The 57,671-nt window shown below is 39.8% G+C and carries 52 protein-coding genes and 4 pseudogenes (1 of these 56 cut by a window edge); 20 read left to right on the top strand and 36 right to left on the bottom strand.

What is annotated here, in order from left to right; all coding sequences use genetic code 11:
- The first annotated feature begins 15 nt into the window (after nt 1-15).
- On the top strand, nt 16-516 hold the full coding sequence (locus VSAL_RS06070) for a type II secretion system protein (RefSeq protein ID WP_012549858.1): 501 nt from the start codon (nt 16-18) through the stop codon (nt 514-516).
- Nucleotides 461-3,163: pseudogene (locus VSAL_RS06065) on the top strand (glycosyl hydrolase family 18 protein); the annotation flags it as partial. The gene VSAL_RS06070 and the pseudogene VSAL_RS06065, both read left to right, overlap by 56 nt.
- 15 nt (nt 3,164-3,178) lie before the next feature.
- On the opposite strand, the pseudogene tnpC reads toward VSAL_RS06065, so the two are convergent.
- From tnpC to tnpA (VSAL_RS06050), 3 genes and pseudogenes are all read right to left on the bottom strand, one after another.
- Nucleotides 3,179-4,664, bottom strand: a pseudogene (tnpC, locus tag VSAL_RS06060) (IS66 family transposase).
- Between the two features lie 71 nt (nt 4,665-4,735).
- Nucleotides 4,736-5,002 (bottom strand): IS66 family insertion sequence element accessory protein TnpB, encoded by a 267-nt coding sequence (tnpB, locus tag VSAL_RS06055; protein WP_083799278.1) that lies wholly within the window; start codon nt 5,000-5,002, stop codon nt 4,736-4,738.
- A gap of 76 nt (nt 5,003-5,078) precedes the next feature.
- A complete protein-coding gene (gene tnpA, locus VSAL_RS06050; RefSeq protein WP_012548925.1) occupies nt 5,079-5,393 on the bottom strand; it encodes an IS66 family insertion sequence element accessory protein TnpA in 315 nt (104 codons plus the stop codon).
- Nucleotides 5,394-5,515: 122 nt separating this feature from the next.
- Between tnpA (VSAL_RS06050) and VSAL_RS06045 the strand changes: the two genes are divergently transcribed.
- A complete protein-coding gene (locus tag VSAL_RS06045) occupies nt 5,516-6,052 on the top strand; it encodes a hypothetical protein (RefSeq protein ID WP_231850887.1) in 537 nt (178 codons plus the stop codon).
- 25 nt (nt 6,053-6,077) lie between these two features.
- Here VSAL_RS06045 and menE read toward each other — a convergent pair whose 3' ends face one another.
- The 6 genes from menE to VSAL_RS06015 form a co-directional block, all read right to left on the bottom strand.
- The gene (gene menE / locus VSAL_RS06040; RefSeq protein ID WP_012549857.1) at nt 6,078-7,475 is read right to left on the bottom strand and encodes an o-succinylbenzoate--CoA ligase; all 1,398 of its coding nucleotides are present in this window, start codon (nt 7,473-7,475) and stop codon (nt 6,078-6,080) included.
- Entirely contained in the window at nt 7,463-8,437 is a 975-nt protein-coding gene (gene menC / locus VSAL_RS06035; protein WP_012549856.1) for an o-succinylbenzoate synthase, read from the bottom strand. Before menC ends, menE begins: the two co-directional genes overlap by 13 nt.
- A gap of 78 nt (nt 8,438-8,515) precedes the next feature.
- Nucleotides 8,516-9,382 (bottom strand): 1,4-dihydroxy-2-naphthoyl-CoA synthase, encoded by an 867-nt coding sequence (gene menB, locus VSAL_RS06030; RefSeq protein ID WP_012549855.1) that lies wholly within the window; start codon nt 9,380-9,382, stop codon nt 8,516-8,518.
- 4 nt (nt 9,383-9,386) lie between these two features.
- Entirely contained in the window at nt 9,387-10,181 is a 795-nt protein-coding gene (gene menH / locus VSAL_RS06025) for a 2-succinyl-6-hydroxy-2,4-cyclohexadiene-1-carboxylate synthase (protein ID WP_012549854.1), read from the bottom strand.
- Entirely contained in the window at nt 10,165-11,898 is a 1,734-nt protein-coding gene (menD, locus tag VSAL_RS06020) for a 2-succinyl-5-enolpyruvyl-6-hydroxy-3-cyclohexene-1-carboxylic-acid synthase (protein WP_012549853.1), read from the bottom strand. The genes menH and menD overlap by 17 nt, the downstream gene beginning before the upstream one ends.
- Entirely contained in the window at nt 11,895-13,217 is a 1,323-nt protein-coding gene (locus VSAL_RS06015) for an isochorismate synthase (protein WP_012549852.1), read from the bottom strand. The genes menD and VSAL_RS06015 overlap by 4 nt, the downstream gene beginning before the upstream one ends.
- On the opposite strand from VSAL_RS06015, the gene VSAL_RS23505 reads away from it, so the two are divergent.
- Together VSAL_RS23505 and VSAL_RS06010 are read left to right on the top strand one after the other, a co-directional pair.
- A complete protein-coding gene (locus VSAL_RS23505; protein ID WP_023603567.1) occupies nt 13,210-13,347 on the top strand; it encodes a hypothetical protein in 138 nt (45 codons plus the stop codon). The genes VSAL_RS06015 and VSAL_RS23505 overlap by 8 nt on opposite strands.
- A gap of 196 nt (nt 13,348-13,543) precedes the next feature.
- Nucleotides 13,544-14,758, top strand: coding sequence for a pyridoxal phosphate-dependent aminotransferase (locus tag VSAL_RS06010; RefSeq protein ID WP_012549851.1), 1,215 nt, complete (start codon nt 13,544-13,546; stop codon nt 14,756-14,758).
- Nucleotides 14,759-14,825: 67 nt separating this feature from the next.
- On the opposite strand, the gene VSAL_RS06005 is transcribed toward VSAL_RS06010, so the two are convergent.
- Entirely contained in the window at nt 14,826-15,359 is a 534-nt protein-coding gene (locus VSAL_RS06005; protein ID WP_012549850.1) for a dihydrofolate reductase family protein, read from the bottom strand.
- A gap of 42 nt (nt 15,360-15,401) precedes the next feature.
- Entirely contained in the window at nt 15,402-16,286 is an 885-nt protein-coding gene (locus VSAL_RS06000; protein WP_012549849.1) for an AraC family transcriptional regulator, read from the bottom strand.
- A gap of 196 nt (nt 16,287-16,482) precedes the next feature.
- Between VSAL_RS06000 and VSAL_RS05995 the strand changes: the two genes are divergently transcribed.
- Complete coding sequence (locus tag VSAL_RS05995; protein ID WP_012549848.1) at nt 16,483-17,631, top strand: iron-containing alcohol dehydrogenase; 1,149 nt, start codon at nt 16,483-16,485, stop codon at nt 17,629-17,631.
- Between the two features lie 105 nt (nt 17,632-17,736).
- Here the strand turns inward: VSAL_RS05995 and VSAL_RS05990 are convergent, their stop codons facing one another.
- Together VSAL_RS05990 and VSAL_RS05985 are read right to left on the bottom strand one after the other, a co-directional pair.
- Complete coding sequence (locus VSAL_RS05990; protein ID WP_012549847.1) at nt 17,737-18,621, bottom strand: DMT family transporter; 885 nt, start codon at nt 18,619-18,621, stop codon at nt 17,737-17,739.
- Between the two features lie 78 nt (nt 18,622-18,699).
- Nucleotides 18,700-20,097, bottom strand: a complete 1,398-nt coding sequence (locus VSAL_RS05985) for a coniferyl aldehyde dehydrogenase (RefSeq protein WP_231850886.1) — start codon at nt 20,095-20,097, stop codon at nt 18,700-18,702.
- A 170-nt stretch (nt 20,098-20,267) separates the two neighbouring features.
- Here VSAL_RS05985 and VSAL_RS05980 point away from each other — a divergent pair, with 170 nt between their 5' ends.
- Nucleotides 20,268-21,614, top strand: coding sequence for an anti-phage deoxyguanosine triphosphatase (locus VSAL_RS05980; protein ID WP_012549845.1), 1,347 nt, complete (start codon nt 20,268-20,270; stop codon nt 21,612-21,614).
- A gap of 25 nt (nt 21,615-21,639) precedes the next feature.
- Here the strand turns inward: VSAL_RS05980 and VSAL_RS05975 are convergent, their stop codons facing one another.
- A complete protein-coding gene (locus tag VSAL_RS05975) occupies nt 21,640-22,113 on the bottom strand; it encodes a tRNA-uridine aminocarboxypropyltransferase (protein ID WP_044583215.1) in 474 nt (157 codons plus the stop codon).
- 46 nt (nt 22,114-22,159) lie between these two features.
- On the opposite strand from VSAL_RS05975, the pseudogene VSAL_RS05970 reads away from it, so the two are divergent.
- Nucleotides 22,160-23,115 (top strand): annotated as a pseudogene (locus VSAL_RS05970) (IS30-like element ISVsa7 family transposase).
- On the opposite strand, the pseudogene VSAL_RS05965 reads toward VSAL_RS05970, so the two are convergent.
- Nucleotides 23,116-23,322: pseudogene (locus VSAL_RS05965) on the bottom strand (DTW domain-containing protein); the annotation flags it as partial.
- A 14-nt stretch (nt 23,323-23,336) separates the two neighbouring features.
- Between VSAL_RS05965 and rrtA the strand changes: the two are divergent.
- Nucleotides 23,337-23,897 (top strand): rhombosortase, encoded by a 561-nt coding sequence (rrtA, locus tag VSAL_RS05960; protein WP_012549843.1) that lies wholly within the window; start codon nt 23,337-23,339, stop codon nt 23,895-23,897.
- On the opposite strand, the gene recR is transcribed toward rrtA, so the two are convergent.
- The 6 genes from recR to VSAL_RS05930 all read right to left on the bottom strand — a co-directional run bounded on the left by recR (nt 23,869) and on the right by VSAL_RS05930 (nt 29,414).
- Nucleotides 23,869-24,471, bottom strand: coding sequence for a recombination mediator RecR (recR, locus tag VSAL_RS05955; RefSeq protein WP_012549842.1), 603 nt, complete (start codon nt 24,469-24,471; stop codon nt 23,869-23,871). The two genes, rrtA and recR, sit on opposite strands and share 29 nt — an antisense overlap.
- Nucleotides 24,472-24,573: 102 nt before the next feature.
- Nucleotides 24,574-24,909, bottom strand: a complete 336-nt coding sequence (locus VSAL_RS05950; protein WP_012549841.1) for a YbaB/EbfC family nucleoid-associated protein — start codon at nt 24,907-24,909, stop codon at nt 24,574-24,576.
- Nucleotides 24,910-24,997: 88 nt separating this feature from the next.
- Complete coding sequence (gene dnaX, locus VSAL_RS05945; protein ID WP_012549840.1) at nt 24,998-27,142, bottom strand: DNA polymerase III subunit gamma/tau; 2,145 nt, start codon at nt 27,140-27,142, stop codon at nt 24,998-25,000.
- Between the two features lie 103 nt (nt 27,143-27,245).
- Nucleotides 27,246-27,791 (bottom strand): adenine phosphoribosyltransferase, encoded by a 546-nt coding sequence (gene apt, locus VSAL_RS05940; RefSeq protein ID WP_012549839.1) that lies wholly within the window; start codon nt 27,789-27,791, stop codon nt 27,246-27,248.
- Nucleotides 27,792-27,875: 84 nt separating this feature from the next.
- Nucleotides 27,876-28,268, bottom strand: coding sequence for a YbaN family protein (locus tag VSAL_RS05935; protein ID WP_012549838.1), 393 nt, complete (start codon nt 28,266-28,268; stop codon nt 27,876-27,878).
- A gap of 42 nt (nt 28,269-28,310) precedes the next feature.
- The gene (locus tag VSAL_RS05930) at nt 28,311-29,414 is read right to left on the bottom strand and encodes a response regulator (protein WP_012549837.1); all 1,104 of its coding nucleotides are present in this window, start codon (nt 29,412-29,414) and stop codon (nt 28,311-28,313) included.
- A 238-nt stretch (nt 29,415-29,652) separates the two neighbouring features.
- On the opposite strand from VSAL_RS05930, the gene VSAL_RS05925 reads away from it, so the two are divergent.
- The gene (locus VSAL_RS05925; protein WP_012549836.1) at nt 29,653-30,528 is read left to right on the top strand and encodes a LysR family transcriptional regulator; all 876 of its coding nucleotides are present in this window, start codon (nt 29,653-29,655) and stop codon (nt 30,526-30,528) included.
- Between the two features lie 82 nt (nt 30,529-30,610).
- Here VSAL_RS05925 and purF read toward each other — a convergent pair whose 3' ends face one another.
- From purF to VSAL_RS05890, 7 genes are all read right to left on the bottom strand, one after another.
- Nucleotides 30,611-32,125 carry an amidophosphoribosyltransferase gene (gene purF / locus VSAL_RS05920; RefSeq protein WP_012549835.1) on the bottom strand — a complete coding sequence of 505 codons (1,515 nt, stop codon included), beginning with the start codon at nt 32,123-32,125 and terminating at the stop codon, nt 30,611-30,613.
- A gap of 34 nt (nt 32,126-32,159) precedes the next feature.
- Nucleotides 32,160-32,651, bottom strand: coding sequence for a CvpA family protein (locus tag VSAL_RS05915; RefSeq protein ID WP_012549834.1), 492 nt, complete (start codon nt 32,649-32,651; stop codon nt 32,160-32,162).
- A 61-nt stretch (nt 32,652-32,712) separates the two neighbouring features.
- A complete protein-coding gene (locus VSAL_RS05910; RefSeq protein WP_012549833.1) occupies nt 32,713-33,282 on the bottom strand; it encodes an SPOR domain-containing protein in 570 nt (189 codons plus the stop codon).
- Between the two features lie 9 nt (nt 33,283-33,291).
- The gene (folC, locus tag VSAL_RS05905; RefSeq protein WP_012549832.1) at nt 33,292-34,572 is read right to left on the bottom strand and encodes a bifunctional tetrahydrofolate synthase/dihydrofolate synthase; all 1,281 of its coding nucleotides are present in this window, start codon (nt 34,570-34,572) and stop codon (nt 33,292-33,294) included.
- Between the two features lie 98 nt (nt 34,573-34,670).
- Nucleotides 34,671-35,561: an acetyl-CoA carboxylase, carboxyltransferase subunit beta gene (gene accD / locus VSAL_RS05900; RefSeq protein WP_012549831.1), complete on the bottom strand. Its 891-nt coding sequence runs from the start codon at nt 35,559-35,561 to the stop codon at nt 34,671-34,673.
- Nucleotides 35,562-35,741: 180 nt separating this feature from the next.
- Nucleotides 35,742-36,530 carry a tRNA pseudouridine(38-40) synthase TruA gene (truA, locus tag VSAL_RS05895; RefSeq protein WP_012549830.1) on the bottom strand — a complete coding sequence of 263 codons (789 nt, stop codon included), beginning with the start codon at nt 36,528-36,530 and terminating at the stop codon, nt 35,742-35,744.
- 89 nt (nt 36,531-36,619) lie between these two features.
- Entirely contained in the window at nt 36,620-40,441 is a 3,822-nt protein-coding gene (locus VSAL_RS05890; RefSeq protein WP_012549829.1) for a FimV/HubP family polar landmark protein, read from the bottom strand.
- On the opposite strand from VSAL_RS05890, the gene VSAL_RS05885 reads away from it, so the two are divergent.
- Nucleotides 40,429-40,611, top strand: coding sequence for a hypothetical protein (locus VSAL_RS05885; protein ID WP_044583214.1), 183 nt, complete (start codon nt 40,429-40,431; stop codon nt 40,609-40,611). The two genes, VSAL_RS05890 and VSAL_RS05885, sit on opposite strands and share 13 nt — an antisense overlap.
- A 33-nt stretch (nt 40,612-40,644) precedes the next feature.
- On the opposite strand, the gene VSAL_RS05880 is transcribed toward VSAL_RS05885, so the two are convergent.
- The 3 genes from VSAL_RS05880 to fabB form a co-directional block, all read right to left on the bottom strand.
- Nucleotides 40,645-41,658 (bottom strand): aspartate-semialdehyde dehydrogenase, encoded by a 1,014-nt coding sequence (locus VSAL_RS05880; RefSeq protein WP_012549828.1) that lies wholly within the window; start codon nt 41,656-41,658, stop codon nt 40,645-40,647.
- Entirely contained in the window at nt 41,658-42,788 is a 1,131-nt protein-coding gene (locus tag VSAL_RS05875; protein WP_012549827.1) for a 4-phosphoerythronate dehydrogenase, read from the bottom strand. The genes VSAL_RS05880 and VSAL_RS05875 overlap by 1 nt, the downstream gene beginning before the upstream one ends.
- A gap of 159 nt (nt 42,789-42,947) precedes the next feature.
- Nucleotides 42,948-44,159 carry a beta-ketoacyl-ACP synthase I gene (gene fabB, locus VSAL_RS05870; protein WP_012549826.1) on the bottom strand — a complete coding sequence of 404 codons (1,212 nt, stop codon included), beginning with the start codon at nt 44,157-44,159 and terminating at the stop codon, nt 42,948-42,950.
- Nucleotides 44,160-44,279: 120 nt separating this feature from the next.
- Between fabB and mnmC the strand changes: the two genes are divergently transcribed.
- Nucleotides 44,280-46,322: a bifunctional tRNA (5-methylaminomethyl-2-thiouridine)(34)-methyltransferase MnmD/FAD-dependent 5-carboxymethylaminomethyl-2-thiouridine(34) oxidoreductase MnmC gene (gene mnmC / locus VSAL_RS05865; protein ID WP_012549825.1), complete on the top strand. Its 2,043-nt coding sequence runs from the start codon at nt 44,280-44,282 to the stop codon at nt 46,320-46,322.
- A 121-nt stretch (nt 46,323-46,443) separates the two neighbouring features.
- Here the strand turns inward: mnmC and VSAL_RS05860 are convergent, their stop codons facing one another.
- Together VSAL_RS05860 and VSAL_RS05855 are read right to left on the bottom strand one after the other, a co-directional pair.
- Nucleotides 46,444-47,418: a lytic murein transglycosylase gene (locus VSAL_RS05860; RefSeq protein ID WP_012549824.1), complete on the bottom strand. Its 975-nt coding sequence runs from the start codon at nt 47,416-47,418 to the stop codon at nt 46,444-46,446.
- Nucleotide 47,419: 1 nt separating this feature from the next.
- A complete protein-coding gene (locus tag VSAL_RS05855) occupies nt 47,420-47,701 on the bottom strand; it encodes a YcgL domain-containing protein (RefSeq protein ID WP_012549823.1) in 282 nt (93 codons plus the stop codon).
- 211 nt (nt 47,702-47,912) lie between these two features.
- Between VSAL_RS05855 and minC the strand changes: the two genes are divergently transcribed.
- The 3 genes from minC to minE are packed head-to-tail and all read left to right on the top strand — an operon-like array spanning nt 47,913 to nt 49,677.
- On the top strand, nt 47,913-48,578 hold the full coding sequence (gene minC / locus VSAL_RS05850) for a septum site-determining protein MinC (RefSeq protein ID WP_012549822.1): 666 nt from the start codon (nt 47,913-47,915) through the stop codon (nt 48,576-48,578).
- Between the two features lie 23 nt (nt 48,579-48,601).
- Nucleotides 48,602-49,414, top strand: a complete 813-nt coding sequence (gene minD, locus VSAL_RS05845) for a septum site-determining protein MinD (protein ID WP_012549821.1) — start codon at nt 48,602-48,604, stop codon at nt 49,412-49,414.
- Nucleotides 49,415-49,416: 2 nt separating this feature from the next.
- Nucleotides 49,417-49,677 carry a cell division topological specificity factor MinE gene (gene minE / locus VSAL_RS05840; RefSeq protein ID WP_012549820.1) on the top strand — a complete coding sequence of 87 codons (261 nt, stop codon included), beginning with the start codon at nt 49,417-49,419 and terminating at the stop codon, nt 49,675-49,677.
- A gap of 75 nt (nt 49,678-49,752) precedes the next feature.
- Here minE and rnd read toward each other — a convergent pair whose 3' ends face one another.
- Nucleotides 49,753-50,877, bottom strand: coding sequence for a ribonuclease D (gene rnd, locus VSAL_RS05835; protein WP_012549819.1), 1,125 nt, complete (start codon nt 50,875-50,877; stop codon nt 49,753-49,755).
- A gap of 154 nt (nt 50,878-51,031) precedes the next feature.
- On the opposite strand from rnd, the gene tnpA (VSAL_RS22695) reads away from it, so the two are divergent.
- The 3 genes from tnpA (VSAL_RS22695) (at nt 51,032) to VSAL_RS05825 (ending at nt 53,151) form a co-directional block, all read left to right on the top strand.
- Nucleotides 51,032-51,199, top strand: coding sequence for an IS66 family insertion sequence element accessory protein TnpA (gene tnpA / locus VSAL_RS22695; protein ID WP_231850883.1), 168 nt, complete (start codon nt 51,032-51,034; stop codon nt 51,197-51,199).
- Between the two features lie 45 nt (nt 51,200-51,244).
- Nucleotides 51,245-51,592, top strand: a complete 348-nt coding sequence (gene tnpB, locus VSAL_RS05830; RefSeq protein ID WP_012548924.1) for an IS66 family insertion sequence element accessory protein TnpB — start codon at nt 51,245-51,247, stop codon at nt 51,590-51,592.
- Between the two features lie 71 nt (nt 51,593-51,663).
- On the top strand, nt 51,664-53,151 hold the full coding sequence (locus VSAL_RS05825) for an IS66-like element ISVsa2 family transposase (RefSeq protein WP_012549818.1): 1,488 nt from the start codon (nt 51,664-51,666) through the stop codon (nt 53,149-53,151).
- Between the two features lie 181 nt (nt 53,152-53,332).
- On the opposite strand, the gene VSAL_RS05820 is transcribed toward VSAL_RS05825, so the two are convergent.
- Nucleotides 53,333-54,523: a hypothetical protein gene (locus VSAL_RS05820; RefSeq protein ID WP_012549817.1), complete on the bottom strand. Its 1,191-nt coding sequence runs from the start codon at nt 54,521-54,523 to the stop codon at nt 53,333-53,335.
- A gap of 141 nt (nt 54,524-54,664) precedes the next feature.
- Nucleotides 54,665-55,681 (bottom strand): nucleoid-associated protein YejK, encoded by a 1,017-nt coding sequence (yejK, locus tag VSAL_RS05815; RefSeq protein ID WP_012549816.1) that lies wholly within the window; start codon nt 55,679-55,681, stop codon nt 54,665-54,667.
- A 76-nt stretch (nt 55,682-55,757) separates the two neighbouring features.
- Between yejK and VSAL_RS05810 the strand changes: the two genes are divergently transcribed.
- Together VSAL_RS05810 and VSAL_RS05805 are read left to right on the top strand one after the other, a co-directional pair.
- A complete protein-coding gene (locus VSAL_RS05810) occupies nt 55,758-55,985 on the top strand; it encodes a YejL family protein (RefSeq protein ID WP_012549815.1) in 228 nt (75 codons plus the stop codon).
- A 19-nt stretch (nt 55,986-56,004) separates the two neighbouring features.
- On the top strand, nt 56,005-57,671 hold the 5' portion of the coding sequence (locus tag VSAL_RS05805) for a DUF3413 domain-containing protein (protein ID WP_012549814.1). Its footprint extends 139 nt past the window's final position; only the first 1,667 of its 1,806 coding nucleotides appear in the window; the start codon lies at nt 56,005-56,007; its stop codon lies beyond the right edge, outside the window.

Genomic DNA, 57,671 nt, shown 5'->3' with positions numbered 1-57,671 from the left:
TCAGGATTGCATACGATGAAAAAGAAAGGCTTCACTTTGATAGAACTTATCATTGTAATTGTAGTTTTAAGTATCTTAGCAATTACTGCAGCATCAAAATTTATAAACCTTCAACGTGATTCTCGAATTTCAGCGCTACAAGGGCTAAAAGGAGAAATGACTGGAGCAATGAACCAACTACATCCAAAAACAATTCTTACAGGAGTTGACACTCAAGCAAGCGGGTCTATAACAATACTTGGTGATAATATTCACATTGTATATGGTTACCCAAAAGCCGATGCAGCCAAATCTTGGAATAAACTAATGAATCAAGTTTTTGTTGATTCTCAATACAATGACAATATTCCATCTGAATGGTATTTTCATAATGACACTAGTAAACCCTATATTACTTTCATGCACAGAAGTAAAAAATACAGTACTGATAAGTGTAATATTAAATACAGTGAAGCGGTAAATAGACTGCACTCCTTTAGGTACATGGAGTGGTGCCACTGTTTACAATGGTGGTGACCAAGTAAAACAAGGAAATAATGCTTATAAAGCAAAGTATTGGACTCAGAATAATGATCCTGCAACGGCTGGTGAATGGGGAGCATGGCAAGACTTAGGCTCTTGCTCTGGTGATCTTGTTAATATTGCACCAACCGTCGATTTAACCTCTCCTAGCTCAACAGATAACATCGCTATTGGGGATATTGTAACGTTAACCGCTTCTGCGGCGGACAGTGATGGTTCAGTCGTTCGTGTTGATTTTTCTGTTGATGGATCAGTAATAGCATCATCAGAGACCTCCCCTTATAGCACTTCTTGGACAGCTCTTGAAGGATCTCATACCTTTAGTGCTCAATCTTATGATGATAAAGGTGCCGTCAGTACTGAAAGCTCTGTTGTTGTAGCAGTAACCGGGACTCCAACTGACAATATTGCGCCAATGGCAAGTTTAAACTTATCTGCGTCAAGTGTAGAGCTGGGGGCTACCGTCGCATTAACCGCTGATGCAACCGATTCTGATGGAACGATTGATAAAGTCGATTTCTATGTAAACAATACGCTTATTGGTACCACAGCAACCGCACCTTATACTCTACAATACAAAACAACGTCTGCTGGTTCACTTTCTGTTTATGCAAAAGCAACCGATAATTTAGGCGCATCGACCAACTCTTCTTCTACATTAACCGTAACAAGTTCACTTCCTATTGCGGACAACTGCCGTCCTGATGGTATGTATCAAACTGAAGGGGTAAATGTTCCATACTGTACTGTTTATGATAAAGAAGGTCGTGAGTTAATGGGAGCCGATCACCCTCGTCGTGTTATCGGCTATTTCACTAGCTGGCGTGATGGTGGTGATGACCAAAACAGTTATCTGGTTAATGATATTCCTTGGGAGCAATTAACACATATAAACTACGCCTTCGTAAGTATTGGTTCTGATGGCAATGTTAATGTCGGTGATGTAACCGACCCAAATAATGCAGCAACAGGCAAAGAGTGGGCAGGTGTTGAAATTGATCCAACTCTTGGCTTTAAGGGTCACTTCGGTGCATTAGCAACAGCAAAAGCAAAACACGATGTTAAAACACTCATTTCTATTGGTGGCTGGGCTGAAACAGGCGGTCACTTTGGTACCGACGGAAATCGCGTTGCTGATGGCGGTTTCTATACAATGACAACCAATGCCGATGGCAGTATCAATCAAGCAGCAATCGAAAAATTTGCAATTTCTGCTGTTGAGATGATGCGTAAGTATAAGTTCGATGGTCTAGATATCGATTATGAGTACCCAACATCAATGGCTGGTGCCGGTAACCCTGACGATAAGACGTTCTCGGAATCACGTCGTCCTTACTTAATGAAGTCATATCATGAACTAATGCGCGTTCTACGTGAAAAACTGGATGTGGCTAGTTCGGAAGATAATATCCATTACATGTTAACGATTGCCGCTCCATCTTCTGCTTACCTTCTACGTGGCATGGAAACAATGGCCGTCACTAAGTATCTCGATTACGTCAATATCATGTCTTACGATTTACACGGCGCGTGGAACGATCATGTTGGCCACAATGCCGCATTGTTTGATACAGGTAAAGATTCTGAATTAGCACAATGGAGTGTTTATGACACTGAAGCTTATGGGGGGATTGGCTATTTAAATACCGATTGGGCTTTCCATTACTTCCGCGGCTCTATGCCAGCAGGTCGAATCAATATTGGTGTTCCTTACTATACTCGCGGTTGGCAAGGTGTCACTGGTGGTGAAAATGGCCTTTGGGGTCGAGCACCATTACCAGACCAAGCACAGTGTGATGCTGGTACTGGTGAAGGTGAGAAAAACAACTGTGGTTACGGTGCGTTAGGTATCGATAACATGTGGCATGATAAGAACTCATACGGCCAAGAAATGGGCGCAGGCTCTAACCCTATGTGGCATGCTAAAAACCTTCAAGAAGGTATCTTTGGTTCTTATGCAAACATTTATGGGTTAGACCCTGCAAATGATCCTGCGGATAAATTGGTCGGTACTTATACTCGTCATTACGATAATGTTGCCGTTGCCCCTTGGTTGTGGAATGCAGAGAAAAAAGTCTTCTTATCTACAGAAGATAAAGCATCTATCAACGTAAAAGCGGATTATGTGATCGATAAAGAGATCGGCGGCATCATGTTCTGGGAACTTGCTGGCGATTATAACTGTTACGTACTTGATGCCAACGGTAAACGTACTTCAGTAGATGCCACGGAAGCCGCATGTCAAACTGGCAATGGTGAATACCACATGGGTAATACCATGACTAAAGCGATCTACGATAAATTCGCCGCCGCAACGCCTTATGGTAATACCGTTGCTACGGGAGCACTTCCAGCAGAAACCGTTGATATTGCTATTTCGATTGATGGATTTAAAGTGGGTGATCAAAACTACCCTATCAATCCAAAAATCAGTTTCACAAACAACACAGGACAAGACATTCCTGGTGGAACTGAATTCCAATTTGACATCCCTGTATCTGCACCTGATAACGCGAAAGATCAATCTGGTGGTGGTTTACAAGTCATCGCTTCTGGTCACACTCGTGCAGATAATATTGGTGGTCTAGATGGCACAATGCATCGGATTGCTTTTACTCTTCCTGCTTGGAAAGCTCTTCCGTAAGCGTGCGGGGAACTACACCTTGTCTTTTACATTCCAAGGTAAAAGTGAATCGATATCTGGCGATCCAACACATAAACGATCTAGACAATACCTAATATAATCGTAAGGGATTAATCCGTTTGCCTTTGCTGTTTCTACAATGCTGTAAAGCATTGCACTTGAATCTGCACCAGCCGTTGAACCCGAAAATAACCAGTTTTTCCGGCCGATAACAAACGGTTTAACCGCTCGCTCTGCTCGATTGTTATCAATAGATAACAATCCATCATCAATATAACGAACTAATTTATCCCATTGATTTAATGTATAGCTAATCGCCTCACCTAATTTTGTTTTAGGTGATACTCGACTAACTGCGCTATCAAGCCAATCACGGAGCTCTTTAAGTAAATCGCGGGCTTCTGTCTGCCTAGCAACATACTTGGCTTCAGGGGAAGCCTCTTTTAATAACGATTCGATCCGGTATAGCTTTTGGATTTTACTCAATACCCAATCTGCACTCCCTGTTTCCCTTTACTTGAACACGTTGAGCCTCAATAAATCGTCGACGTGCGTGTGCCCAACAGCCAACTAAAATCGCTTCAGTTTGTTCATAACCTTGGTAACCATCGGTATGTAAATACCCGTTATAACCTTTTAAAAAGTTAACTGGATGGTAGCCATGCCTGCTAGATTGATAATCATAAAGTACAATTCCAGGCAAAACACCAGAGCCTGGAGAATCATAGCCAGAGCAGTAGACCCACATATAACATTTTGCTTTTTCAACATCCAACACATTTACCGTTGTTTCATCACAATGCAGAGTGGGTTGTTCAACCAAAAAACGATGTAACTCGTGATCAAGAGGGGGAAAAAGAACCGAGCGTAAAATCAAGCAATCCGCCATCAAAAACCGAACAGTAAGGAAACCCCGTTGGTGAAATAGCGAATCTTGACGATCAAGTGGAAGACTGTATTGAAATTTAGCCGTAATAATTTGAGCAAGTAAACTTGCGGTCGCAATCCCTTTAGGGATTGGTGACGCTGGCATTGGGGCTTGTTTAATGTCTACTGAAGTATTGTTTTTTTCACAATTTCGGCAAGCATATTTAGGACGAACATGTTGAATAACTTCCACTTTAGCTGGTACAAATTCCAACTTTTCACTGATGTCTTTACCCATCGCATGCATCTCTAGACCGCAACACTTACAAGTTTTATCTTTTATGTCGTGGATAATAACAGTACGCGGTAAGTCTTCAGGTAAGCGTTGGCGTTTTGGCTTTTGACGAGTGTAGGTAATCGTTTGTGTGTCATCATTTTCAATGATGATTTCTTCTTCTGTTTCATTGAATAAATCAAATTGAGTCGAGTCAGATTCACTGCTTTTACCAAAGCGCTGATGTTGAGCCAGCCGAAATTGCTCTAGAAGACGGTTATATTTATTTTCAAGCTGAAGCACAAGTGCTTTCAGCTCGTCAATGGTATCAGGAAGTGGTTTTATTTTATCAGTCATGTAGATGACTATATAACGATAATACAGGTAATCAATCGGTTGCCTCCTATTCTTGACTGAGAATCAACTATTTAAAGGGTTGTTTGATAATGTACCGGTTGATGTCCTAAGATATCAAAACCTTGTAATAGCAGTGTCAGTTGCTGCTCTGATAATGCTAACGTATCGTTATTTATATTTCGTGGCCATTTGAAGCGGTCTTCATCTAATCGCTTGTACCATAAAGCGAATCCTGTTTTATCCCAATACAATATTTTGAGTTTATCACGAGGCTTATTGCAAAATATAAATAGAGCATCACTAAACGGTGATAGTTGCATTTCTTGCTCAACAATCACGACAGGCCATTAATGGCCTTGCGAAAATCGACAAAATCACGATGAAGATAAATGGTGGAAACATCAGTAAATACATTCATGATTGATACCCTTTTAATAAGAGTCCTATCCAGTGAGGTTCAGTATTAGCTGGCAATGTTAATCGCAATTTTCCGATAGAAAGTTGAATATCTGGTAATTGTGGAGTGGCGATGATAGTTGATGTTAACGCTTCTACTTTCAAGAAAGTAGAAGCGTTAATCTTTTGTTTCCATCGTGCTTTACGTGCACTAAATGTCTTTGGCAGAATATTATGGTTACGACAAAATTCAGCGGCACTAAGCTTGCTAGATTGCTGAGATTCAAATAGAGCGTGCCATTGCTCTGGTGTTCTCTTTTTATCTTTTTGCATAATTACGTTCTCGTTAAATGAAAGATCGTAAGATACGCATAATGAATTTTATTTGTTAGGTGTAGTTCCCCGCACGCTTACCAAGCTACCTTACTCAATTCCCAAATTACACCCACTTACATTTGAATGGCAATGCAACAACGGTAACCGTGTTATTAGCTCTTTTTTCTATTGGTATTGCGATAGGGTCATTAGCTTGCGATGTGATTTCAAAGCATAAAATTGAATTGGGGATAATTCCATTAGGCAGTTTAGGTATCTCTGTATTTGGCTCAATCCTTTACGTCATGACACCAACCGCACCCGTTGATGCTATAGGTTTTATTCAATTATTATCTAACTTGGATTTATTACCCGTTTTCATCAGTTTGTTTTTACTCGGCGTGTCTGGTGGGATATTTATTGTTCCACTTTATGTCATGATTCAAACCTACCCACAACCAAAGTATCGTTCTCAAATTATTGCTGCAAATAACATTTATAATGCCCTATTCATGGTAGGCAGTGCCCTTCTCGGAATTATAATGCTTTCTGTCGTAAATTTATCAATACCGCAGTTTTTTGGATTATTATCAGCAATGAATTTATGCGTAACAGTGTATCTTTTTTACCGATTTTCAGGGCGTGTATCTCGATTTATTAAAGCACGATATCTTTAATAAGATGCACACCCTGATAATTTATTTATGCGGGTAATAAATCATTCACCCACTCTCTTACTTTTTGTCGAGATATTTTAATGCCCGTATTGAGTAACGACTTAGGCATTAATTCATAACGAATAGGCAATTCATACGAGGTAAGTTTGTCAGATAAGAAATAAGTAAGCTCTTCTTCCTTAATCTCTGATGTAGTAACAACAGCGGCAACAGGTCGATAACCAAATTGTTCATCCACGCTTTCAACGACAATCACTTGCTCAATCATTGGATGCAATAATAACGCTTGTTCAATTTTTTCAGGGTGTATATTCTCCCCTCCAGAAATAAACATGTTATCAGCACGTCCTTTAATATGCAGCTCACCCGTAGAAACATCACCTAAATCTTTTGTTTTAAACCAACCATCGTCTTCAGCAATATCGATGATCCCAGATGAACGATAATAGCCAAGTGCTAACGTTTCGCCTCGAACTAAAACCTCACCATGATCAATTTTAATCTCTCGATAAGGGAGGACATTTCCAACGCCAGTATGACCATCCGCTCGCTTAGCGGTAACAGTAGAACCCATCTCTGTCATACCATAGCCTAACCAGCATTCAATACCTTGCAATTCAGCCGCCTCTGTTAATACTGGAGGAATAACGGCTCCCCCTAACAATACGCGCTTTAAGGCTAAACGGGATACTTGGTCGTCCGCCAAGATTTGAGTTAGCTGTGTTGGCACTAATGACGCATGAGTGACACTAGATAAATCATGAAGAAGTCCGTTCGATGTCGGCATGACTAATGTTGCACCTGAGAGTAACCAGCGCCACACAATCGCAAGACCAGATACATGAAATAGTGGTAACGATAATAACCACGAATCGCATACATCAAAATCCATCCAACTAAGTAAACCTGCCGCAGAATGTAAATGGTTATTCGCACTGTGTGCAACGGCTTTTGGTAAGCCCGTCGATCCAGAAGTAAAGGTCAATGTGGCTAACCGACCCAACTGCCAAGTGGCCGCTATGACGCCATATTCAGCATTAATCAATTGTAAATGGTGCCAAATTCCCGAGATTGTTTTTTGGTCTTTTCCAAACCAAATATGACTCGCAGAAATACTCGTGACTAACTGATGAAGTTCGCACTCTGGTTTTTTTGGATTAATACTTGCAAAACGTGCTCCGATACGGACACAAGCAAGTTGCAACCAGACTAATTCAATGCAGTTCTTAGAAATACCGACAACGACTTCGTCACGTTTAACCCCTTGTTGAAGTAATCCGTTCGCGTAGCGATTTATTTGAGTCGATACTTCAGCCCATGTCCAGATCGTATCACCATCTCGTAATGCGATTTCAAGCTCACGTGTTTCACTCCACTTAACCCACGGCCAAGTTGTAAATTCAGGCGTAATTAACTTTCCCATATCACCTCGAGATCGGACAGCGCTTGCATCGGTAACTCACAATGAGGCCACGGTGTGTCTAACTGCATTTTAAATAAATCGATGGTATCTAAACCAGGGATCGTATTCGGTGTTTTCCAAGCAGCAAGTCGTGCAAGTTGTGTTAGCGCTAAGCTTGATTCAATACTTGAACTGATCACAGCTTGCATTCCTAACAGGTGTGCCTGCTCAACAAGTTCAATACATTTACCGACAGAGCCAACTAACGTCGGTTTAATTACGATTGCCGCCACGCCATCTTGAGCTTTCACTTCAAAACCTTCATCACGTACGGTTTCATCCCACGCAATGGCAATTCCCGTCGCTTTAGAAAATTCAAGACTTTCTTCTGGTCTATGGCAAGGCTCTTCTAAAAACTCAATGCGAGAACGGTATTGCGGGCTAACATAATTCGCAAATTGCTCTGCTTTTTTAGGAGTCCAACCGCGATTAGCATCAAGACGTAAAGAGAGGTCGGGGATCAACTCTAAAAACATATTCGCAACCATTCCATCACGAATCGCTTCATACATTCCAACTTTAATTTTCGCGACTTTCTTACCACTCATCTCATTTAGCTTCACCACTAAATCGTCTGGATCACCAGAACATAAAGGAGCAACTTGATAATTACCAACTTCAGGTAGATTATTTTCAAGCTCAAGTAACGCCATGCTAAAACCAAAAGCAACAGAGGGACAATTGGCATCCACATCCAGAACTTCATCATTTAGCCACGCTTGAGTTAATGAGATTAAATCTTCACGTGCTTGTTCTAAATTTTCTTGGCTAAATTCAGGTAAAGGCGCAATCTCACCTTTTGCAGTGTGTTTTCCATCACTTAATTCAATGATCAACCCATCTCTTTGTTGAAGACGTTGATCACGAAGAATCACTCCACTGTCCATAGGGAGTTGATATTGATATATCTTGGCTGTTTTCATTTGTTACTCCAACCAATAAAAAGAAAAAAGAGACTCCAGAGAGCCTCTCAAACTTATCAAAATAAGTGATAGTGTCGCTTATGGATTACGAGGGAATTTATCGAAATCAGGGCGGCGTTTTTCATTAAATGCGTTACGACCTTCTTGACCTTCTTCAGTCATGTAGAACATCATTGTTGCATTACCAGCAAGTTCTTGAAGACCGGCTTGACCATCACAATCTGCATTTAATGCTGCTTTTAGACAACGTAATGCCATTGGACTATGTTGTAGCGTCTCACGACACCAGCGAACCGTTTCTTTCTCTAAATCAGCAACAGGGACGACGGTGTTTACTAAACCCATGTCTAGTGCTTCTTGAGCATCATAGAAACGACATAAGAACCAAATCTCCCGAGCTTTTTTCTGGCCTACGATACGAGCCATGTAAGATGCACCCCAACCGCCATCAAAAGAACCGACTTTAGGACCTGTTTGACCAAATTGAGCGTTCTCTGCTGCGATAGTTAAATCACACATCATATGAAGTACATGACCACCACCAACAGCGTAGCCTGCAACCGCAGCAATCACTGGTTTTGGACACGTACGAATTTGACGTTGGAAATCCAATACATTTAAGTGGTGTGTGCCGCTGTCATCACGGTAACCACCGTAATCGCCACGGATCTTCTGATCACCACCAGAACAGAAAGCCTCTTCGCCTAACCCCGTTAGAACAATAACGCCAACTTTCTCGTCATAACGAGCATCTGCTAGCGCATCCATCATCTCTTTAACCGTACCAGGACGGAATGCGTTACGTACTTGCGGACGTGCAATCGTAATTTTTGCAATGCCATCTGCAGATTTATGATATTGAATGTCTTCATATTGCGCAGTGCAATCTGTCCAATTTACTGGAGGGTAAAGTTCTTCTTCTGAAATGCCAACAGTTCTTGCCATGGGGTTATGTCCATTGTTGTAAGAATGTATTAAGTACATGTGTAAAGCGTTCGGGCTGTTCCACATGAGCGTTATGACCAGCCTGAGCAATGATTTGATACGTTAATTGACTTTGCTCAGCCAAGTGTTGAAATTTTTGACCTGCTTCACCGCAAATATAAAGCATAGGGATGGTGCAACGATGCAGCTCGTTAAGCAAATATGGTTGCTTAGCCAGTGAGGTTGATCTCAACATCATTCCAATCGAGAGTCCAAGATTATCACTTCTCTTTGCTACTAAAACTTGTCTTTGCTCAGGGTTTAGTGAAGAAAATACCTTTTGTTGGTACCAATTGTCTAAAACATCAGCAATCGGTTGTTGTTCAAATCGTTCTGCCCACATCGTGTCATTTTGCCACCGAATGTGCTTTTCTTCTTTTGAGATTAAACCAAAGTTCCCTCCTTCAACGCACAAACCTCGGAGGGTTATGTCATTAGGAAGCTGAAAAAAAGCACTCAGATACATCGCCAAACGCCCTCCTAAAGAGTAACCGACAAGCACAAACTCTTGATATGGAGAACTGTGACACTGCTCAATAATAAGCTGGCATGCTTGTTCAAACCCGGTTGACTCTTCCAATTCCACCGACTGACTTTTACCGTGTCCAGGAAGGTCAATTAATAATACAGGGTGTGATTGAGCAATGACGGAGGCTATCTGATCCCACTCTTTTATTGAGCCCAATAGTCCATGTAAAAACACCACACAAGGTTGTGTAGTGCTTTCTATGGGTTCAATCAATTTAGAATAAAGTGGCATGTTGAATGGTTTGGAATAATCGTGTTAATTCTTCGCCTGCTTGACCTGACGGTGTATTAATTTCAACTAAATGAACGCCGCCTTTTAAGCCGTCATTGATCATGGATATTGCACAGCTTAAGGTTTCGGGTTTATGGTAGGTCAACCCAAACATGGCAGCCGCGTGGCTAAACTCTAAGTGATGAGGCATACGATAGAAATCGTCTTTTTTCTTTTCATCAACAGGCAGTAAATCAAAAATACCACCACCATCATTATTTAAAACGACAACAACAATCGGCTGTGTCGCTTGTTTTAATAATGCTAATGAATTCAAATCATAAAGCAATGACGTATCACCCACTAAGCACAATAAAGGGTTCTGATTCGAAAGATGAACGCCCATTGCTGTTGCCATTAAGCCATCAATACCAGAAGCACCACGGTTGGTATAAACGGATTGCTGATTAATCTCACCAACCATATCTAATAAACGAACAATTAAACTGTTACCAATAAACCAGTCACAGTGATTTACCTTTTGGCCAACCGTCAGTGCAAAACTTAATTCAGATAATGTTTCAGTATGACAAACCATTGAGCACGTAAGCGCCAAGATATTTTGAGAGGCCACTTTTAATGACTCACTCCATTGCGTTAATGGGGCATGATCAAAGTAACAATCTCTTCCTTGTAAACGTTCTGTGTGTGCCGAACACCAATCAACAATAGAGGCATGATAACGAGTATGCTGACGGAACGTTGAATCAAGTAACTCGGGATGTATATCCACTATCCAATACTGTTGATCGTACATAGATAACCACGCACTAAGACGCTTTGATACCAAACGCGCACCAAATTGAAGCACGCACTCTACATCACCCAATAACGCTAAACAGTCTTGGTTTTGCATCCATAAATCATAATGAGCCCATTCAGAACAATAACCCGATTGAGGATCAGACAAAACAGGCCAACCTAACTCTCGCCCTAAGTCTGCAGCCGCTTGCGCCTCAACTAACGTCACTTTGCCGATGATCACGACCCCTTTCTTTTGAGCGACTTCCATCCATTGAGGAGATACAGCGACATCATAGTTTGGCGTTAATTGTTCGACATAAGGAAGCGTTGTTGTTTTCCACGCTTGAATCGGCGCTAAATACGCGAGTAAAAGGGTTTCGTCTTTTTTGCCATAAAAAGGTTCTGGAAAAGGACAGTTCACATGAATCGCCCCGCCTTGCTCTTTCTGAGTAAAGCAAGCTTGATCCAAACGACTTAATACCCATTGAGCAGGTACATTCGAACTAGGAGAAGGTAAAGAAAGAGAATGGCACACATGAGAAGAGAAAATATTATGTTGATTAATGGCTTGATTGGCTCCGCAATCGATCAATTCAACAGGGCGGTCTGCCGTTAAGAGAATAAGTTTTTCTTTGGTTAATCCAGATTCAACCACTGAAGGCAATAAATTGGCTACGGCGGTACCCGAAGTCACAATAACAGCAACAGGTTGCAGTGAAGCTTTCGCAATACCTAAGGCTAAAAACCCTAATCCACGCTCATCAAAATGCGTATGAATTGATAAGTTCTCATGCTCTGAGGCAGCAAGCGTTAATGGTGTTGAGCGAGATCCCGGAGCAATACAAACATGCTTTACTCCATTTCGAACCAATTCTTCAATAATTAATTCAGCCCAAACTTGGTTTAGCATAACTTGTTGCTCTGGTTGCATCATGCGACTTGCGACTCCGTAATTTCTGGATTCATTGTAATATCAGATTCTAATAAGGTGCATAACGTTGATGTCTTTCTATCTAATTCATCCCATTCACTGCTTGGCTCTGAACCAGGAACGATACCTGCACCAGCAAAAAGATGAAGTTTATTGCCCATAACCAATGCGCTTCGGATCGCGACACAAAACTCACTGCGTTGTTGGCTTAAAAAACCAACGGCACCACTGTACCAACCACGAGCAAAAGGTTCGTTATCAATAATAAAGTCCAATGCAGGCATGCGAGGTAACCCCGCAATAGCCGCTGTTGGCTGTAAATTATCAAGCAATTGAGAATCACTGCATTCTTGATTAATTTCAGCTGAAATTGGACGTTTTAAATGTTGAACTTTACGTAATTTAACCAGCTCAGATTTTTCAGCTACCTTCATTGAAAGACTGAATTTAGATAAGCGATTAACAATATCATCCACCACAAGACGGTTTTCATATTGGTTTTTCTTGTCAGAGATTAACCATGATGCAAGTTGATCATCTTCTTCTTCATCATGACCACGACCAATGGTTCCCGCTAACGCTTCTGTTTTTAACGCATACCCATTACGAACATATAAACGCTCAGGGGTTGAACCGATAAAACAATGTTCACTATCCAACGCCATCATAAAATGAAAACTGTGGCTATTGGCTTTACGACTCGCTTTTAAAAATTGTGCAGACGACAACGGTTGGTCAAGTGTTAGTGTTGTTTTTCGTGCTAATACCACCTTTTCAAATTGCTTATTTGAGATGGCAGTCAACGCTTTATTGACCATGTTCGACCAATCTTCTTTTTCAGGCGTATTGATCCGTTGTTGAACACGGCAATGCAACTCAGATAATGGCGTAAATTGCTCACTTAACTTATCTAACGTCGACAATAAACGAGAATTATCATCTGACAAATTGACCATGAAATGCCACGATGATTTTAAACGCGTAATTTCAACTTTAGGCAAAAAGAAAAAAGAAGACATACAACGACGGTTTCGTTCAGTACGCCCATCAAACGATCGCCCGCCCCACACTCGTTGTTGAGGCGCTAATATTTGTTGCGCCGCCTTTGGGTCAGTAAAGGTCTTCACTTGGCCTAACACCGCAACTTCTTCTTCACCATCACGAGATTGCCAATAAAACTTAGGGTAAATCGGTTGCGCTTCAAGCCAATCAATAAGTTGATCACCAACCGTCCAATCTAAGTCAATACAAATGGTATGAGATGATGTTGCTTGTGCGATTTGATGACGAATCGATTCAATGGCATCTTGAAAAGTGGACAAATTAACCTCTCCTGATCGTTTTCAGCCATCATGGCACCGTTATACACAAGCCGAATTACTTGCTATTTCCTTGTTAGATGTAGTGATTCTAGCAAAAGTGCAGCAAATAAAAAATAATTCACATCAATAGTATGTCTAAAAAATAAAACTGGTATCAAAATGTGTCTCTTTGTGAAGGCTAAATCAATCTAAATTATCCTCACCCTCCAGACGTAAATACTGCAAGAGCCATTTTTACACGATTTTTTTCTAAAAATTGTTTCTCAGTCTATAAGAAATAGTGTAATTTGGGCTTATATCGTTTTTTATATCAACAAGGTTAAACCATGCAAAATATTGCAATGTCATCAAAACTTAGCAGTGTATGCTACGACATTCGCGGTCCTGTTCTTAAACATGCTAAAAGAATGGAAGAAGAAGGGCAGAAAATTCTTAAACTAAACATTGGGAATCCCGCCCAGTTTGGTTTTGACGCCCCTGAAGAAATCCTTGTTGATGTAATTAAAAACCTACCAACCTCACAAGGTTACGGTGACTCAAAAGGCATTTATTCAGCGCGTAAAGCGGTTGTACAACACTATCAACGTCGTGGTTTATTAGATCTTGACGTCGAAGATGTGTACATCGGTAACGGGGCTTCTGAATTAATCGTAATGGCAATGCAAGCGTTACTTAACAATGGCGACGAAATGCTGGTTCCTGCTCCTGACTATCCTTTATGGACTGCGGCAGTATCGTTATCTGGTGGTAATCCTGTTCATTACTTATGTGATGAAGGTGCTGATTGGTACCCAGATCTTGACGACATCAAAAAGAAAATCACACCGAACACCAAAGGGATTGTATTAATTAACCCAAACAATCCAACCGGTGCGGTATACAGCCGTGACTTCTTATTGCAAATAGTCGAAATTGCTCGTCAAAACAATTTGATCATTTTTGCTGATGAAATTTATGACAAAGTTCTTTATGACGGCGCAATTCACACGACATTGGCGACACTAGCACCCGATTTACTTACCGTAACATTTAACGGTTTATCTAAAGCTTATCGTGTTTGTGGTTTCCGTGGTGGCTGGATGTTCTTGAATGGCCCTAAAGATCATGCTCAAGGGTATATTGCAGGTCTTGATATGTTGGCTTCAATGCGCTTATGTGCCAACGTACCAATGCAGCATGCTATTCAAACCGCATTGGGTGGTTATCAAAGTATTAATGAACTTCTGCTTCCGGGTGGTCGTTTATTGGAGCAACGTGATAAAGCGTATGAATTAATCACACAAATTCCAGGCGTGAGTTGTGTTAAGCCAAAGGGCGCAATGTACTTGTTTCCTAAACTTGATCCTAAGATGTATAAAATTAAAGATGACCAAAAATTCGTACTGGATTTCTTGATCAAAGAAAAAGTATTACTCGTTCAAGGTACCGGTTTTAACTGGCCAACACCTGATCACTTCCGTATCGTTACACTGCCTCGCGTAGATGACTTAGAAGTTGCGATCGGACGCTTAGAGCGTTTCTTACATACTTATAAGCAATAATAAATACGTACTAAACAAACGAAGGTCTGCATAATTGCAGACCTTTTTTTTATTCAAAAAAAATAACTCAACGCTCTCGCACAAAATGATTCTGAACGATGGCATTAAGAAAAACCTCATTCTTCACGAATTTGAAATTTAAGGGAGCGTTTAAATCACCAAACAGAGGCGATCCACCACCTAAAAGTACCGGAATAGTGGTAATGATCATTTCATCAATCAGATCTTCTTTTAAGAAGCTTTGAATCGTCACACCACCATCAATGTATAAATGTTCAAATCCTTGCTCATTGATACCTTTAATAACCTCTTTTAATGGGCCTTTAACTAAAAAAATTTTATCTTCGTAACCAGCAGGGACGGAGGTCATTGTATTGCTTAATACAAAAACAGGTTTGGAATACGGCCAATCGACACCAAAACCTAATACCATATCAAGCGTATTTCGTCCCATAACCATTGCATCAATACGGTCAAAATATTCTACATACCCCATCGAATTTTGATCTTGATTTGGTATTGTATGTAACCAATCAATACCGCCATTCTTATCTGCAATATATCCGTCTAAACTTGTTGCCATAAATACGCTGTTTGACATTGTAGACTCCAAGATAAGTGACTATTTTTTTGTATAAAATGCTTACGCTACACTGCCCTTTGGCGTCATATTAAAATGACGCTTAAACTCACGGCTAAATTGAGATGTACTGGTATAACCTACAAGGTGAGCAGCATCATTTACTCTTCGACCTTCCAATTGAATAAGCTCTTTCGCTTTATTCAAACGGACTTTCTTTAAATACTGCAATGGTGACTCTAGTGTCACTTTTCTGAATGCCGAATGAAACGCAGAAACACTCATGTTCGCTTCTTCAGCCAAATTCTGAACCGTAAGCCCATCAGCGTAGGATTGGTGCACTTTGTTTAAGGCTTTTGCTACACGAGCATATTGACTGTCATGATGAGCAAGGTTAAATAATACGTGTCCTTCAGGACCAGTAAGCACTCGATAAACAATCTCAGTAAGTAATGACTCTCCGAGCATTTGAGTGTCTAAATCACTGTGTAAAGCGAGCATTAAACGCTTACAGCTCTCAAGCATATCATCAGCCATTTTAACCGATATTAATCCAAAGCCGTCTTGCTCAGAATGCGCTGAAACCTGAAAATTGGCATTTTCTAATTCACTCACTAATCGATGCAGTAAGGCCGAATCAACATCAATACTTAATCCCAATAATGGTTCACCTTTTTCTGGAAAGGCTTCACACTCTAATGGCATTGGGACACCAACAACCAAATAATCATCAGGACCATAATGAACAGGTTGATTACCGATATGTATGTGCTTATGCCCACGCCCCATAACAATAATCCCTGATTGGTAAACAAATGGTTGCCGTTGATTCCCTTTGCTACTGCGATAAAACCACACTCCGGGTACTGCCGTTTCCCTGATCCCTTCAAGATCATTAAAACCATAGCTGTCGGCATAACTTTGCATTAAATCACCAAGAGATTTCATCATTTTTCCTTTATTAGACTATGATCACATCTATTTACTTCTGTTTTAAAAAATACAGCCAATTGTAGAAATAGGCAATAAAAATACAGTAATTCACCTTTCTAAAGTTACAGTTCAAGACTAATATACACTTATTGAAATAATAAGCTTTGTAAAAAACAGGGCATTCTTCTTTTGGAACCAATGAGGTACAGCAATGAAATTTTCTTATGTTAATCCTACCCAAATTCATTTTGGCCAAGGTCAAATCGCTGCCATCGCAACATCTATCCCACAAGATAAAAAAGTATTAGTCATTTATGGCGGCGGCTCTATCAAGAACAATGGCGTTTACGACCAAGTTGTTGCCGCTTTAGTTGACCACTCTTGGATTGAGTTTTCAGGCGTTGAGCCTAACCCAACGGTTGAGACATTAGATAACGCCGTTGCTATCGCAAAAGCAGAAAAGATTGATTACATTCTGGCGGTTGGTGGTGGTTCAGTTATCGACGGTTCTAAATACGTTGCCGCTGCAGCAAAATACGATGGCAATGGTTGGGATATTCTGATCGGTAAACACACCGTGACAGAAGCAATTCCACTGGGGGCTATTCTAACGCTACCAGCGACAGGTTCTGAATCTAACTCTGGTTCAGTTATTACACAAAAATCAACTCAAACAAAACTGCCTTTCATGGCAGCAGCAGTACAGCCTAAATTTGCGGTACTTGATCCTGATTCAATGAAGACGCTACCTGAACGTCAATTAATCAATGGATTAGTCGATGCATGGGTTCATACTTGTGAGCAATACCTAACAATGCCAATCGGTGCAATGGTTCAAGACGGTTATGCTGAAACCTTACTTCGTAACCTACTGACTCTTGGCGCTCAATACAATAACCGTGATAATAACGAGTGGCGTTCAAACCTAATGTGGACAGCTAACCAAGCATTAAACGGCTTAATTGGTTCTGGTGTTCCACATGACTGGGCAACACACATGATCGGTCATGAACTAACGGCTCTGTATCACGTTGATCACGCTCGTTCTCTTTCTATCATTCAACCGTCTTTACTTCGTAACCAAATTGAAGCGAAACGAGCAAAATTAGAGCAAATGGGTAAAAACGTATTTGGCCTAGAAGCGTCTGATGATTTAGCAGAACGTACAATTATTGCAATTGAAACCTTCTACCATAGCCTAAACTCACCAACTGAGTTAACAGAGCACGGTGATGATAAAGCATCAGCAATTGATACCATCATCAAACAACTTGAAGCTCATGGCATGGTTGCTTTAGGTGAGAACCAAGCAATTACTCTTGATGTATCTCGTGCAATTCTTGAAGATGCGGTGAAGTAGTTTTTACAACTGACTTAGCATCAACATAAAAAAGCCGGTTCAACTTAACAATACGGTTAGTTGAATCGGCTTTTCTCGTTGTTAACCTCAGCAAACGTATTTATGTTATTTAATTACGGTCTGTTTCTTACGTTCCCACTGCGTAATAAAGGCTACCGATGCAATAATAATCGCAGCACCTAGCCATAAACGTCCCGGAGGAGCCCATCCAAAAACCATCCAACCAGCCAAGACATTTAATGGTAATTTGGCATGGTCAAAAGGCTGTACAAAAGACGCGTCTGCCGCTGAATATGCTTTTACAATAGCCCATTGTGCCAACGCCGTCATGACACCAGCACCAAATAACAACATCCACATCGTCATATCACTGGGTACTTGCCATTCAGGTAACGCTAATAAAATATTAAACGGCGTGATCAATATCAGCAAATACACCACCATGGTTGATGGTGAATCTTTTGATGACATTTTCTTTACCATTAATGAATAGCACGCCCAAAAAAACGCAGCTCCAACAGGTAATAATGTTGCCCATGTAAAATCATCAGCCCACGGTTCAAGAATGATCATTGCACCAACAAAGCCTGCTAATGTTGCACACCAACGAGCGACACCGACTTTCTCTTTTAAAATAAGCCCTGAACCTATCGTCGCAAATAATGGGGATGTCATTAACAATGCAATACCCTGCCAAATAGGCACTGGGTAGGCTAATGCCCATAGCCACAATTGAATACCAACAACGGCGAGAGACACACGTATAACATGCATACCAAAGTATTCAGTTCTTAGTGAATTTCGGATCCCTAATGTGCGTAAATAAGGCAAAATAACCACTAAAGCAATCGCATATTGCACCAAAGCAACCATGGTTGAAGGCAATCCAAAATTAATGCTTAAATATTGGGCAATACTGTTAACGATAGCAAAGGCAAGGCCCGCAGTTAACATCCAAGATGCCCCTTGGACTGGTTGATGTTGAGACATAAATAAACGATTCGTGATAAAAAAGGGAATCAGATCATACGACCTATCCCCTCCTTTGCCAACCTATAATAACGCAGACTATTTTATGAATTTGATGCTCAGTAATTTCAGCATCCATTTTTTATGCTTTAATAGCAATCTTGAACGAGGGAGCCATTTAGGCGTTTGTAAGATTGTCTTCGCATGAGAAAAGGTTTTAAAGCCTTCAATACCGTGATAACTCCCTAAACCAGAATCACCAATACCACCAAAAGGCGCATCATCTGCCGCCACATGCATCATAGTATCATTCACGGCGACCCCACCACTGTGAGTCTGTTTTATTATATTCTGAATCATCTCTTTATCGTTCGACATGATATATAACGCTAGCGGACGAGGGTGCGCTTGAATATAAGTGATCGCTTCATCTACGTTATCGTAACCAATGATAGGTAAAATAGGACCAAAAATCTCTTCTTGCATCACCAACATCTCATCACTGACGTTCGTCATCAGTTGCGGTAAAAATAATCGTCCTTGGTCATTACTTGATTCACCAATAGAAATAATTGTTGCCCCTTTATTTTGAGCGTCTTGGCTGTAATGAGTTAACCGATCATACTGAGTCTGATTAATAATATGACTGTATTCTCTTTTTCCTTTTTTCTCAGGAAATGCCTGTAGAAAACGCTGAGAATAACGCTGAATAAACGCATCTACTTTGTCTTTCGGAATAAAGACATAATCAGGCGCAACACATATCTGCCCAGCATTAATCGATTTACCGAGCATGATGGCATCTACAGCAGTGCTTATTTCAGCATCATCCGCAATGATTACAGGAGATTTCCCTCCAAGCTCAAGAGTCACAGGGGTTAAGTTTTTAGCCGCCGAACTCGCCACTAACTTTCCTATTTGAGTTGAGCCTGTAAATAATAAATGGTTAAAGGGTAATTGAGAAAATTCAGCGGCTATATTTCCGTCCCCTTCGATGACGCAAATATGTTCAGTCAATGATGAAAATACACGACGCAATACCTGATTCGTTTCTGGTGTATATTCACTTAGCTTTACCATCACTCGATTACCCGCCGCTAATGCCGTCACAATAGGCGCTATACTTAAAAATATAGGAAAGTTCCACGGCACAATAATACCAACAACTCCAAGCGGCTGATAAGTAATCGATAGCGTTGATGGTGACAGTAATAATCCCGCTTTGCGTTTTTCAGGTTTAAGCCATTTTGGTACACGTTTTACGGTGTAATTGATGTGTTGAATGGTTGGCATAACATCACAAATCGTCGAATCAAATTTGCTACGAAACCCATAATCTGCGGTTAACGCGTCAATAATCGCAACTTGCTCTGCCAGTAATGCGGCTTTCAATGTCGATAAATGGCCCAACCTCTCCTCTTTTATTGGATAAGGATTACGTTGGTAAGCGTCTTGAAATTGCGTAAACTCTGATTTTAACTTAACTACATCATCCATTTTTCTTATTCCATTCAACAGATAGAACATGATTATAGCAAGGTATCTAAACGACTAAATAACAATAATGTTCAATTATGTGATGCTTCTATTTCTCAAATAACTGATTGATCTTTTTATGCCAAGTCTGTAATGATCACAGGGTAATAATTAATTCGAGAACAATAATAATGAATAAAACGATAGATATTACCCTTTCTCCCCATTGGGAAGACCGCATCAGTAACGAACAAAAGTTACGTCGTAATGATCAACGCAGCGTTTTTCAACGAGATCGCGCTCGTATTCTCCACTCGGCTGCCTTTCGTCGCCTGCAAGCAAAAACTCAAGTCCATGGCCCCGGCAGCGCAAATGACTTTTATCGCACTCGCCTTACTCATTCTTTAGAAGTCTCTCAAATTGGGACGGGTATTGTGGCTCAATTGAAATTGAGGCAGCCAGAGTTTCGTCATTTATTAACCTCAACCAGTTTGATGGAGAGTATTTGTCTCGCTCATGATATTGGTCATCCGCCTTTTGGCCACGGTGGGGAAATCGCGCTAAATTACATGATGCGTAATCATGGCGGCTTTGAAGGCAACGGACAAACTCTGCGTATTTTGAGTAAATTAGAACCTTATACCGAACATTTCGGAATGAACCTAGCAAGAAGAACATTAATGGGTGTATTAAAATACCCTGCTTTTCTTGACCAAGTTCATTCTAAATACAGACCGGATGATGTGACTAACTTACGTCACTTAAAATCCATTGAATGGCATCCGCCTAAAGGAATTTATCGTGATGATGAGAGCATTCTACATTGGATAACCGCCCCATTATCTGAAGCCGATAAAACGTTATTCTCTACTTTTCGCTTTCAAAAAGAAAATGACAAAGTACATAAAAAAACCCGTTTCAAATCCATTGATTGCTCAATCATGGAACTAGCCGATGACATTGCTTATGGCATTCATGATCTTGAAGACGCGATAGTCATGGGTATAGTGACTCGTAACCAATGGCAAGAATCAGTCGCAAGCAAACTTGCTGAATGTGGGGATGAGTGGTTTGAAGCGCATATAAATAACATTGGAGATAAGCTGTTTTCAGGCCTGCAATATCAGCGTAAAGACGGTATCGGCGGCATGGTTAATGCGTTATTAACGTCCATTACCATCCAAAAAAGCACCTTTGAAGAAGAGCAATCATTCGAATCAGAATTACTAAAATGGAATGCTTATCTAAGCCCATCAATGAGCTACGCTCTAAACATTCTTAAGAAATTTGTCGGTCAATACGTAATTCATAATTCTGAAATGCAACGTATTGAATATAAAGGCCAACAAATTGTAATGGAAATTTTTGACGCACTGAATTCAGATCCAGAGCGTCTATTACCCGAAAATGATAAAAGAGAATGGCGTGAAGCAAAAGAAAGTGGCACAAACCACCACCGGATCATTGCCGACTATATCGCTGGTATGACTGACGGTTATGCGCAGCGTTTATATAATCAACTCTTTGTGCCAATTTAACGATCTGTTGATACCACCAAAAGAACTACTCTGAACGGTAGTTCTTTTGGTAAACGCCTTCAGGCATTTGACTAATATGAAATTCGATCATGTTATCGAACGCAATCAAAATTGAATCGAACTTATCTCCATCTTCCACAATCGAACCGTCTAAATCCAATTGACTCAAAACATGGTATCCCGCTTCCGCGGTTGATAACGCATTATCTTTAGGTGCCTTACGCACTCGATAATTACCTGATAACTCGGTATCCAAATGAACTTTTGGAAGTCCATGTAAATTGGTCGATAATTGCCACATTTTATACGCTTTTTTCCACGTACCATCCAATAAGATAATCCGTTGTTTCTGATCTGAATCTATCTTTTGTCCGTTAATTGCCTTACTTTCACTATCGAGAAAGAGCACCTGATGAAGATAGTCATCTTGTGCTAACAATTGATTTAACCCTAGGTTCCAAGAATAACCGACACACTTTGGTATAGATTTGAGAGTCAGTTGCCTATAAGCTTCAAGCTCTCACACAATCAACTAAGGTAACCCCATGGGATACCAATATAAGCAACTGACACTAGGTGAAAGATACCAGATTGAAGCGTGGAATACACATAGTATTTCTGCTCGTGAAATAGGACAAAAATTAAAACGGAGCAATGGCTCCATTTCAAAGGAACTACGACGTTGTCCTGCTGGAAGCTATTCTGCCGAGCAAGCGCATAAACACGCTTTCCAAAAAAGAACACTTTCGATTAAGCACACAAAATGCAGCCAAAAGAATAAAAAAATAATTCACCTATATCTTCAGCTTGGTTGGAGCCCAGAGCAAATATCTGGACGAATGCGTAGAGAAAAAATAGAAAATACAATATGTTGCAGTACTATTTACAACGCAATTAAAAGAGAGCAGTGGCAAAGGATGCTTGCTCGAAAAGGCAAAAAATACAAACAACGCAAAGGTGTAGAAGCAGGAGCAAGACTCATTCCTAACCGCATTGATATATCTCAACGCCCTGCTATTGTCGATGATAAATCTGAGGTTGGTCACTGGGAAGGTGACACTGTTTATGGTCAAGACGGGTATTTAGTAACGATGGTAGAACGAGTGTCTAAGCTATTAGTTACGTGCAAAGTACGCAATAAATCCAAAAAGGCCGTTACTCGCGGGATAAATCGCATGATGAAGCCCTTTAAAGAGCTTTGCAAAACAATCACATTTGATAATGGCGGAGAGTTCGCAGGTCATGCTAAGATAGCTAAGCATCTGAACTGTGACATTTATTTTGCTAAACCTTACCATTCTTGGCAACGAGGTTTGAATGAAAATACCAATGGTTTACTAAGACGTTTTTTCCCAAAGAGAATGGCCATTGGAGAACTTACTGCAAAAGAGATAAACAGGCAGAGTTTTTGATTAATTCTCGACCTAGAAAGACATTAAATTTTCTGAGTCCGAGCGAGTTTTTAAACGGTAAGAGTGTGTCGGTTATTGTTACGATCTAGCAACTCGTTATGCTCGGTAAAGTTTTCACCAATAAACGTACGACAATTTGCCAGACTTAACGACAATATTTTCGCGGTACCTAATGGGCGCTTAGCTTCTGTTGGATGCTGTAGTATGATTAATTCAACATCCGTTGTGATTGGTGTTATCCACTCACAAATACAGGCTTTTTTTGTTTTTAAGCATTGCAGGCAAAATCGAATCACAGAGGACCTTTTGTTTGATTAAATTACTATTACCTATTTTAGCTGTGCTTGCTCTAGCTCAACTAAACGTAATTTCTGGCTATCTTGTATGGGATAAGAGTTTAATCATCAATGGTGAGCTTTGGCGGCTTGTTACAGGTAACTTTACACACACTAACCTCCCCCATTTATTGATGAACAGTGCCGCACTATGTATTTTTAGCGTCATCTTTAAAGATTATCTAAATACAAAGAAACTGTGGGGATTATTGCTTGCCCTCAGTGTTATGGTTGGTTCACTTTTACTTCTCTCACCAATTGAACGCTACGTAGGTTTATCTGGCGTATTGCATGGGCTCTTTGTTTGGGCTGCCATCGAAGACATTAAGCACAAACGTTATACTGGTTGGCTTCTCTTACTGGGCGTTCTCGCTAAAATAGGTTGGGAGCAACTATTTGGAGCAAGCGCATCCACGATTTCCCTAATTAACGCCAGTGTCGCAACAGACGCTCATTTATTTGGAGCACTCAGTGGTGGAATGCTCCAATTATGTGTCTTTTTAGTGGCTAATAAAGCTTCTGACGACCCAAAATAGAATGAGACAACGTAGTACCGTCAACTAACTCTAACTCACCTCCCATTGGCACACCGTGAGCAATACGACTTGCAGACACGTGATGCTCTTGGCATATCTCCGCAATGTAGTGCGCCGTAGCTTCACCTTCCACCGTTGGGTTTGTGGCAAGAATGACTTCTTTAATGTCCCCACGCCCTAAGCGGTGGTCAAGTAAATCCAATCCAATATCACTTGGGCCAATACCGTCTAATGGGGATAAATGCCCCATCAATACAAAATAGCGACCTGAGAATTGTCCCGTGGCTTCCACTGCAACGATATCGGCAGGGCTTTCAACAATACACAGCTCACCGTTCATTTGACGCTTAGGATTAAGACAAATTGCACACGTGTCTTCTTCGGTAAACGTTCGACACTCTGAACAATGCCCAATTTCAGACATGGCACGAGAAAGTGCATCGGCTAATTGCATACCACCTTGTCGATTACGCTGTAGAAGATGAAATGCCATTCGCTGGGCTGATTTTGGTCCAACACCGGGAAGGCATCGTAACGATTCCATTAATTGTTCTAATAAACCACTGGTTCGCATAATTTCTTATATTCCTAAATAGAAAAAGGCAGCTATGAGCCGCCTAATTACCCTAAGATAAATAATGCGTTATTCATCTTAGTTTTTATCAATTAAGATAAATTAGAATGGCATTTTAAATCCTGGTGGCATTTGCATTCCACCAGTTACACCCGCCATTCTTTCTTTTTGTGTTTCTTCAATACGACGAGATGCATCATTGAACGCTGCTGCGATCAAATCTTCTAGCATTTCTTTTTCGTCTTCTTCCATTAAGCTTGGATCAATTTCAACACGACGAACACTGTGAGAACCAGTGATTGTTACTTTAACAAGGCCAGCACCAGATTCACCAGTGATTTCCATGTTTCCAATTTCTTCTTGCATTTTCTGCATGCGATCTTGCATTTGCTGGGCTTGCTTCATTAAGTTGCCCATGCCGCCTTTTCCACCGAACATATTCATTCTCTCTTAGTGTTTATATCTTTAATACTACAAAAATGGGGATGATATGTAGAATTTCAACCCATTCTTACCTTATCTTTCTTTAAATTGGTCTCACGCTTTCTTGATCTATTTCTGCACCGTAACGCTGCATAAAGAAATTAACATGAGGATCTTGTTGCAAGCTCTGGTATGCCGTCTGTAATTTAGTTTGATACATTTGCTCACGTAACTCTAACGGGCTTGTACCTTCTGCACTAATATCAATGTTTAATTTAATCTCTTTGTTTAGAGCAGAGCTTAACGCTTGGCTAACCAATTCATGCGCCTTGTCATTAATTAAATGTGATTGTGCAGAACGTAAATGCAATGAAACCTGATCGTCATGTTCTTCAAAAGAAGAATTCAATACAAGTTGTTGTACCAATTTAGGCAACGCTAATGACATCGCTAATGCAGACCACGTATCTTGCTTTACTGTTTCATCAACAAGTTCTTGAACCATCTCAGGTGTTTTTTCATGTTCAAGTGCCTGCTTTAATTTCGTAGGAGTAATATCACTCACTACTTTTTTCACTTCAGGCTGGCTGGCTTTCCAACGGTATGGTTCTTCTGGCTTTTTCTCTTGAGAAACAGACGTTCCAAGTTGCGACACCTGAGTACGAGGAGCGAGATGTTGCTTTTCAGCAATACGTTCTAACACTGAGCTCGTTTTTTTCTTATCGGATGCCGCACTACCCTTTTTTGGGCTAGTACCGGTGGTTGTATTTGATAAATTATTTTTTGCACTACGTAATTGATTACGCACACCTAACAACCCACTTCTTGGGGTTGCTATAGGCTCTTGAGGTATATTTTGCACTGGTGCGGAATCAGATTGTGATGATTCCCCCATTGGTGGTGCATCATATACTGGCGGTTGAGCCTCTGTAGAATCTAACGGTGCTGAACTCGATTGTTGCGAATTAGAAACCGGAGAATACACCGTTTGAGATACTGCTTGCGGTTGCATTGGCTTAGGAGCAACAGGCACTTCAGCATTTGGAGCTGATGCAATAACTTGCTGAACTCTAGAGGCTGGCGCAGGTTGTTGAGGTGCAACATTTACGGCAGCAGGTTCCATGCTAGGCACGGCAATCGGTAATGCCTCTATTGCTTGAGCATGCACAGGACGAAATGCGACCATACGCAATAACATCATCTCTACGCCCGTTTTTTCGGTTGGGGCTAAAGGTAAATCATTACGGCTTTGCAATGCAATTTGGTAGAACAATTGAACTTCTTGTGGCGATAACTGACCACTCAATAATTCAATTCTCTCAGCATCCGGTTGAGTTTTATCTAACGTTGCAGGTAACGCTTGGTACATCGCCAATTTATGCAGTTGTGCCGCAATTTCTTTTGCTAACCCATCCCACTCAACACCAATATCTGCTAAATCATTGATACAGCTCATCAGCGTTTGCATGTTTTTTGTGCTGATCGCTTCTAGAATACGAATCGCTTGATCGGTATCTAACGTACCCAACATCATAGACACAATATCAGCAGTTACATTACCATTACCTAACGCAATCGCTTGATCGGTCAAACTTAATGCATCACGCATACTGCCATCTGCCGCATGAGCTATCAGCCCTAACGCTCTTCCATCTTTAGACACTTCTTCTTTGTCTAAAACGAGATCTAATTGCGCATGAATTTGATCAACACTGATGTGTTTCAGATGAAACTGTAAGCAACGAGATAAAATCGTCACAGGCAGTTTTTGTGGATCGGTCGTGGCTAATATGAATTTGACGTATTCTGGCGGCTCTTCCAATGTTTTTAATAATGCATTGAAACTGTGTCGCGATAGCATGTGAACTTCATCGATCAAATAAACCTTAAAACGACCACGCGCAGGTTTATATTGAACGTTATCTAATAGATCACGAGTATCTTCTACTTTGGTTCTAGAAGCGGCATCAATCTCAAGTAAATCGACAAATCGTCCTTCATCAATTTCTTTACAGGTAGAACACACGCCACAAGGTGTTGATGTAATCCCCTCTTCACAGTTTAGTCCTTTAGCGAACAAACGAGCAATAGTAGTTTTACCCACACCGCGAGTGCCACTAAATAAGTAAGCGTGATGAAGTCGATTATGGTCAAGCGCGTTTTCCAACGCCGTAAGCACATGGGATTGACCAACAACATCTTTAAAATGATGTGGTCGCCATTTACGTGCCAGAACTTGATAGCTCATAGAATACAGCCCAAAATAAAATAGATCTAAATCGTAGCACAGCAAAAAAATGAGATCTTCATTGATAGAGAGATCTCATTACATTTATTGTGTATATGAAGAATTAGTGACCAGGAAACTCACAAATACTGTACACGTTTAGACCTAAGCCTTCTAAACGCGTTTCACCACCAATTTCTGGAAGGTTGATAACAAATGCAGCGTGCTGAACATCACCACCAAGTTGGCGAATAAGTTTCACTGTTGCTTCGATGGTTCCGCCAGTTGCAAGTAAATCATCAACAACAAGAACCTTATCACCTTCAACAATTGCGTCTGTGTGAATTTCTAACGTATCTGTTCCGTATTCAAGATCATACGTTTGTGCAATCGTTGGACGTGGCAATTTACCCGGTTTACGAACTGGGACAAAACCAACACCTAATTCTAGTGCCAAAGGAGCACCAAATAAGAAACCACGAGCTTCAGTTCCAACGATCTTGGTAAAACCACCTTGCTTGTACTTTTCAACCAATAACTGAATCGTTGCTTGGTAAGCTTTTGGATCTTCCATCAAGCTTGTAACATCACGGAACATGATGCCTGCTTTTGGATAATCAGGAACAGATTTAATGCTATTTTTGATAAGTTCTAATGTTTCTGTAGACATGGTTTAAAGACCTAATTGTACCGATAGCCGGTATCTTAAAAAATTAACCGACTAATGGTATTCACTTTCTTCACTATGAGCAAGTTAGGACGACGGTATTTTTGAAAACCAAATTAAGAGTGCTATTCCGATCACAGCAATAATCCCTTTAACCCAGATTACTGGAGCTATACAGATAGAAAGAACAAAGCTGCCAACGATCATAATAACGGCTTTCTTCTTAATCTTTTTGTTAATCGTTTTTTTACTTTGCCATTCCACAATTGGGGGGCCTAAATAGCGATGTGAAATTAACCACAAATGGATTTTTGGAGAAGCCCGCATAAAACAAGCACTAGCCAGAAGAACAAAAGGCGTTGTCGGCAATAAAGGCAAAACAATACCGATAATGCCTAACAATAAAAAGAATCCACCAAAGAAAAACCACAGGATTTTATGAGAAAATTTAAGCAAAGTATCTCTACAATTTAAATACAACTAACTGCCATTATCGCTCTATTTAAAAAAACGAATCAACCTTTAAAACGAATTCAATTCCATTTTAAAACTACTGCAACCCACGCAATTTAAAAACAGGCTATTATTGGCTTTAGCAATTGGGAAGCGCTGCACTTTATTATTGGATCTTTCAGACGTTAAGAGTTCACCGATCTGGAGTACATGACGTGAATGTGTGCTTTCCCATACGGCCCCTAAACCCGCTGACAAAATAAACAACGCCTGCTCTGCAAAATCAACATAACCAAAAAGAGCAGAGATAGATTCGCTCTCTTCCATCGTTCCCATCCCTTTCTCTATTGATTCGACCATTTTAGAAATAACGTCCAGAGAAATATGTTGATCTCGGATAAAATCATTAAAAAATGCTCGTATAAGTAAACAAGAAACGACGCTATTCTCGCCACCAGATTGAGAATCAACAAGATAGAAAAACAAACGGCCATCCAATAACCATTCATAATCAAAAATAAGTGGCATACCATCTGTTGATTGCAATAACCGGTACGCTAATTTCCACTCGCCGTGCTGAGCATCACTCTCAGGTAATAGTTCAAATAACAATTCTCGGCCAATGTTCGGTTCATTTTGCAAATGCTCTAAGTGCCAATGCAATTCTTCAGTGCAACTTTTATCAAGATCAGACGTTCGGAACCATTGACTTGAAAAGTCCTGCATTCTTAAACTGCTTTCTTCACTCAATTTTAAAGCCGACACTAATGATTTAACTAACAGGGATACATTGCTGATTGGTTTAACCAAGAAATCTTTTGCTCCCAGTCTTAAAACCTTAGCTACATCTTGCATGTCTCCCGTACCCGAAATGACAATGATTGGCAGCATTGGGTATTCCAACACTACCTCTTCTACAAATTCAAGGCCATTCAAGATCGGCATAGATAAATCACACAACAAAACATCAGGCAAAGAATGCTGTAGCATTTGTAATCCTTCAAGGCCGTTATTCGCCTCTTTAACATTACATGAGTAAGATTCTAAAACTGCTTTGACCATAGAGCGGAATATGGGATCATCGTCTACAATTAACACGTCTTTGTTCACCAATAAGTCTTCGACTGGTGTATTGTCTTCTTTTGTTTTTTCTTTTATTTGCTCTATCGACATACGACTACCCTCTGCACGTTTTATTAGCGAATAATGTTAAGACGCCTTTTTATTGTTCATCTTATGAATTTAGTTCGATATCTCAATGAGCACAAATAAATTAACCAATATTACTCGCAAAATTATCATTACCTGACTTTTACTGATAGATTTCCACTTTAGTTGACTTATAACAACACCTACTTTAGTGTTTTAGTTACAATTCTACATTCGCTAAACCAGAGAGAATCTCAATATCATGAAGTTAGATGATTTAAATTTGTTTCGACAAGTAGTGGATAATGGCAGCTATACTGCAGCATCAAGAAAGACTCTAATCCCTGTTGCAACAATTACTCGTCGCATTCAAGCCTTAGAAGATTCCTTAGATATTCGCCTTCTCAACCGCCATGCAAGAAAACTGTCTCTCACCGAATCTGGTCAAAAATTTTATGACGAATGTTCTCCAATTCTGTCTAACTTAGTTAATATCAGTGAATATTTGAGTGAAGAGTGTCGTGGTGCCGCTGGGAAACTTAATATTGCGGCTCCCTCTAATTTAACAAAACGCATGATACAGCCTATTTTAAATCAATTTATGCTGATTTATCCTAATATTAATATCAACCTAACCATGAGCAACCAACCTGAGCAGCTAGACCCAACGGATTGGGACATTATTTTCAGAGTTGGAAAACAACGTGACTCATCTCTTATTGCTCGCCAAATTGGTTCATTAGAAGATATTTTAGTCGCTAGCCCTATTTACTTAGAGCAACGTTCTGAACCGACTCATGCGCAAGAATTACATGACCACAGCTTATTGAAAGGCCATCCATTAATGCGCTGGCGCTTAACTAACATTGAGGGTGAATCTGTAACGATTACTGATGCGGGTCGTTTTGAAGCCAGTGAGCTTAATGTTATTCGCATGGCTTGTTCTGATGGCTTAGGCATTACGTTAATGCCTGATATTATGATCAGTAAGTACCTTGAAGACGGTTCATTAGTTCGCGTATTAAAAGATTGGTCAGCCAACCCTAGAGACATTTACATGATCTATAACTACAAAGATCATCAGCCTGAAAAAGTACGATTATTCATTGATTTTGTTAGTAATCATATTCCAAAATAACAAAAAAGCCTGTGAATACATCACAGGCTTTTTTAACTTTATAGGCGTAACGTAATTAAAATACGCTCATTGCTAAACGAATTTAAACGCCTTCATTGTAAATATCTAAACTTGCCACATCTTGAGCTTCGCTTTCTTGCTTAGCATCATCACCGCGTAAACTTTCGAGGTACTCTAGGTAGTTTTGATCTACATCACCGGTAACATAGTGTGCATTAAATACCGATGTTTCAAATTGTTCAACTTCTCGGTTACCACAACCAACCGCATCAACTAAATCAGATAAATCTTGGAAAATTAATGCATCTGCACCAATTTTCTGGCAGATTTCATCGACTTCACGACCATGAGCAATCAACTCGTTTGCACTCGGCATATCAATACCGTATACGTTAGGGAAACGAATCTCAGGTGCTGCTGACACCATGTAAACATTTTTAGCACCCGAATCACGAGCCATTTGGATAATTTGTTCTGATGTTGTGCCACGAACAATTGAATCGTCGACTAGCAGTACATTTTTATCTTTAAATTCAGAACGGATTGCATTCAATTTTCGACGTACTGATTTTTTACGTTCTTGCTGACCTGGCATAATAAACGTACGACCAACATAACGGTTTTTCACAAACCCCTGGCGGTATGGTTTATTAATAATTTGAGCGATTTCTAGTGCAATATCACACGATGTTTCAGGGATCGGAATAACCACATCAATGTCGAGATCATCCCACTCACGTTTAATTTTATCACCTAAGCGTTTGCCCATTTCAAGACGTGCGCTATAGACCGAAATTTTATCAATAAAAGAATCTGGACGAGCAAAATACACAAACTCGAAAATGCATGGATTCAGCTTTGGATCGTGCGCACATTGTTGTGTATACAATCCGCCTTCAAATGGCGCATAAATGGCTTCGCCAGGAGCGACATCACGAACAAAATCAAAACCAACCGCATCCAAAGCAACAGATTCAGACGCAACCATGTACTCGGTACGACCTTCAACGTCACGCTTCCCTAAACACAAAGGACGAATGCCATTTGGATCACGGAATGCAACCATACCATGCCCGATGATCATTGCAGTTACCGCATACGCACCACGAATTTGCTCATGCACGTTAGCGACGGTTTTAAAAATGTCATCAGCAGTAAGAGGGTAATGAGTGGTTGAATCAAGATGATGAGCAAAAATATTTAATAATACTTCTGAATCTGACGTTGTATTAACATGACGACGTTCTTGTTCAAATAAGGTCTCACGGATTTCATTCGCATTGGTTAGATTACCATTGTGCGCCAATGTGATCCCAAATGGTGAGTTAACATAGAAAGGTTGAGCTTCAGAAGCACTAGAACTGCCTGCAGTAGGATAACGAACATGGCCGATACCAACGTTACCTTTTAGGCGTTGCATGTGTTTTGCTTCAAATACATCTTTAACCAAACCGTTCGCCTTTCTCAGACGGAAACGATTGCTTTCTACGGTAATAATACCAGCAGCGTCTTGGCCACGATGTTGTAACACAGTCAAAGCGTCATAGATTAACTGGTTTACAGGTGTTGCGCCTACGATTCCAACAATACCGCACATGTCCTAGAGTCCTTTATTTGATAAAAAACTGGCGCTATTTAGCGCCAGGAAGAAAACTTGATGTATCTTTTAAGTAATCAAAGAACCATTCAATTACTACCGAGAATTGCGGTATCAATTGAGATTGCTTCCACCACTCCGAATCTGACAATGAGGTAAAGGCATCAATAAAAAACAGAACAGCCGCTATAATTAGCACCCCTCTTAATCCACCGAAAACGACACCTAACACTCGATCTGTTCCAGACAGCCCTGTTTTCTGTACCAACTGGGCAACCACATAGTTAACCACAGCACCGACAATCAAGGTGGCCACAAATAAGGCAGCTATTGCACTGCCGTTTCTGACCATTTCATCATGGATATTTGTAAAATATGCCGCCAGTTTTGGATAAAAGTTGCTCGCAACAAAGAAAGCACCAAACCAAATAACCAATGACAAGGCTTCTTTTACAAAACCTCTAATCAAACTGATAAAAGCAGATAGGCTAATCACGCCTAAAATGACAAAATCGATCCAAATCATAATATATATTTTCTCTCTTGCTGCGCATTTTAACAGAAAAATCCGCTACGCAAACGTTTTCTTATGGGTTTAGTGGTGCAAATTTAAGCAATTGACCATTTAGTCCCGTAATTTCTTTTAGTTTAGGTAGCTGTTTCTCTAGATCGGGTTTTGACACATCAGGGCCTACTGCCACTCTAACTAAATCGCCTTCTTTAGGGTTTTTAGGAAAAGTATGCGCTTGGAAACCTTGTTTTCTTAACTTCAAAGCCAAGTTTTTTGCGTTATCCGCATTTCGGAAAACACCGAGTTGGATAACCCATGCACTTTTAGCATAATCAATTTTAGGTGTTTTTTCTGCCTCAATCGACGCGGGTTTTGTAACAATGGTTAGGACTTCTTTCTCCGGTTCTGTCGGCGAACTACCAACAGTCACTTCAACAGGTTCTCCTGGAAGTTCTGCATCAAAATCAATCGGTTCTTGTATTGCGAATTGCTCTACATCTTTAGACAATTCAGGTTTAATAGGAATACTCGCAAACTCTTCTTGATACGATTTTTTCTTACCATCAAATAAGTCGGGTAATACAATAACTCCAATAGCAACCAAAATAATGGTGCCAACTAAACGTCGTTGAAATGGACTAGACACTCATATACCTCACGATCCTTGTTTCCAGTAATTCCATACTTCACCAACCGTATGGAAAGAACCAAAAACTAAAATTAATTCATCATCACCAGCGTGTTGAAGTGCAACTTTAAATGCCTCAACTGGTGAACTGTATTCTGTTGTTTCTTGCTCTATAAATGCAACAAGTTCACTTGCTTTCGCGGCACGGGGCCCAGAAAGAGAAGCAGGATACCAAACATCAACAACACCCGTGAACTCATTCACTGTCGATTCAATGTCTTTATCATGTAGCATACCAACTACTGCATGAATTTTCTTATTTGGGTAACGCAGTCTTACTTGTTGTACTAGATAATGAGCAGAATGTGGATTATGTGCGACATCTAAAAGAATAAGTGGCTCAATACTCTCTTCATCACGGGTTAGTATTTGCATACGACCCGGTAAACTTGCGGCTTTCAACCCTTCGACAATATTAACATCCGTTAATTCTAAATCAGCACAGCCAAGCGCCATAATTGCCGTTGCCGCATTAGCAAGCGGTAATTTAGGTAGAGGAAGACCCGTTAAGTCAAATGCCCCACTCTGCCAAGACCATGTTTTATTATCTTCATTTACCTTATAAGTAAATTGATATCCTACTTGATGCAAATCTGCATTAATATCATCTGCATGGGCAGCAACGCTCGATGGTGGATTAGGTTGACCACATATTGCGGGTTTGTCTGAACGGAATATCCCCGCTTTTTCAAAACCGATCACATTAATATCATCACCAAGCCAATCAACATGATCAACCGCTAAACTTGTGATAATAGACACATCATGATCAACAACATTGGTTGCATCTAAACGGCCACCAAGACCGACTTCAAGCAATAGCACATCCACTTGATGCGCTTTAAAAGCCCATAACGCAGCTAAGGTACCAAATTCAAAAAGGCTTAATGGTGTGTCTTTACGCCACGCTTCAATAGCAGCAAAAGATTGAGAGATAAGCGAATCAGATAGATCATTACCATTGATACGAATACGTTCATTGTAACGAATAAGATGAGGGGAACTATAAACACCAACACGGTAACCTGCATTGAGTAAAATAGATTCCATTAACGCACAGGTAGATCCTTTACCATTGGTTCCCGCAACAGTAATCACTGTAGGGGCAGGTTTTGTCAATTTTGCTCTCTGTGCGACACGCTGAACACGGTCAAGGCCTAAATCAATCGCACTAGTATGAATACTTTCTAAATAACGAAGCCACACTGATAAATCAGATGTGGCTGTCGGAGAATCAAATGTTGTCATTGTTCAACTACTTCACTGACGGAACGTAGTTACAGTATATTGACTTAAGGTACTTATTTAAAGAAAGAAATAACCCCCTAAGACAATTTACATTTGATTTAATTTTTTACAGAACCATCAACAGGAACAACTAATGGTGATGCTTGGTTTGTCATTTTAGCCATCAAACCACCAATACGTTGACGCATTTCACGACGGTCAACAATCATATCAATAGCACCGTGCTCTAATAAAAATTCACTGCGTTGGAAACCTTCAGGTAAATCTTCACGTACTGTTTGCTCAATAACACGACGACCAGCAAAGCCAATTAATGCTTTAGGTTCACCGATATTAATATCACCCAGCATTGCTAAACTTGCAGAAACACCGCCCATTGTAGGGTCAGTTAATACAGAGAAGAATGGTAGGCCTTTACGAGATAAACGAGCCAGTGCCGCACTTGTTTTTGCCATTTGCATTAGAGACATAAGCGCCTCTTGCATACGAGCACCGCCACTTGCAGAGAAACACACTAATGGACAGTTGTTTTCAATCGCAGCATCAACCGCTTTAACAAAGCGAGCGCCGACAACTGAACCCATAGACCCCCCCATGAAGGAGAATTCAAATGCACAAGCAACGATAGGCAATTCTAACAATGTGCCTTGCATTACGATAAGCGCATCGGTTTCATTACTTGATTTTTGTGCTGCTGAAATACGATCTTTATAGCGCTTTGAATCTTTAAATTTTAAAAGATCTTTTGGTTCAAATTCTTGACCAAGCTCAACACGACCTTCCGCATCTAAAAATGTTTCTAGGCGCTTACGAGCTTTCATACGCATGTGATGATCACATTTTGGGCATACTTCTAGATTACGCTCTAGCTCTGCTGAATAAAGCACTTGTTCACATGACGTACACTTCGTCCAAACCCCTTCAGGGATAGATGCTTTACGTGAACTAACAATATTGCTTGTATTAAAAATCTTTTCAAGCCAACTCATGGACGACCTTTTCTATTAGTGATCTCTCGCACCATCGCAAGAGAAATAAATTCAATTAACGATGATTAAACCATAAATAATGACCAGTGTAGATAAAAAACTGGTTGTACCTATTTTCAATATTGAATCCACATCTACTTTTTACACTATTTTAAGGTTTAATCTTTATCATTAATTGAATCAATTATCTGGTAAAAATAAAGGCCCTAACGGAACTCTAGGCAAATCCCACTCTTTAGGGTAATCAACATCAATAAGATATAATCCTTCAGCTTTTGCTGTTGCTCCTGCTAGCTTACGGTCTTTCGCTTCTAGTAACCACTGTACCCACTCAGGTTTTTGCTTGCCTCTGCCCACTTCGATTAGGCTACCTGTAATGTTTCGGACCATATGATGAACAAAGGCATTCGCTTTAATATCAATAACAATAAAATCGCCATGACGCGTTACTTTTAAGTGTATTAAATTACGCCAAGGGGTACGTGACTGACAGCGAACCGCTCTAAAAGACGTAAAATCATTCTCTCCCAGTAGATACTGGCCAGCTTCATGCATTAAATCAGCATCAAGTGTTTCATGATAATGACTAACACCATGACTAAAAATGGCTGGGCGTTGACGATTATTAAAAATAATATAACGATAACGTCGCGCGGTAGCAGTAAAACGAGCATGAAAATCTTCGTTTACTTCTTTAACCCAACGAACCGCAATATTTTTTGGTAGGTTAGCATTCACCCCTACCATCCACACTGGCAATTTACGCACGCTATTTGTATCAAAATGTACTACTTGACCTGTTCCATGTACGCCAGCATCCGTTCGACCTGCACACATAACCTCAATCGGTTCATTAGCAACGACCATTAAGGCTTTTTCTAATTCTTCTTGAACACTTGTTACGTCTTTTTGGGACTGCCAACCGTGGTAACTGGCACCATCGTACTCAATACATAAAGCTATTCGCATGATTTCAATTCTTTTTATTCAGTTATACGCCATTATAAAAAAAGGCGGAGCTCACTGCCACCGCCTTTTTAAGATTGTTGATGTAAAAGTTAATCGAGTTGCTTCATCAACTTCTCAGCTTCCACTTTAAGCAGAGGATCATCACAACGTAATACCTCTTCTAATAATTCAAGTGCGCCTTTATCATCGGACATTTCAATGTAAGCTTTCGCTAAGTCTAGCTTACTATGAGCATCACTATTTATATCGACATCATGAGCTTCTACATTTCCTAGAACATCAGGGAATTCATCCAAACCAACATCAAGGTTTAACTCTTCATCATCAATGTCCGTTCTTTCACCGCTTTCAGCTTCAGCGATCAAAGCATCAATGCTTAGGAATTGATCCGCCCTATTAGGCGTATTTTCTAAATTTGGTTGCTCTGACCAATCTTCATCTTCTAATGCGTCGTCAACATTCGATGTGTCATCAAGAGAGAAACCACTCCAGTCGCTTCCTCCATCTTCTAACATACTATCAATATCTAAACCGGCACTATCAACATGCGTTAATGCTTCTTTTTCTTCATCAGATACTTGCGATGAAAAATTAAAAGGTGCCGCCGTCTCATCCGTTAAAGGAGTCACTTGAAGATCATCTTCTTCTTCAAGTGCAGCTAAAGCATCTTCAATTGATAAACCATCAAATTGATGGTCTTCTTTCTCTATATCATCAACTAAAGGCAGTATATCTTCTTCATTATTCGTTTCAGATAGCTCAGTATCATGCTCACGTGAATCATCAGTAAAGTCAGTTGCGTTTGATGCAACAAAATCATCCAATGAAAAATCACTTTCGTCTTCGTTCTCATCTTCAGAAATCATGTCAGATAATGGCATCTCTGATTCTTCATCAGTAACAAGCTCTTCGATTTCTGGCGTTTCAATGCCAGCTTCCTCATCACTTATCTCTACATCAGTATCAAAATCAGCCAATAAATCATCAAGTTCCGATAACGTCTCATCTTCTTCAGTAGCCGTCTCTGTTTCTTCTAATTGAGAAGATACCTCTTGCTCTTGTGGACGTTCTTCGTTATCTAAAAGAAGTTCATCATCAACATTAATCTCATCAAATAATGATTCTTGTTCTTCTTGTTCAGAAAGAAGATCACTAATAGCACTTTCGTTGAGGTCTTCGCTATCTGTTGGCATTTCTGACTCTAGAAGTAACTCTTCGTCATCAATATCAAATGCGTCAAGTTCGTCATTCTCTTGCGAATCTGATTCTGCCTCTTCTGCAAGTTCAACGTCATCATGCTCTTCAGCATCTGTATTCAACGTTTCAATAACGTCATCTTCAAGCACATTATCTGCTGGCATTTCAGATTCTAGAGGTAACTCTTCTTCATCAATATCAAACGCGTCAAGTTCGTCATTCTCTTGCGAAGCTGATTCTGCCTCTTCTGCAAGTTCAACGTCATCATGCTCTTCAGCATCTGTATTCAACGTTTCAATAACGTCATCTTCAAGCACATTATCTGTTGGAATTTCAGATTCTAGCGGTAATTCTTCTTCATCGATATCAAACGCTTCAGTCTCAACAGCGGTTTCTGGTTCAAATAAAGAAATATCATCCTCTTCATCATCGCTTTCAACTAACCAATCTTCATCTCTCGGTGTTTCTTCAGAAAGCGTCTCTGATACTGTTACACCTTCTTCAGCATCATCGCCACTCTTTCCCAGAGCTTCTTCCTCATCAGAATCGTCACCGATTAGTTCATCTAATAAATCGGTACTGTTTTCATCTAATTCAAACGTAGAATCATCATTATCATCGCCAGCTAGTAATTCATCTAAAAGCGCCGTACTGTCTTCATCTATTTCAATATCATCAAGATCGGTACTATCGTGATCTGACTCTTCAAGTAATTCATCTAATAATGCAGTGCTATTATCATCAAGCTCTAAATCATCGTCATCATTTGATTCAGCTAACATTTCATCTAATAACGACGTGTTATCATCATCAATGTCTAAGTTAATGTCGTCGTCATCTGCTTCAGCGAGCATTTCATCTAGCAATGCCGTGCTGTCATCTTCAAAATTTAGGCTTGTATCCGCTTTTTCATTTTGTTCAGGAAGTATGTTATTCAATACTTCGGTGTCATCATCAAGATTAAAATCAATACTGTTGTCTTCAGTATCAGCCATATCACCTAATAATGATTCGAAATCTACGTCTTCTTCTAAACCGCTTTTTTCTGGTTCAGAAACAATTTTAGTTTCTTCTTTTTCATCCAAATCCCAACCTTGTTCTAAGACAGATTCTTCATCTTCTTCAGTATCCATTGATGAGAAAAGATCATCTAGCATCGATTGGTCTAATTCGCCACCGTCAAGATCTTCATTACCTTCAAGTTCTGGTGATTTTTTATCTACAGCCGATAGATCAGAATCATCAATTAATGATAAGTCAAAATCATCATCCTCCGCTTCTAGATCACTTTTAGAGAATAAGTCACTATCAAAGTCGTTTAGGGCTTTTTCCATTTCTTCTAAGCCAAGCGCCTTTTCTTCTGCATCAACAGTTAATGCGCTGCCTGACATATCAAGATCGTCATCCAAATCATCTAAACTATCAAGATCATCTAAATCACTTAACTCCGAATCTCCTTTTGATAATAATGAATCTAAATCGTCTTCATCGTCTAACGATGCAAACGGGTCATCAAGAGAATCTGTGTTTTCATTTTCAAACTCAGCGAACAAATCATCGTTAGAATCCGTGTTCGTATCGTCACCGAATAAAAACTCATCATTATCTAGATCGCCTAAGATATCATCGTCATCATCTAAGCTGATCTCTGGAATATCATCATCCATATTAAAATGGTCATCAGGCATAATCAGAGCTGACGGTAGATCGGTTTGCGTATTCTCTTCTGCTTCTGCTTCTGCTTCTTCTTCCTCTTCTTTCTTACGACGTGATAAGAAGAAAGCAATAAGGCCTGCGATTAACGCACCAGGAATTAACGCAAGTAATGCGATTAAACCAGGGCTTGATGCCAATTTATCCATTGAACTTGGTTCTGCTTTTTTCTCAGAAACGGCAAGTTGTTTTTGCTCAGTAATGAATTTCTCAACTTCATTACGAATACGATCTTCATTGCCTAGCTCATTTTTTAAATTATCCACTTCATTTTGAACTTCAGCTAATCGCACACGTAATTGATGATTATTTTCTTGTAACGCTGAGAACTCTTGCTCTGTTGTTGCAAGTTCTGTTTTTAACTCACCAAGGCCAGCTGTTTTTTCTGCCATTATTGGTGCTACTGTTTTTTCTACTGCGGTTTTTTTCTCAGTAAACGTTGGTTTCTCTAGTTTTGGTTTTACATCTACTTTAGGTTCTGTGGATGCTTTAGGAGCGACCGACGATCGAGTTTCTGCTTTTTTCTGTGCCGTTTGTTTCTTTTTATGTGCGGCAAGTAATTGCTTCGCATCATCCGTATTTTCACGACGAACTTGTTCTAGCGTTGGTAGACGTAAACGGCTTTTGGGCTCTAAACCATGAATATTGTTATTTTCAAAGGCTTGTGGGTTTAGACGATAAATAGCAAGTAAGGTTTGCTGTACCGATGTCGTCGTTGATGGATTAACACGACTTGCAATAGACCAGAGGGTTTCATTTTCACCCGTTGGACCATAAATTTTAGTTGCCGTCGGTGCTTTAGCCACAGAAGCAGAAGTCGTGACTGTCGACGTTCTGATTGATGACGTAGGATCAACCACCTGCGAACTGATCGTTTGATCTTTCCCATCAGGGCCAACAATTTGAATTGTACTTGCAGCATTCGCAACCGAACACTGAGATGCAACGAATAACGCTAAAGGTGTTAACGTTTTAAAGAATTTTTTAGATGCGTCAGACACTAGAGATGCCTCTTAATAAGATGAAAAACAATACCGGTGTAACTATATCGGATAATAATCAGAAAACTGTAATTTTTAAGCAAAAACTGTGTGGTTTATGGAAGAAAAAAGCCTTAGTTTTCACTAAGGCTTTTTTAGAAAGAAAAATAAACTTACCAATCAATGAATAAGATACTCTTTCATCATTAAATTAATAGCGACGATTAGTAATAGTCACGAATTAATACTTCTGCAATTTGAACCGCATTTGTTGCCGCACCTTTACGTACATTATCAGCAACTACCCACATATTTAGTCCCATAGGGTGACTAATGTCAGCACGAATACGAGCAACCATTACATGATCTTTGCCAGTTGCATCACTTACTTGTGTTGGGTAATCATTACCATGGAATACTTCAATACCATCGGTTTCTTCAAGTAGGCGAGTCGCTTCTTCTGCATCAATTGGTGCACGAGTTTCAACATGAACAGATTCAGCATGGCCATAAAAAACAGGAACACGCACACACGTTGCATTTACTGTGATGCTCTCATCTGCAAAGATTTTTTGCGTTTCCCACACCATTTTCATTTCTTCTTTGGTGTAGCCATTATCCATAAACTCATCAATATGAGGCAAACAGTTAAATGCAATTTGCTTATCGTATGCTTTATTTTCTGCAGGCAGTCCATTGAGTAGTTTTGCAGTTTGGCCTGCAAGCTCATCAATACCCGCTTTACCTGAACCAGATACTGACTGATACGTAGATACGTTGATACGATCAATACCAACAGCATCGTGAATTGGTTTTAATGCCACTAACATTTGAATCGTTGAACAATTAGGGTTCGCAATAATGTTACGGTTACGGAAATCAGCTAATGCTTCTGGATTCACTTCAGGAATCACTAATGGGATGTCCTGATCGTAACGGAAGTGTGATGTGTTATCGATAACAACAACACCAGATTCAGCCGCAATAGGTGCCCACTTAGCAGACAATTCGCTACCAGCAGAAAATAGACCTAACTGCACTTGACTCCAATCAAACTCTTCTACGTTTTCAACCGTTAATGTTTTACCATTAAAACGAACTGTTTTGCCTTCACTGCGCTCTGAAGCTAGAAGATATAAATTACGTACAGGAAACTTGCGCTCTTGTAATACATTTATGATTGCTTCGCCAACGGCACCAGTTGCGCCTAGAATGGCAACATCAAATTCTTGAGTCATTAGACTTCCTCGATTGTAAATCCAAGTTGTTTTAACGGGGTAAGACCACAGTCTTTATTACCCGTGATAGTGATTGCACTGTATTCTCTTCTATCCCAATAATCTTTACGCATATTATCAAACGCACCGATTGTTGAGATTTCTTTTCTAAATACCGCATCATCTTTTCGCACATCATAGACTAACTGAATCAAATTGTGCAGTGTTGAATGATCCCACTGCTGATTTAGTGTCACATTAGGGATTGGAGCAACAGGCAATAGATTTTGAGGATCCGCACGCTCTTCCCGTTGTAAGAACTCACAGAACGAATTAAATATCATGGTCGTTCCTCTAGCTTTACCTTCCAAGCCATAACCTGCAATGTGCGGCGTTGCAAAAGAAAGCAATGGCAAGAGCGCTATATCAACCTCTGGTTCAAACTCAAAAACATCCAATACGGCTTTAAAACCATCTTGGATTAATAGGCGATTTTTTAGCGCATCATTATCAACCACGGGACCACGAGCGGCATTGATCAATATTTGGTCATGGCGCAATGTTAATAAACGCTCTTGACCAATCAAATGATGTGTAGGGAAATTACCATCACGTGTAATAGGGGTATGGAGACTAATAACATCTGACTTTTCTAATAATTCATCTAAAGAAACAAAAGAACGAGTGTCCCCTTCTTGCTCTTTAATTGGATCATTCAATAGATAAGGAATACTTAACGCATCAAGACATTGAGCTAAATATGAACCCACTTGGCCCGCACCAATAATACCGAACGTTTTATCAAAAATAGAAAAACCATGTTGCTGAGCTAATACCATCACACAACTTAATACGTATTCAGCAACGCCTACTTTATTACAGCCTGGAGCCGCGGTAAAAAAGACACCTTTATTTTTCAATAAAGCTTGGTTAACGTGATCCATACCAGCAGTAGCAGTACCAACAAAAGACAGTTTATTCGCTTTACTCAATAATTCTGAATTCACTTTAGTGACTGAACGAATCATCAACGCGTCAACGTCAATTAAATCATCAGCCGTCAAGGTTCTTCCTGATTTAGCTATTACTTCGCCGAGTTCACTAAAGAGTTCTGCGGCATAAGGCATATTCTCATCAATCAATATTTTCATATTTTTAATATCTATCCTTTAGATTCATCGGTTCAGTGTATCACCGCTCGATTACACCTATCTACCTAAGTATTAATCCTAGCAATAAAAAACAGTCATAAAAAAACCCAACCAATTGGCTGGGTTTTCATTATTTTAAACGTTAGTCACTGCGCAATATTATGCTTCGAATTTCTTAATTACTAACGTTGCGTTTGTGCCACCAAAGCCAAAGCTGTTAGACATTACCGTTGTTAGTTCTTGATCACGTTTTTCAGTCACGATATCAAGGCCTTCAGCAGCAGGATCTAAGGTTTCAATATTGATGCTTGGCGCGATAAAACCGTGCTCTAACATTAATGTTGAATAAATAGCTTCATGAACACCCGCCGCACCTAGTGCGTGACCAGTCATTGCTTTAGTTGCAGAAATTGCTGGGCTATTGGTACCAAAGACTTCTTGGATAGCGCCTAGCTCTTTCGCGTCACCAACAGGCGTTGATGTACCGTGAGTATTCACGTAATCAACACTGTCTACATTTTGCATCGCCATTTTCATACAACGAACTGCGCCTTCACCTGACGGAGCTACCATGTCGTAGCCGTCTGATGTTGCACCGTAACCAACGACTTCACCGTAGATTTTTGCGCCACGAGCTAATGCGTGTTCAAGTTCTTCAATAACAACCATGCCGCCGCCGCCAGAGATAACAAAACCATCACGGTCTGTATCGTACGTACGAGATGCTTTATCTGGTGTGTCATTGTATTTCGATGATAGTGCGCCCATCGCATCAAACATCATCGTTAAAGACCAATCTAGCTCTTCACCACCACCAGCAAACATTACGTCTTGTTTGCCTAATTGAATAAGCTCTACCGCGTGACCAATACAGTGCGCAGACGTTGCACATGCAGAACTCATTGAGTAGTTAACACCGCGAATTTTAAACGGAGTTGCAAGACACGCCGATACTGTAGAAGCCATTGTACGAGGAACCATATATGGTCCAACACGCTTAACGCCTTTTTCACGCAAGATATCCACTGCATTCACTTGGTTTAGTGATGATGCACCACCAGAACCTGCAACAATACCGGTACGATCATTTGAAACTTGATCTTCAGTTAAGCCAGAATCCGCTACTGCTTGCTCCATTGAAATGTAAGCAAATGCAGCCGCATCACCCATAAAACGCATTTTTTTGCGATCAATGTGATCCGCTGGGTTCATTTTCAAATTGCCCCAAACATTACTGCGCAGGCCTTTTTCGGCGAACTGCTCAGAGAAGTTAATGCCTGATTTACCCGCTTTCAGAGATTCTAATACTTCTTCAACATTGTTACCGATACTTGAAACAATGCCCATGCCTGTAATTACGGCTCTTTTCATGATTCTTTCCTAATAAGTCATAAATCTTGGTAGATAATAGCGAAGATAGCACAACAAAGTGGTCAGCTTTCCTATAAGTCGTTAAAATCCGACGTAGATTATCTTTAATGGTTCAAATTTATGTCACAAAACCACGTTATACCAAAGAACAACATAACCAATGCTGTCTTAGAATGGAATGAGTCTGGAACACCAGTCTCCAATGATTTTGATGATGTGTATTTCTCTAATGATAATGGGTTAGAAGAAACACGCTATGTCTTTTTACAACAAAATCATCTCCTGCAAAGATGGCAAGAGTGTGACTTACGTCGTTTTGTTATTGGCGAAACGGGATTTGGGACGGGTTTAAACTTCCTTGCCGTGTGGCAATGCTTTAAAGAATTTCGCGCCCAATACCCTGATGCACCACTTAAAGAACTTCATTTTGTTAGCTTTGAAAAATTTCCAGTCACTAAATCTGATTTAGTTAAAGCACACCAAGCATGGCCAGAGTTGGCCGAATTCGCAGAGCAACTACATAAGTATTACCCTGCCGCCGTTCCTGATTGCCATCGTTTAGTACTAGAAGAAGGCATGATAACACTCGATCTCTGGTTTGGTGACATAAAAGATTGTATGCCTCAAATTTGGATGGATGATCACGGTATTATTGATGCATGGTTCTTAGATGGTTTTGCGCCAAGTAAAAACCCTGAGATGTGGAACCAAAATCTCTTCGATAATATGGCAAACCTCGCGAAAGAACACTGTACTTGTGCAACATTCACTTCTGCGGGCTTTGTTCGTCGAGGATTAATAGAAGCAGGCTTTGACATGAAAAAAGTCAAAGGATTCGCTCATAAACGAGAGATGATCGCAGGCACATTAACGGAACGAAAAGCAAAAGCAAATCACGCAGTTTGGTATGCCCGAACGACTCCGAAAGAGGTTACTGATGTCGCTATTATCGGTGGAGGCGTTGCCAGTGCTGCACTAGCTATGACGCTGCTTCGTCGTGGTGTAAAAGTGACGGTGTATTGCAAAGATGAAAAAGCAGCACAAGGTGCATCAGGCAATCAACAAGGCGCGGTTTACCCTCTATTAAATGAGAAATATAATTCACTTTCTCGCTTTTTTGCTCCCGGGTTTATTTTTGCACGTCAATTCATTGAACAAGCCGCTGAACAGGTCGAATTTGATCACGATTGGTGTGGCGTAACTCAACTAAAATGGGACGATAAATCAGAAAAAAAACTCAACAAGATGCTTACTGCCCATTTTCCAAATGAATTAGTCACAGAATTAAACAAAGAAGACACCAATCTACACGTTGGGTTACCTATTAACATGGAAAGTGTTCATTATCCTCTTGGTGGATGGCTTTGCCCAAAACAACTCACTCGTGGGTTATTTGATCATTTTGCTGCCAACCCATTATTTACCTTACACTGTGATTCAGAAGTAACCTCTCTTCAACAAAGCAATGATAAACAATGGCATGTGTTATTAGGCGATAGCGTACATCCACATCAAACCGTCATTGTCGCTAATGGGCATCGTTTCACTGATTTTGAACAAACGAAAGATATCCCTGCGACCGCAGTTCGTGGGCAAGTGAGTCATATTCCCACCACTGAATCATTGAAAAAACTCAACACCGTATTGTGCTATGACGGTTACTTGACACCAGAAAACACCAAATACCAAACTCATTGTATTGGAGCGAGTTACGATCGTCGTGATTTAGATTTAAAATTTAAAGAATCAGACCAAGTTGAAAATGGTGAGCGTTTACATAAATGTATTCCTAACGAAGTATGGCCAAAAGAAGCAGATACAAGCTCAAACCAAGCTCGTGTTGGTATTCGCTGCGCCAGTCGTGACCACTTGCCCTTCATTGGTAATGTCGTTCGATTTGAAGCGATGCAGGAAGAATATAAGAACCTTTATAAAAAGCGTCATTGGCAGCGCGATGCAAAAGAGATCCCTATCTATGAAGGTTTATTCTGTATGTTGACGCTGGGTTCTAGAGGCTTAAGCTCGGCTCCTTTATTAGCGGAAACCTTAGTTTCTCAAATAATGGGCGATCCAATCCCATTGCCTAATTCAGTGCTTGAAGGTCTACATCCGGGAAGATTATGGGTAAGAAGGTTATTGAAAGGAAAACCGTTGGATATTTAAGAGAAAGGAAGAGCCGATTTTAGCTCGGTCGCAAGCTCTCTTACCCGTTTCAGGGGAGTTCGTTGTAAATGATAAACTCATAACGAACTCCTCTGATCACAGCTACCTAAATCTTGATCTTTTACTTAATAGAATCAGCCAAGTGGCTCACCGCTAATGCAAAATAATGCGAGCGATTCCAATCCATTAACACTTGATAGTTATTATAAACAAGGTAAGCACGACCATCATTATCGTCTGGTTGCACTAACCATGCTTCTAACTCAACATTAGGTAACGACTTTCCATTTAAACGACGAACCCCTAATGCCCCCCATTCAGAGAGTAACTTTCCTTTATCTTCAGAAAGTCCCTTTAGGGCTTCGGCATCAAAAGCATCAGGCAATGTTACCTGACGACCCCAAGTATACGTATCATCCCAACCCACTTGTTTTAAGTAATTCGCCGCAGAAGCGAACACATCGGCATGAGTCGTCCAAATATCTTTACGACCATCATCATTGCCATCAACAGCATAAGCCAAAAATGACGTTGGCATAAACTGGCATTGCCCCATTGCACCTGCCCATGAACCTTTCATGTTTTCAGGGGTAATGTGACCTTGTTCTAAAATGGTTAATGCCGCCATTGTTTGCTTTCTAAAAAAGGCTTCACGGCGACCATCATAAGCCAACGTAGTTAATGCTTCTATCACATTATAACCCCCCGTTAGCTTACCAAAATTACTTTCAACACCCCATAATGCGACGATAAATCGAGGTTGAACCCCATATTCTTTGCCAATTCTAGTAAGCACTTCATGGTGTTTTTGATATAAATCGTTCGCTTGTTTTATCTTCCACTTTGGTACTGCTCGTGGAATATATTCATCTAGTGTTAATTTTTTTTCTGGCTGATTCCGATCAGATTTAACCGCTTTTTCTTTAAAAGCCACATTTTTAAACGCTCGTTCTAAAATAGGCTCTGAAATACCATTCTCGCGCGCTTCATTTTTTAAGTTAACGATATAATCCTGGAAATCCCCTTCAGGCGTATTCGCAGATACGCTTGTGGCCATTAACAAACTGACTATCCCTAGCAGTAATCTTTTCTTCATATTATTTCTCGTTTCGTTTGGCTTTATCTTGCTTGTATTTCTCAAGCAAATTTTCAGGAGGTGGCGGTAATTGTAAAAAATAGCCGTCATTTTTTAAAGAAACTTCTACTTTTTCAATATCAACAGAGGCTAATTTTCTGCCTTCTAAATTTACCACCATAACCATTTTTGGCGTACCAAACATTGTCATCAATTCTTGAGGTACTGGAGAAAAATCATCTTTTTTCTCAATATAAAGATAAGCACCTTGCTTTTTAGAGCTTTTATAAATCGAACAGTACATTTTAGAACCTAATATTGATAGAGTTGATATTGCTCCCAATCCAGAAGTCTCTTCTCCTGTCTATTTGATGAGAGCCTTGTTAGAAAGTACACTTAAGACAATAAGATAACTTGCTGTGTGGTCAAACTGACTATAACATGGTATCAGATTTGTGGTATTAAAATTACCGTCTGAAAATCTGAATATTCATAACAGCGAAGATACCGAGAGCATGACAAAAACAGCCGATTTAAAGGGCAGTAATTTCACCCTTTCAGTATTACATTTACCTAATGATGACATCACTCAAGCCCTTAGTATGCTTGAGCAAAAAGTAGCACAAGCGCCTTCTTTTTTTGCTTCCGCTCCAGTGGTCATTAATATTGAAAATGTATCGAATGAAATTAATTTTGTTGACCTTAAATTAGGTGTAGAGCGCACAGGTATGATCCCTGTTGGCATTACTGGTTGCAAAGATAAAGAAAAGCAAGCGCAGGCAACGTCTGCAGGTTTTGCGGTAATGACTTCTTTTACACCTCAGCAAGTAACACAAAAAGCAAATATGCAACCAACGAAAGTGGTAAGAACCCCTATTCGTTCTGGACAACAAGTGTATGCCAAGGATGCTGACCTTGTGATCTTAAATCATGTAAGCCCTGGGGCCGAAGTTATCGCCGATGGCAGCATACATATTCACGGCACGTTAAGAGGCAGAGCAATTGCCGGTGCCAGTGGCCAAAAAGAAGCAAAGATATTTTGCAAAAATTTACAAGCGGAGCTGATATCCATTGCCGGAAATTATTGGCTAAGCGATCAAATTAACAAAGAGTATTGGCATCAAAATGTCATGGTCACTATGGTTGAAGACCATATTAAGATCGATACCCTAACGTTATAGCACAACATAAAAGGAATAATAAAATGGCACGTATTGTCGTTGTGACTTCTGGTAAGGGTGGCGTAGGTAAAACTACTTCCAGCTCTGCCATTGCATCGGGGCTTGCTCTGGCTGGCAAGAAAACCGCGGTAATTGATTTTGATATTGGCTTACGTAATCTTGATTTAATCATGGGTTGTGAACGTCGCGTTGTTTACGATTTTGTTAATGTTATTAATGGTGAAGCAACGCTAAACCAAGCATTAATTAAAGATAAGCGCGTAGGTAATTTATTTATCCTTCCTGCGTCTCAAACTCGTGATAAAGATGCATTAACCAAAGAAGGCGTTCGTCGTGTTCTTGATGAGTTAATCGCAATGAACTTTGATTTCATTATTTGTGATTCTCCAGCAGGTATTGAAGCTGGCGCATTAATGGCGTTATATTTTGCGGATGAAGCCATCATTACCACAAACCCTGAAGTATCATCTGTTCGAGATTCTGACCGCATTTTAGGTATTTTAGACTCTAAATCTCACCGTTCAGAAGAAGCTTTAGAGCCAGTAAAACAACACCTATTATTAACTCGCTATTGCCCAACACGTGTAAATCAAGGCGAAATGTTAAGTGTGGGTGATGTTGAAGAAATTCTAAATATCCCTCTATTGGGTGTGATTCCAGAAAGCCAATCAGTATTGAATGCATCAAACAAAGGTGTACCAGTAATTTTTGACGAAGAATCAAACGCAGGCTCTGCATACCAAGATGCAGTTGACCGTCTGTTAGGCAAGGAAGTTTCGTTCCGCTTCTTAGAAGAAGAGAAGAAAGGTATCTTTAAACGACTATTTGGAGGTTAAGCATGGCACTGCTAGAGTTTTTTAGACCACAAAAAAAAGCCACTGCTAACATAGCGAAGGAAAGGCTACAGATCATTGTTGCTGAACGCAGGAATGGAGGTCCAGCACCTTCGTATTTACCACAACTTAAAGAAGACATTCTTAAAGTAATTAGTAAATATGTTAACGTAAGCCCTGATATGATCACGGTTTCACTAGAACAAAAAGAAGAAGACCTCTCAGTATTAGAGCTAAATATCACTCTGCCAGAAGACGATAATTAAACACTATTTCGTTAATCAAAGTCTATAAAAAAGGTGACCTATCAGAGTCACCTTTTTTGTTTCTGTTTATTGAGATTAGCTTTTATCTAACACCGCCATAAAGCGCTCAGCAAGCAGCCCTTCTCTCCACTCTTTTAATACGTCTGGTTTTAAATCAGGGTGACTGTTTTTCTTCCATTTCCAAGACAATAATTGATTAAGCTGTTTTTTAGACGCTAAAAACTCAGGCATCAAACCCGATTGATCAGAGGCCGCTTTTACTTCATCTTTTAACAACTTAAAAATTTGCTTATAGCCCGGATAATCCATTAATCGTGTTAACGTTTCTGGATATTCGTTTTCATTTAGCTCATCTGCAAGGTATGTGAAACGCAATAGTTTTCCACCATGACGTTGAACCTCTCTCGAATCAAACTCTTCTTTTAGCATTTGCTCTTTACTGCGAAGTCCAAATCGAGCTAATTTCCATAAGTTTAATTCTTGTACAACAAAGTTAACCGCCAAATCGCGCTTTCTTGCTTCTTCTAATCGCCATTGTGCTGCCATTTTTAAAATAGCTAACTGCTTACCATTTAACTGCCAAGCATTTTTAATATCTAAATACGCTTTCTCAGGATCAGGTTGTTTTTCACGTTTTTTAACCGCAAGTAACGATTCTTGATACGCTGCTTTTTCCCACTCTGTTTGAGCTAATTCTGCTTGTAGTTTCTCAAACAATGGTAATAAATAATGCACATCGGCTGCGGCATAATCCAATTGTTTATCTGATAAAGGACGCGCCATCCAATCAGTACGAGATTCACCTTTATCGAGATCAACACCTAAATAATCAGACACTAATTTCGCAAAGCCTGTCGACAAACCATAGCCTAAAAATGCCGCCATAATTTGAGTATCAATCATTGGTGTCGGCATACAGCCAGCATAATGTTGAAATACTTCTAAATCTTCACCACAAGCATGAAGAACTTTTGTCACACTTTCGTTTTTTAATAAATCCCAAAGCGGCGTTAAATCATCAATTTCAACAGGATCAACTAATGCTAATGTTTCACCATCAAACATTTGAATTAAACCTAAACGTGCATACAAAGTTCTCGTACGTACGAACTCAGTATCCAGCATTAAAAAAGGTTTATTACTTGCCTGTTGGCAAATTTCAGCTAAACGTTGGCTGTGTTTAACGATTTCAAATTCCACAATTTCTTCCTTAAAAATCTGTAACGCTTCTATTAATTGGTCTAAGGCAAGATAGCTTAACGTTAGAAAAACTGTAAGCGTGCGGGGAACTACACCTAACAAATAAAATTCATTATGCGTATCTTACGATCTTTCATTTAACGAGAACGTAATTATGCAAAAAGATAAAAAGAGAACACCAGAGCAATGGCACGCTCTATTTGAATCTCAGCAATCTAGCAAGCTTAGTGCCGCTGAATTTTGTCGTAACCATAATATTCTGCCAAAGACATTTAGTGCACGTAAAGCACGATGGAAACAAAAGATTAACATTGCCAGCTAATACTGAACCTCACTGGATAGGACTCTTATTAAAAGGGTATCAATCATGAATGTATTTACTGATGTTTCCACCATTTATCTTCATCGTGATTTTGTCGATTTTCGCAAGGCCATTAATGGCCTTGTCGTGATTGTTGAGCAAGAAATGCAACTATCACCGTTTAGTGATGCTCTATTTATATTTTGCAATAAGCCTCGTGATAAACTCAAAATATTGTATTGGGATAAAACAGGATTCGCTTTATGGTACAAGCGATTAGATGAAGACCGCTTCAAATGGCCACGAAATATAAATAACGATACGTTAGCATTATCAGAGCAGCAACTGACACTGCTATTACAAGGTTTTGATATCTTAGGACATCAACCGGTACATTATCAAACAACCCTTTAAATAGTTGATTCTCAGTCAAGAATAGGAGGCAACCGATTGATTACCTGTATTATCGTTATATAGTCATCTACATGATTGATAAAATAAAACCACTTCCTGATACCATTGACGAGCTGAAAGCACTTGTGCTTCAGCTTGAAAATAAATATAACCGTCTTCTAGAGCAATTTCGACTGGCTCAACATCAGCGCTTTGGTAAAAGCAGTGAATCTGACTCGACTCAATTTGATTTATTCAATGAAACAGAAGAAGAAATCATCATTGAAAATGATGACACACAAACGATTACCTACACTCGTCAAAAGCCAAAACGCCAACGCTTACCTGAAGACTTACCGCGTACTGTTATTATCCACGACATAAAAGATAAAACTTGTAAGTGTTGCGGTCTAGAGATGCATGCGATGGGTAAAGACATCAGTGAAAAGTTGGAATTTGTACCAGCTAAAGTGGAAGTTATTCAACATGTTCGTCCTAAATATGCTTGCCGAAATTGTGAAAAAAACAATACTTCAGTAGACATTAAACAAGCCCCAATGCCAGCGTCACCAATCCCTAAAGGGATTGCGACCGCAAGTTTACTTGCTCAAATTATTACGGCTAAATTTCAATACAGTCTTCCACTTTATCGTCAAGAAACGTTATTTCAGCAATGGGGTATCATTATTGGACGGCGAACGATGGCGGATTGGTTAATAAAATGCTCGGTACTATTTACCCCTCTTAATAACGAGTTACATCGTATTTTGCTTGAACAACCCACTCTGCATTGTGATGAAACAACGGTAAATGTGTTGGATGTTGAAAAAGCAAAATGTTATATGTGGGTCTACTGCTCTGGCTATGATTCTCCAGGCTCTGGTGTTTTGCCTGGAATTGTACTTTATGATTATCAATCTAGCAGGCATGGCTACCATCCAGTTAACTTTTTAAAAGGTTATAACGGGTATTTACATACCGATGGTTACCAAGGTTATGAACAAACTGAAGCGATTTTAGTTGGCTGTTGGGCACACGCACGTCGACGATTTATTGAGGCTCAACGTGTTCAAGTAAAAGGGAAAACAGGGAGTGCAGATTGGGTATTGAGTAAAATCCAAAAGCTATACCGGATCGAATCGTTATTAAAAGAGGCTTCCCCTGAAGCCAAGTATGTTGCTAGGCAGACAGAAGCCCGCGATTTACTTAAAGAGCTCCGTGATTGGCTTGATAGCGCAGTTAGTCGAGTATCACCTAAAACAAAATTAGGTGAGGCGATTAGCTATACATTAAATCAATGGGATAAATTAGTTCGTTATATTGATGATGGATTGTTATCTATTGATAACAATCGAGCAGAGCGAGCGGTTAAACCGTTTGTTATCGGCCGGAAAAACTGGTTATTTTCGGGTTCAACGGCTGGTGCAGATTCAAGTGCAATGCTTTACAGCATTGTAGAAACAGCAAAGGCAAACGGATTAATCCCTTACGATTATATTAGGTATTGTCTAGATCGTTTATGTGTTGGATCGCCAGATATCGATTCACTTTTACCTTGGAATGTAAAAGACAAGGTGTAGTTCCCCGCACGCTTACGAAACAGATGACGTTATTGCAGTAGAAACAAAAACTGCATAATAAAAATAGAACGACTCTGTTTTAAATAAAAAAATGCCAGTGATTGTTAACTCAACCACTGGCATTTTTTATGTCTATTGTATCTGATTTACTTTTGCATGATATTTGTCATCATTGTGATTTTTATACCACTGTTTTCTTTACTGCCGCTCGTTTCCCTAAGAAATAACCTAAGCCTAAAGGAGCAAAGAAAATAGCCAAGATGAACAAGATAAAATAAATGATCGTGCTCTTAATCAAATCAATCACTTTATCCATCGCAAGCGTTAGTACATCTTGTGAGACTTGGTCGAGATCTTGAGTGAACTTCTCACGCTCTTGAGAGACAATTACTGCAATCGCTTTACGTTCTCTCTCTACCATATTAACCAGTTCTTGGCGCTCTCTTGCTACCATCGCTTCCAAAGCGATACGCTCTGCACTTAACTGGTTTAATTTATCATCTGTTTTATTGTCTAAATCATCCAATAATGGCTGTAATTGCAAACTCATTTGTTCTGCTAAATTTTGCATGTATTCTGGATTATTATTAACAAAATCTTGGAATGACTCCGATGTGTTTCGTAAGCTTTCCATTGTTTTATTAATGTCATCACCATTCAGATTGCTGTTCATCGCGATAAGCTGCGCTTTCCATGTCATGATTTTTGGTGTTTGCTCAGAGACTAAACTAAGTTGATCGGAAACATCACCAAGCGCTTCTGGCATTGAACCAAGCGTTGCTACCGCTTCTGTCTCATCAATATTTTGATCGGCTAGCCATGCTTTTAGAGCTGGGGTTCTTCTCATGGCTACGCTATCAAAGGGATGCTCTGCAACAAATTGTGCAATAAAGTCTTTTGCTTCATTAAATTCAGAACTTGGTAATAGCTTCTTTGCTAATGCCTCAATGTCGATATGCAGTAATTGACTCGTTTTAAAATCAATATTCCCTTCAAACACGTCGGCACCCTTCCCATCATCAGAAAAGAATTGTTCCATTTGAGCGGCAAAGACCCATGTATCAATTAACGATATAGTCGGTGACACTTGATACGCTGCATGTTGTAGCCCCTCTTCTGCGTGTATTTTCCACAACAAGACATAAGATTGATGCAAGGTATCGTCTTTCGGATACATCGCTGAGATTTCGTCTGCGGCGGATTCAACTTCACTAAAGAAATGCTTACTGTATGCACGAGTTAAAATACGCGTATTTAACTCCGCGGTTGTTAGAGGTACCGATTGGGATTCAATTTTCAGTTCCAGTAAAGAACACCCATTAAGTACAAATAGAGATAGAAATATAGAAAAGAATTTTGAGGTGTGTTTCATAAACAACCCTACCTAGCCAAATTATTATAATTAAGAATAGATAGGGTAGCATTTTGTAAAAAACAATTAACTTAGATAGTTAATATCTACGATAAAAATACCGCTATTTTCACATTTATTACATGAACAAATACATACCATCTATGATTCAGAAGAACCTAAACGGCGTGTTAATTGATCTTTTAGGTTAGGAGGAGTGCCCTTAATGGTTAATGTATCGGTTTCTGGATCGTAAAATACACGCTCCCCCAATAACATCGCATCAAAATTCAATGACAAACCACCACCAGCACCCACAAACTTAGTCAGCTTACGTAATGCCGTACGATCAACAGGAAAAGACTCTTCTAACTCATAACCCTGCTCTTCAGCAAATTGATAGAAATTAGAACCAGATTCCGATGTCGGTAATTCACCTGATAATTCTTTTACCGTTAACTCTTCACCAGCTTGTAATTGACCATTACAGTAATCATATACTTGCTTACGGTACTGTTGTTTTTCTTCTTTCTCTAACCGTTCATCAGCACAGAAATCTTCAACGGCTTGCATTAATACTTGGTTTTGAACCTTCGTATCCATACCAACATCTGCTTGTAAGAAATCTAAGAAGAAGTCAGATACTTTGCGACCCACTCTACCTTTAATAAAAGTAAGGTACCGATTAGAGTCTGAATCTGTTTCCCATGTTGATAAATCAATACGCGCTGCGATATCCATTTTCGCAATATCAAGATAATCAGTCGCACTGATATTCAGCTCATCAGTAACTTTCATGCTCTCATTTGATGGCAAAACTGCCACAAATAAATATTCTGTTGCTAAAGATTGGTACTCTGCGATAACGAGGATACCTTCTTCTGCAAATGGGTATTTGATCAGCTCAGATTTCAGCTTTTCCGCTGATTTATTACTAAACTCTAAAAATGGGGTTTCATTCTTACGAACAGAACCTAACCAGTGACCAAATTCACTTTCAGTCTTGAAAATACCAAAACCTTTACCTGCTTTTGAATTAAACACTCTGTGCAGCTCAGAAACTAAGGCTTCAGTAAATTCTTCATTCTCAAGAAGTTGATTTCGTAGACAAACTTCAAGCTCATCTTGCTCATTTTTTACTAATTTATGTAAAATTACGTTTGAAAGGATTAAACTCATAATAGAAAAGGTTTTTAGTTGACGTACATAGTAGGTTATCATAAGCCGCTTTCACTATCATTAACTGAAAAGACTTATGGCTATTACTTCGAAATACAGCAACAAACAAATTGAACAAATGTTAACAGAGATGGTCGATGTATTAGATAAACATCGTGCTCCTGCAGATCTATCTCTAATGTTGGTTGGTAACATTGCGACTAATGTACTAAACCAAGAAGTGCCAGCAGAACAGCGTAAAATTATCGCTGAAAAATTTGCTCAAGCGCTGCTTAGCTCATTAGATATTCCAAAAACTCACTAAGAGCGAGAATTCAATTCACATGGTCGATAGCGGAAATACATACGGCGATAAAGTGTCCAAGTTAATTACTTGGGGCCACTGGTTCAGCTTTTTCAATATCATTGCAGCAATGCTTATTGGTTCGCGTTACATTTCGCAATCACCATGGCCTGAAACTCTTCTCGGTCAGACCTATCTGGTTTTAAACTGGATAGGTCATTTTGGTTTTCTCGTTTTTGGATTCTATATACTTGTTCTGTTTCCCTTAACGTTTATTACCCCATCTCAACGATTAATGCGTGTGTTGAGTGTCATCATTGCTACTGCAGGCATGACCTTATTACTGCTTGATACTTACGCTTATCAAAACCTTCATTTGCACATAACCCCCTTAGTCTGGGATATGCTGCTAAATAATGATAAATCAAACTTAAATACCCAGTGGCAATATTTATTTATTGTTGTACCCGTTATTTTCTTATTGCAGCTATCTCTGTCTGAATGGGTATGGAACAAACTACGTAAATTGGCCCATAAACAAGTCGGTCGCCCTTTTGCCATCTTATTTTCAGTTGCCTTTATTGGTAGCCACCTAATTCATACTTGGGCAGATGCATCTGCTTATGGCCCAGTAACAGCACAACGCGCGACTTTCCCACTGTCTTATCCAATGACGGCTCGCTCATTCTTAGAGAAACATGGTTTTATTGATCGTGAAGCGTTAGCAAAACAAATCGAAGACGAAGGAACAGGTGGCGCAACAGAAGCCATGCGATACCCTCTTGAACCGATCAAATTTAAAAGCAAGCAAAAAGAGTATAACCTTCAGATTATTATGGTCGATAGCCTAAGAGCCGATACGCTAAACCATACTGACACTCCAAACCTAACTCGCTTTGCTCAAAATAATTTAAATTATAATAATCACTACAGCGCCAGTAATAATCCAACCAGTTTATTTGGCTTGTTTTATGGATTACCAGGCAGCTACGTTGATAACTTCCGAAACTCGCATAAAGCGTCGCCAGTATTAGCGGAATTACATAATCGTAATTATACCTTTGGTTTATTTAGTGGTGATGACTTTGACTCTTCTCTTTATAAACAGCTTATCTTCACTCATGGAGAGTTAGCAGAAAAACCAGAGAAGATGAGTGATACTAAAGCCATATCTCAGTGGAATACTTGGTTTACTCAACAAACAACAGATCAACCTTGGTTTAGCTATTTAGAACTGACTGCCGTGTCTGAATATGATGATGTAGGGTCAATATCAACAAATGCAGGTCAACATGCCTTTGAAGCTAACTACCGTAAAGCAGTTCAAAAAACGGATCAACAGCTTAAAGCAGTATTAAACACACTTAAGCAATCTCCTGACTGGGAAAAAACCATCGTAATTATTACATCAAATCACGGTATGGAATTTGATGAAACAAATAGTAACAGTTGGGGCTCAAACACAAACTTTAGCCAATACCAATTACGTGTTCCAATGCTTATTCATTGGCCTAATGCTGAACCTGAACTGATCACTACACGCTCAAGTCATCTCGATTTAACGCCAACGTTAATGGAGTCATTTCTTAGCACAACAACACCGGCTGAAAGCTACAGTAGCGGCATAAACTTATTTAGCCCTAATGATGATCGCAGTTGGTTGCTTGCTGGTGACCGACAAAACATTGCATTAATTACAGACGAAAA

Origin of the sequence: Aliivibrio salmonicida LFI1238, assembly GCF_000196495.1 — a bacterium.
In the GTDB taxonomy this organism is placed as follows: domain Bacteria; phylum Pseudomonadota; class Gammaproteobacteria; order Enterobacterales; family Vibrionaceae; genus Aliivibrio; species Aliivibrio salmonicida.
The sequence above is the reverse complement of the archived record's forward strand: the minus strand, read 5'-3'. Positions and strand labels throughout refer to the sequence as shown.

Bases quoted from the DNA above. Each gene is read 5' to 3' on its own strand.
- VSAL_RS06070 (WP_012549858.1), top strand. From the start codon at position 16: ATGAAAAAGAAAGGCTTCACTTTGATAGAACTTATCATTGTAATTGTA.
- tnpA (WP_012548925.1), bottom strand. From the start codon at position 5,393: ATGCAAAAAGATAAAAAGAGAACACCAGAGCAATGGCACGCTCTATTT.
- menE (WP_012549857.1), bottom strand. From the start codon at position 7,475: ATGGGAAAGTTAATTACGCCTGAATTTACAACTTGGCCGTGGGTTAAG.
- menC (WP_012549856.1), bottom strand. From the start codon at position 8,437: ATGAAAACAGCCAAGATATATCAATATCAACTCCCTATGGACAGTGGA.
- menB (WP_012549855.1), bottom strand. From the start codon at position 9,382: ATGGCAAGAACTGTTGGCATTTCAGAAGAAGAACTTTACCCTCCAGTA.
- menH (WP_012549854.1), bottom strand. From the start codon at position 10,181: ATGCCACTTTATTCTAAATTGATTGAACCCATAGAAAGCACTACACAA.
- menD (WP_012549853.1), bottom strand. From the start codon at position 11,898: ATGATGCAACCAGAGCAACAAGTTATGCTAAACCAAGTTTGGGCTGAA.
- VSAL_RS06010 (WP_012549851.1), top strand. From the start codon at position 13,544: ATGCAAAATATTGCAATGTCATCAAAACTTAGCAGTGTATGCTACGAC.
- VSAL_RS06005 (WP_012549850.1), bottom strand. From the start codon at position 15,359: ATGTCAAACAGCGTATTTATGGCAACAAGTTTAGACGGATATATTGCA.
- VSAL_RS06000 (WP_012549849.1), bottom strand. From the start codon at position 16,286: ATGAAATCTCTTGGTGATTTAATGCAAAGTTATGCCGACAGCTATGGT.
- VSAL_RS05995 (WP_012549848.1), top strand. From the start codon at position 16,483: ATGAAATTTTCTTATGTTAATCCTACCCAAATTCATTTTGGCCAAGGT.
- VSAL_RS05990 (WP_012549847.1), bottom strand. From the start codon at position 18,621: ATGTCTCAACATCAACCAGTCCAAGGGGCATCTTGGATGTTAACTGCG.
- VSAL_RS05985 (WP_231850886.1), bottom strand. From the start codon at position 20,097: ATGGATGATGTAGTTAAGTTAAAATCAGAGTTTACGCAATTTCAAGAC.
- VSAL_RS05980 (WP_012549845.1), top strand. From the start codon at position 20,268: ATGAATAAAACGATAGATATTACCCTTTCTCCCCATTGGGAAGACCGC.
- recR (WP_012549842.1), bottom strand. From the start codon at position 24,471: ATGCGAACCAGTGGTTTATTAGAACAATTAATGGAATCGTTACGATGC.
- VSAL_RS05950 (WP_012549841.1), bottom strand. From the start codon at position 24,909: ATGTTCGGTGGAAAAGGCGGCATGGGCAACTTAATGAAGCAAGCCCAG.
- dnaX (WP_012549840.1), bottom strand. From the start codon at position 27,142: ATGAGCTATCAAGTTCTGGCACGTAAATGGCGACCACATCATTTTAAA.
- apt (WP_012549839.1), bottom strand. From the start codon at position 27,791: ATGTCTACAGAAACATTAGAACTTATCAAAAATAGCATTAAATCTGTT.
- VSAL_RS05930 (WP_012549837.1), bottom strand. From the start codon at position 29,414: ATGTCGATAGAGCAAATAAAAGAAAAAACAAAAGAAGACAATACACCA.
- VSAL_RS05925 (WP_012549836.1), top strand. From the start codon at position 29,653: ATGAAGTTAGATGATTTAAATTTGTTTCGACAAGTAGTGGATAATGGC.
- purF (WP_012549835.1), bottom strand. From the start codon at position 32,125: ATGTGCGGTATTGTTGGAATCGTAGGCGCAACACCTGTAAACCAGTTA.
- VSAL_RS05915 (WP_012549834.1), bottom strand. From the start codon at position 32,651: ATGATTTGGATCGATTTTGTCATTTTAGGCGTGATTAGCCTATCTGCT.
- folC (WP_012549832.1), bottom strand. From the start codon at position 34,572: ATGACAACATTTGATTCTCCGACAGCCACATCTGATTTATCAGTGTGG.
- accD (WP_012549831.1), bottom strand. From the start codon at position 35,561: ATGAGTTGGCTTGAAAAGATTTTTAATACAAGCAATATTGTTAGTTCA.
- truA (WP_012549830.1), bottom strand. From the start codon at position 36,530: ATGCGAATAGCTTTATGTATTGAGTACGATGGTGCCAGTTACCACGGT.
- VSAL_RS05885 (WP_044583214.1), top strand. From the start codon at position 40,429: ATGCGTCAGACACTAGAGATGCCTCTTAATAAGATGAAAAACAATACC.
- VSAL_RS05880 (WP_012549828.1), bottom strand. From the start codon at position 41,658: ATGACTCAAGAATTTGATGTTGCCATTCTAGGCGCAACTGGTGCCGTT.
- VSAL_RS05875 (WP_012549827.1), bottom strand. From the start codon at position 42,788: ATGAAAATATTGATTGATGAGAATATGCCTTATGCCGCAGAACTCTTT.
- fabB (WP_012549826.1), bottom strand. From the start codon at position 44,159: ATGAAAAGAGCCGTAATTACAGGCATGGGCATTGTTTCAAGTATCGGT.
- mnmC (WP_012549825.1), top strand. From the start codon at position 44,280: ATGTCACAAAACCACGTTATACCAAAGAACAACATAACCAATGCTGTC.
- VSAL_RS05860 (WP_012549824.1), bottom strand. From the start codon at position 47,418: ATGAAGAAAAGATTACTGCTAGGGATAGTCAGTTTGTTAATGGCCACA.
- VSAL_RS05855 (WP_012549823.1), bottom strand. From the start codon at position 47,701: ATGTACTGTTCGATTTATAAAAGCTCTAAAAAGCAAGGTGCTTATCTT.
- minC (WP_012549822.1), top strand. From the start codon at position 47,913: ATGACAAAAACAGCCGATTTAAAGGGCAGTAATTTCACCCTTTCAGTA.
- minD (WP_012549821.1), top strand. From the start codon at position 48,602: ATGGCACGTATTGTCGTTGTGACTTCTGGTAAGGGTGGCGTAGGTAAA.
- minE (WP_012549820.1), top strand. From the start codon at position 49,417: ATGGCACTGCTAGAGTTTTTTAGACCACAAAAAAAAGCCACTGCTAAC.
- tnpA (WP_231850883.1), top strand. From the start codon at position 51,032: ATGCAAAAAGATAAAAAGAGAACACCAGAGCAATGGCACGCTCTATTT.
- tnpB (WP_012548924.1), top strand. From the start codon at position 51,245: ATGAATGTATTTACTGATGTTTCCACCATTTATCTTCATCGTGATTTT.
- VSAL_RS05825 (WP_012549818.1), top strand. From the start codon at position 51,664: ATGATTGATAAAATAAAACCACTTCCTGATACCATTGACGAGCTGAAA.
- VSAL_RS05820 (WP_012549817.1), bottom strand. From the start codon at position 54,523: ATGAAACACACCTCAAAATTCTTTTCTATATTTCTATCTCTATTTGTA.
- yejK (WP_012549816.1), bottom strand. From the start codon at position 55,681: ATGAGTTTAATCCTTTCAAACGTAATTTTACATAAATTAGTAAAAAAT.
- VSAL_RS05810 (WP_012549815.1), top strand. From the start codon at position 55,758: ATGGCTATTACTTCGAAATACAGCAACAAACAAATTGAACAAATGTTA.